The sequence below is a fragment of the Helicobacter trogontum genome (assembly GCF_000765905.2).
Lineage (GTDB): Bacteria > Campylobacterota > Campylobacteria > Campylobacterales > Helicobacteraceae > Helicobacter_A > Helicobacter_A trogontum.
In genome coordinates this window covers 1-40,818 of sequence record NZ_JRPL02000020.1, presented here as the reverse complement: position 1 = coordinate 40,818, position 40,818 = coordinate 1, and the positions used below count along the sequence as shown (strand labels likewise).

The 40,818-nt window shown below is 32.7% G+C and carries 33 protein-coding genes and 2 tRNA genes; 16 read left to right on the top strand and 19 right to left on the bottom strand.

The features are described 5' to 3' along the window. Nucleotides 1–159: 159 nt before the first annotated feature. From LS81_RS07940 to LS81_RS07925, 5 genes are all read right to left on the bottom strand, one after another. The gene (locus LS81_RS07940; protein ID WP_034347895.1) at nt 160–861 is read right to left on the bottom strand and encodes a hypothetical protein; all 702 of its coding nucleotides are present in this window, start codon (nt 859–861) and stop codon (nt 160–162) included. Nucleotides 862–1,358: 497 nt separating this feature from the next. After that, nucleotides 1,359–2,027 (bottom strand): Crp/Fnr family transcriptional regulator, encoded by a 669-nt coding sequence (locus tag LS81_RS07935; protein ID WP_199769760.1) that lies wholly within the window; start codon nt 2,025–2,027, stop codon nt 1,359–1,361. 271 nt (nt 2,028–2,298) lie between these two features. Continuing rightward, nucleotides 2,299–2,892: a hypothetical protein gene (locus LS81_RS07930; protein WP_138069890.1), complete on the bottom strand. Its 594-nt coding sequence runs from the start codon at nt 2,890–2,892 to the stop codon at nt 2,299–2,301. Then, complete coding sequence (locus LS81_RS12050) at nt 2,858–3,385, bottom strand: hypothetical protein (protein ID WP_237022215.1); 528 nt, start codon at nt 3,383–3,385, stop codon at nt 2,858–2,860. Before LS81_RS12050 ends, LS81_RS07930 begins: the two co-directional genes overlap by 35 nt. Before the next feature lie 14 nt (nt 3,386–3,399). Further along, nucleotides 3,400–4,773 carry a hypothetical protein gene (locus LS81_RS07925; RefSeq protein WP_233715928.1) on the bottom strand — a complete coding sequence of 458 codons (1,374 nt, stop codon included), beginning with the start codon at nt 4,771–4,773 and terminating at the stop codon, nt 3,400–3,402. Nucleotides 4,774–4,908: 135 nt separating this feature from the next. Between LS81_RS07925 and LS81_RS07920 the strand changes: the two genes are divergently transcribed. From LS81_RS07920 to LS81_RS07900, 5 genes are all read left to right on the top strand, one after another. Continuing rightward, complete coding sequence (locus LS81_RS07920; RefSeq protein WP_034344427.1) at nt 4,909–5,955, top strand: 4Fe-4S dicluster domain-containing protein; 1,047 nt, start codon at nt 4,909–4,911, stop codon at nt 5,953–5,955. Between the two features lie 66 nt (nt 5,956–6,021). After that, nucleotides 6,022–6,723, top strand: coding sequence for a cytochrome b/b6 domain-containing protein (locus tag LS81_RS07915; RefSeq protein ID WP_034346918.1), 702 nt, complete (start codon nt 6,022–6,024; stop codon nt 6,721–6,723). A 2-nt stretch (nt 6,724–6,725) separates the two neighbouring features. Beyond that, nucleotides 6,726–7,913, top strand: a complete 1,188-nt coding sequence (locus LS81_RS07910; protein WP_233715927.1) for an SLAC1 anion channel family protein — start codon at nt 6,726–6,728, stop codon at nt 7,911–7,913. A 143-nt stretch (nt 7,914–8,056) separates the two neighbouring features. Then, nucleotides 8,057–8,374, top strand: a complete 318-nt coding sequence (gene cutA, locus LS81_RS07905) for a divalent-cation tolerance protein CutA (RefSeq protein WP_034344426.1) — start codon at nt 8,057–8,059, stop codon at nt 8,372–8,374. Nucleotides 8,375–8,555: 181 nt separating this feature from the next. Further along, nucleotides 8,556–9,341: a MetQ/NlpA family ABC transporter substrate-binding protein gene (locus LS81_RS07900; RefSeq protein WP_034344424.1), complete on the top strand. Its 786-nt coding sequence runs from the start codon at nt 8,556–8,558 to the stop codon at nt 9,339–9,341. 1,264 nt (nt 9,342–10,605) lie between these two features. On the opposite strand, the gene LS81_RS07895 is transcribed toward LS81_RS07900, so the two are convergent. Continuing rightward, nucleotides 10,606–11,964 (bottom strand): L-serine ammonia-lyase, encoded by a 1,359-nt coding sequence (locus LS81_RS07895; protein ID WP_034344423.1) that lies wholly within the window; start codon nt 11,962–11,964, stop codon nt 10,606–10,608. Nucleotides 11,965–13,569: 1,605 nt separating this feature from the next. Between LS81_RS07895 and LS81_RS07890 the strand changes: the two genes are divergently transcribed. Genes LS81_RS07890 through LS81_RS07880 form a run of 3 tightly spaced genes read left to right on the top strand, consistent with a single transcriptional unit; the run spans nt 13,570 to nt 14,779 of the window. Further along, on the top strand, nt 13,570–13,788 hold the full coding sequence (locus LS81_RS07890; protein ID WP_034344418.1) for a hypothetical protein: 219 nt from the start codon (nt 13,570–13,572) through the stop codon (nt 13,786–13,788). Then, the gene (locus LS81_RS07885) at nt 13,788–14,024 is read left to right on the top strand and encodes a hypothetical protein (protein WP_034344417.1); all 237 of its coding nucleotides are present in this window, start codon (nt 13,788–13,790) and stop codon (nt 14,022–14,024) included. Before LS81_RS07890 ends, LS81_RS07885 begins: the two co-directional genes overlap by 1 nt. A gap of 26 nt (nt 14,025–14,050) precedes the next feature. Further along, nucleotides 14,051–14,779, top strand: coding sequence for a recombinase RecT (locus LS81_RS07880; protein ID WP_081955873.1), 729 nt, complete (start codon nt 14,051–14,053; stop codon nt 14,777–14,779). Between the two features lie 773 nt (nt 14,780–15,552). Here the strand turns inward: LS81_RS07880 and LS81_RS11310 are convergent. The 5 genes from LS81_RS11310 to LS81_RS07860 form a co-directional block, all read right to left on the bottom strand. Then, nucleotides 15,553–15,708 (bottom strand): hypothetical protein, encoded by a 156-nt coding sequence (locus tag LS81_RS11310; protein ID WP_161976753.1) that lies wholly within the window; start codon nt 15,706–15,708, stop codon nt 15,553–15,555. 508 nt (nt 15,709–16,216) lie between these two features. Then, nucleotides 16,217–17,062 (bottom strand): phosphate ABC transporter permease subunit PstC, encoded by an 846-nt coding sequence (gene pstC, locus LS81_RS07875; protein ID WP_034344510.1) that lies wholly within the window; start codon nt 17,060–17,062, stop codon nt 16,217–16,219. A 294-nt stretch (nt 17,063–17,356) separates the two neighbouring features. Next, nucleotides 17,357–18,184 (bottom strand): substrate-binding domain-containing protein, encoded by an 828-nt coding sequence (locus LS81_RS07870; protein ID WP_034346935.1) that lies wholly within the window; start codon nt 18,182–18,184, stop codon nt 17,357–17,359. A gap of 740 nt (nt 18,185–18,924) precedes the next feature. Continuing rightward, a tRNA-Val gene (locus tag LS81_RS07865) sits at nt 18,925–19,000 on the bottom strand. 236 nt (nt 19,001–19,236) lie between these two features. After that, nucleotides 19,237–19,313, bottom strand: a tRNA-Arg gene (locus tag LS81_RS07860). A gap of 483 nt (nt 19,314–19,796) precedes the next feature. Here LS81_RS07860 and LS81_RS07855 point away from each other — a divergent pair. From LS81_RS07855 to LS81_RS07845, 3 genes are all read left to right on the top strand, one after another. Further along, nucleotides 19,797–22,064, top strand: a complete 2,268-nt coding sequence (locus LS81_RS07855; protein WP_081955945.1) for a TonB-dependent receptor plug domain-containing protein — start codon at nt 19,797–19,799, stop codon at nt 22,062–22,064. Between the two features lie 134 nt (nt 22,065–22,198). Next, nucleotides 22,199–22,771, top strand: coding sequence for a YceI family protein (locus tag LS81_RS07850; RefSeq protein WP_034320063.1), 573 nt, complete (start codon nt 22,199–22,201; stop codon nt 22,769–22,771). Between the two features lie 168 nt (nt 22,772–22,939). Beyond that, nucleotides 22,940–23,590 carry a CoA-binding protein gene (locus LS81_RS07845; protein ID WP_052096418.1) on the top strand — a complete coding sequence of 217 codons (651 nt, stop codon included), beginning with the start codon at nt 22,940–22,942 and terminating at the stop codon, nt 23,588–23,590. A 779-nt stretch (nt 23,591–24,369) separates the two neighbouring features. Here LS81_RS07845 and LS81_RS07840 read toward each other — a convergent pair. The 4 genes from LS81_RS07840 to LS81_RS07820 all read right to left on the bottom strand — a co-directional run bounded on the left by LS81_RS07840 (nt 24,370) and on the right by LS81_RS07820 (nt 29,432). Further along, nucleotides 24,370–25,446, bottom strand: a complete 1,077-nt coding sequence (locus LS81_RS07840) for a M24 family metallopeptidase (RefSeq protein WP_034344504.1) — start codon at nt 25,444–25,446, stop codon at nt 24,370–24,372. Between the two features lie 34 nt (nt 25,447–25,480). Next, complete coding sequence (locus LS81_RS07835) at nt 25,481–26,839, bottom strand: sodium-dependent transporter (RefSeq protein ID WP_034344501.1); 1,359 nt, start codon at nt 26,837–26,839, stop codon at nt 25,481–25,483. Nucleotides 26,840–27,367: 528 nt separating this feature from the next. Then, entirely contained in the window at nt 27,368–28,438 is a 1,071-nt protein-coding gene (hypE, locus tag LS81_RS07825; RefSeq protein WP_034344499.1) for a hydrogenase expression/formation protein HypE, read from the bottom strand. Nucleotides 28,439–28,457: 19 nt separating this feature from the next. Continuing rightward, a complete protein-coding gene (locus tag LS81_RS07820) occupies nt 28,458–29,432 on the bottom strand; it encodes a hypothetical protein (protein WP_034344497.1) in 975 nt (324 codons plus the stop codon). Between the two features lie 218 nt (nt 29,433–29,650). Here LS81_RS07820 and LS81_RS12045 point away from each other — a divergent pair, with 218 nt between their 5' ends. Next, on the top strand, nt 29,651–30,196 hold the full coding sequence (locus LS81_RS12045; protein WP_237022214.1) for a glycosyltransferase family 2 protein: 546 nt from the start codon (nt 29,651–29,653) through the stop codon (nt 30,194–30,196). Continuing rightward, nucleotides 30,171–30,674: a hypothetical protein gene (locus LS81_RS12040; protein WP_237022213.1), complete on the top strand. Its 504-nt coding sequence runs from the start codon at nt 30,171–30,173 to the stop codon at nt 30,672–30,674. Before LS81_RS12045 ends, LS81_RS12040 begins: the two co-directional genes overlap by 26 nt. A gap of 149 nt (nt 30,675–30,823) precedes the next feature. Here LS81_RS12040 and LS81_RS07810 read toward each other — a convergent pair whose 3' ends face one another. After that, on the bottom strand, nt 30,824–31,591 hold the full coding sequence (locus tag LS81_RS07810; RefSeq protein ID WP_034320012.1) for an SDR family NAD(P)-dependent oxidoreductase: 768 nt from the start codon (nt 31,589–31,591) through the stop codon (nt 30,824–30,826). Between the two features lie 148 nt (nt 31,592–31,739). Next, entirely contained in the window at nt 31,740–32,981 is a 1,242-nt protein-coding gene (locus tag LS81_RS07805; RefSeq protein ID WP_034345458.1) for an outer membrane family protein, read from the bottom strand. Between the two features lie 166 nt (nt 32,982–33,147). On the opposite strand from LS81_RS07805, the gene LS81_RS07800 reads away from it, so the two are divergent. Continuing rightward, nucleotides 33,148–36,609, top strand: a complete 3,462-nt coding sequence (locus LS81_RS07800) for a UvrD-helicase domain-containing protein (RefSeq protein WP_104696516.1) — start codon at nt 33,148–33,150, stop codon at nt 36,607–36,609. A 32-nt stretch (nt 36,610–36,641) separates the two neighbouring features. Further along, nucleotides 36,642–38,153 (top strand): Na+/H+ antiporter NhaA, encoded by a 1,512-nt coding sequence (gene nhaA / locus LS81_RS07795; protein WP_052096493.1) that lies wholly within the window; start codon nt 36,642–36,644, stop codon nt 38,151–38,153. Nucleotides 38,154–38,807: 654 nt separating this feature from the next. On the opposite strand, the gene LS81_RS07790 is transcribed toward nhaA, so the two are convergent. Beyond that, entirely contained in the window at nt 38,808–39,209 is a 402-nt protein-coding gene (locus tag LS81_RS07790) for a group III truncated hemoglobin (protein WP_034320019.1), read from the bottom strand. Nucleotides 39,210–39,232: 23 nt separating this feature from the next. Continuing rightward, nucleotides 39,233–39,670, bottom strand: coding sequence for a copper resistance protein CopD (locus tag LS81_RS07785; RefSeq protein WP_034345464.1), 438 nt, complete (start codon nt 39,668–39,670; stop codon nt 39,233–39,235). Between the two features lie 141 nt (nt 39,671–39,811). Between LS81_RS07785 and LS81_RS07780 the strand changes: the two genes are divergently transcribed. Beyond that, the gene (locus LS81_RS07780) at nt 39,812–40,384 is read left to right on the top strand and encodes a Crp/Fnr family transcriptional regulator (protein ID WP_034345467.1); all 573 of its coding nucleotides are present in this window, start codon (nt 39,812–39,814) and stop codon (nt 40,382–40,384) included. Nucleotides 40,385–40,818: the final 434 nt, after the last annotated feature.

The following is a 40,818-nucleotide window of genomic DNA, read 5'->3' as shown; positions in this document are numbered from 1 at the left end:
TTAGTTTCTTCTCCCACCCGTTGATATACTGCATTGTTTTGGGGATTTTGGTATTTAATCTTTGTTTGCGTAGGTTGCTTATTGATAAGGTTTTGAAAAATAGTGTGAAGGATAATTACATATCTTATCCAAATAATAAGTGGCATATATCACCCAACACTACTTCATCTTTGACAACTTCACAAGAAAGTCATACGCTTCGCTTCCAACATTTATTTGAATATGCATATCTCCTGCTCTTAGATTCTTGTATGGAATCAGAACAAAGCCACCTTTTACATCATTTTTGCGTAATGTATTTCTGCGCAAATAGTGTGAGATTAGAAACTTCCTGGCATTAAAAGATTCTAATTGCATGTTATAAAAGTTAGCCCTCGAAAATGAATAGTCATAGAATCTATATGTCATAAAAAAGCCATCATTAAATACGAATGGCATAGGATATACATGATAAGCATTCATGCTAAAAAATGGATCATTAACTTTAAAATTTGGGGGTGTAATCTCTATACCATAGTCATATAAGGCTTGAGAAAGGCTAAAGCTTGAACGCGACAAAGCTTGAAAACTATATGGCTTAATTGTTGTTCCATCCAATACAATGGAAATGTTTTCAGTACTAAATTGTAAAATATCATCACTAAGATTCTCTATGGTGATATAAAACACTAAAGGTATGCGATCAAAACCACCAATTTCCTCTTGTGCAATTTCTACTTGGATTTTGCTTTTTTCTTGCGTGTCTTGCATGATTGCTATACCATTATTGTAGCTTACTATATTGTCTGGTTTAATCGTTAATGAAGAGCAGGCTACAAAATATAAATTCATGCAGCATAAAAATACAAATCGCATATACATGTTATAGCTCCCTTTAACTTTTTGATTTGAATGATAACATATTATTACAAAAATAAGATGGTGCAATAATAAAGAATCAAGTATCAAAGGTTTCATGTCTACTATTGTATAAAATCTATGAGGGATATACTTAAAACTTAGAATCTATGTCAATAAATTAGCAATTAAGAGTATTTTAGAATCTTAAACACCAAGAGTTGTATATATGATTACATCAAATATGACACAAACATAGAGGTAGTCTACAGAGATATTTTTGCCATAAGAGTATGTAAAATAAGAGGTGTGTTGGATAAATAATATAAAAATTGCGAAGAGATACACACTAAATCTCTCTCTATTAAAAATAATAAAAAAGCATATATATCTTTAATCTACTTATTAATAATACACATCCTATTTTCACACTAGAAGACTTAGAATCTAGGATATTATATAAACACATTCTAAAAAGGCTTTTACCTTTGAACAACCTGTCAGTCTTACCTAAAAAGTATTTAAGCTTCTATTTCATAACCCAGCTCATACAGCCTATTTGTTAGCACAATTGCATTCCTGCTTGTTTGTATTAGTCCTTCTGTTTTTAACTCTTTTATTACTCTTGCAACAGCTTCTCTTGCACTACCAATGTTATTTGCAATGCTTTCTTGACTAACTTCTACCCTATTATCTCTGGCACTATTTAATAAGAATTTAACTACACGATTCTTCAAACTCTTAAAAGTTACATCATTAATGGTATCAAAGGCTTGTTTTAGGCGTTTAGAGACTAAAGAGAGATTAAAACGCATAATAGATTCATTGCTGTGTGTGAGTGTCTCAAAAATCTTATTTGGTAGGATAAACACGCTAGAATCTTCCATAAACTCAAGCACCACATCAGCCTTAATGTGCGATAAAATACAGCTTGTAGAGATGATACAGCTTTCCTTATCGCTTATGGTAAAAATGGTGATTTCCTTAGCATTGCTTGATACGCTAAAAAAGCGGACTTTCCCGCTTAAAACATACAAAAAGCCTAGCAGCTCATCGCTATCTGGGTAGATTCTATATCCTTTTGTGTAGGCTTTTACAATGCCCTTATTTTGCAGGACTTCAAGGCTTCTCTCATCGCCACATATCGTGGTATTGATTTGTATCAAGGTGTCTTTAGATAGTGGTTGCATATTTTCCTTTTGTGATAAAATCGCTTGAATTATAACTTAAAAAGGTTAGTGTTAGAGTTTCGCATAAATGTAGAATTTGGTGATTTTACTAAAAAGGCTTTTGTGTTTGTATTTCAATAAAAGGATTTGTGGTGGCTAAGTCTTTAGACAAAGTATCTAATATGGAATTTAAAAAGATATTTTGCTTACACACTCAATATAACACGGGTAAGAATGCCATATAAAAGCACAATACAATGTTAAAGTAATTAATAATTTTAGATTCTATGTATTAAAAGATATTTTCCCTTTTCCATAGTAAAAGGTTGGAATCTAGTAGTTCTTCATTGATTTTTATCGCTAGATTATTTCGCACTTCAAAAAAGTGGTAGAAAAGCTCTAAATCTTTGCTTGGTATGACGCCTTTAAGGTTGTTTTTGGCAAAGCCTTTTGTGCCTTTGGTGGTTTTGGTGCGTGTGATTCTGCTATCTTTGCCCTCTAAATCTTTAAAGGTATTTGTATCTTTTCCCATTATAGCATTTGTTATATCATAAAAGCTGTCGTTATAATCTTTGTTTTGATAGTAAGGATTTGCGTGATAGTATTTAAAGATTTCTAGTGCGGCGTTAAAAAGGCTTTTGGCTTCTTTGCTAAAACTAAATTGCTTTAAAAACTCTCTAAAGTCAAAGGGTGGAAGTTCTAAATTTCGCTTTTTCTCTTGCACTTCAGGCGTGTCTAAAACACTCATATCATAGCCTATAATTTCAGCGTGTTCAGGATAAAGCACATTTAAATCATTATGCCTACACGCTCCGCCTAAGTCTTCAGCACAAAAGGGCATAATGTAGTTTTTAAGAATTTCCCCCCCCCCCCCCGCTAGAAGCAACGGCTTTATTTGTGAAAGCTAAAGCCTTAAAAAATAATGCAAAGGCTATACCATCGCTAAATAATTCTTGTGGAATTTCGCTTATTTTACCTTTTAAAACATAAGGGCTTCTTTCAAAATATTTATCGTGCGTATTAAAATTTATACCATAACACATTAAGCAATATTTTAAATTTTCTGTTGTGATAGGATTATAATTTTTGCTCGGTTTATTTGTGAGATTAATGATATTTCTTAAATAACTATAATTCCCCAAAATCATTCCCTTTTGATTTTGCTTTATCGCTGTGTCTATCTCTTTCACTAAACTTGGTCGCTCTAAATCATAGGTGTAGCTTTCGATAAATTTAAAGCCTTTATTGTCCTCATAACGCTTGGTGGTAAAGGATTTATTATTGATTTCATCGCCTAAGTGTTTGCTAAAAATCATTTGAGAGATACTCCAATCACTTAGATTAAAGGTTTTAGCTGTGCTAAAAATATGGCTATACATTTTAAGCTTAGAATTTATGTAGTGTTTATCTCATCACGCATAAAAGATTCGCTCATATAATAAAACACAATGACTTCAGGCTCTAGCTTTAAGACTTTGTTAAAAAAGCTTATTGCCTTGTTTTCTTTCCTGCCCTTTTGCCTTTGATAAGGTGGATTCATAATTACCATTAGCTTTTTGTTTTCTCTTTTTACAATTTCGGCTATCTCTAGCTCATCGCCCCCGTGTTTAAATTTTGGCTCATTAGCATTTTCTAAATAATCAAATTGCACCACATTTTCAAAATCCTTAATCTTACAAATATCCACATCTTTAGAATCTAGTGTGCTTAAGTAGCATTGCTTTTTTATCTCTTTTGAGAATTGATTCTCTAAATTCCCCACGCCACAGCAAGGGTCATAAATGATATAGTCTTTTAAGTCTGTTTTAGAATCTTGGCAATACTGCTCTAAAATCTTGTTTTGCTCACTCACAAAGAAAAAGGGTGTGTATTCTCCGCCTGTGTCTTTGCGGTATTTATCAGTATAAAGCAAATGCGATTCTTCTAAGATTTTTAAAAACTCATCTTTTGCTGGTGGGCGTTTGTATTTCTGCCAAAAGGCTGTATAGGCTTGTAGATTTGGGATAGTGTAGAATTTTTCATTTTTATCATCTATAAATTTTACTTCTTGTTTGTTTTCGTTTATTTCTATGCTAAAGGCGTTTAGGTCTGTGCCTTCTCGTATTAGGGGCTTTTGTGAGCCTAAGTCTGTGCCTACGATTATAAGGCTGTCTTTGTATTTGGTGTTGTTTAGCATATCTACCAAAAAGAGATTGATTAAGGTTTGTTCGTTTTTTATCTCATTTTTAAAAGTTAAGGCTTTTTTCCACGCGTGAAAAATGGTTATCATATTTTTAAGCGTGATAGAGATTTCTAAATCTTCTCTTTTGAGTAGGTTGGCATAAAACTCTTTAATCTCATTATTTACATATTTTATGATTTTCGCACTTTGTTTTAATCTATCGTTGATTCTATCTATCGCATCGCGTGTGGGACTACTTGGAGTTTCGCTTTCCCAATGGAAGTCGTTATTAAACATCACGCTATCATCTAAAAGCTCGATAAACTCTAAAACATCATTGCCATTTTCTTTATAGATTAGGGCTAGGTGGTTTAGAATCTGTTTTTGCTTTTTATTGGTTAGCACGACTTGAGCTAGGGCTTTTGCTCTTTCTTGTGGGTTTAGGGTAACTTTTGCTTCAATGTATAAAAGTGGATTGCCCTTTTTATCAAGCAGGATAATGTCTATTCGCTCATTATCATATTTGCAAAGCTTGGGGTTAAAATACTCTTGGCTAAATTTGACTTTATAATCAATCTCATCTTGTGGTTGTTTTGCACTTGCCATTATAATTCCTTTTTCTTTTTTGTATTTTAATCAATCCTGCCTTAAAAGCCATTTCCCTTTTGTGATAAAGTTACACACAAAGCGTTCAAACTTGCATACAATGCTAGGAAATTATATCTCAAAAAGGTTAGTTCAATGCAAAGACGCAACTTTTTAAAATCCCTGGCACTCACCCCTATGCTAGTGGCTGGAGCAAATGCTGAATCTAGCGATTCTACAAAAGATGGCAAAAAAGAGAAAAGGTCGCTTATAGATTCAAGTGAGTTTAGCAAAACAAAAGGCAAGGCAAGTATTATAAACCTTGATAAATGCGATGGCTGCAAGGGCTATGAAATGCCACAATGCGTGAATGCGTGTAAAGAGAAAAATGCCCCTAGATTCCCCGAGCCGATAAAAGACATTCCGCAATATTTCCCGCGTAAAATTTATGAAGACTATTCTAAAAATCGAGACGATATATCACGCCTAAGTCCATATAACTGGACCTTTGTAGAAGAGGTAGAGGTAGATTCTAAAAAAGTTTTTGTCCCACGTCGTTGTATGCATTGCGATGATCCTACCTGTCAAAAGATTTGCCCATTTGGAATCATTGGCAAAGATGATAATAATGCTGTAAATATTGATGAGCACTATTGTTTTGGTGGAGCAAAGTGCCGTGATGTCTGTCCTTGGGGGATTCCACAAAGGCAAGCTGGAGTTGGTATCTATCTTAAAATCGCTCCAAAACTTGCTGGTGGTGGATCAATGTTTAAATGCGATATGTGTGCGGATTTACTAGCAGAAAGCAAAAAGCCTGCCTGTGAAACACAATGTCCTAAAGATGCTATTATCTTTGATGATAAGGCTAAGATTCTAGCTCTTGTAGAAGAGGCGAAAAAGGAAGGTAAATTCATTTATGGAGACACACAAAATGGCGGCACAAGCACATTTTATATCTCCTCTGTAGATTTTGCAAAGATTGATGAAGCCATTGCTAAAAAATATGGTAAGGAATCTGGTGTGTTAGATTCCAAAAGTCAAAAAATGGGACGACCACATATGAATGTGGTGGTAAAAAACTTTGTGAGTGAAGATTCTGCCCTTATTAAAGGTGTGTTAGCCGCACCACTTATTGGCGTAGTGGCTGGGGCAATCGCTGTGGCAAAGTCTAAAAAGAATATAAAAAATACTACAACAAAATAGAAAGGAAAAACAATGAAAACAGAATCTACTATGCAAATAAACACAAGTAACACACATAAAAAAACTATGAGATCAACAATACTGCGTCAAAGTCTGCAAAATCGCATTGTGCATTGGGGTGTAGCATTTAGCACCTTTATACTCATTGCAAGTGGGATTTTTCAAATGCCTGTATCAAAGCGTTATATGATTAATGAACTCCCTTTAATGGCATGGAGTGGAGATTATCATATAAGTCTTATGCTGCATTATGTAGGAGCTTTTGGACTCATATTTTTTGTAGCATTCCATCTGTATTTTCATATTGCAAGGGCAGAGTTTGATATTTTTCCAAAAAAAGGCGATGGGGTGAAAAGCCTAAAGATTATTAAGGCTATGCTTTTTGGAGGCGTTGAGCCAAAGAGTGAGAAATATCTGCCCGAACAAAGATTAGCATATTTTTTTATAGGACTTGTGCTTTTGCTTTTAATTGTCACAGGTCTTATAAAGACTGCCAAAAACTTAGCTGGATGGAATATAAGCGATAGTCTGTATATCTGGAGTGCACAATTGCATAACCTTGGAATGTTTTTAATTATTCTTGGTATCATCGGACATTTAGCAGCTTTTATCTTTAAAGCAAATCGTCCACTTTTGAGGGCAATGTTTAGCGGTAGAGTAGATTCTACATATATTATGGAGCGACACAGCTTATGGCATGAGGGCGTTAAAATGGCAGAAGAAAATGAGAAAACAAGTGATTGTAAAATCCACAAAAATAAGGAATAGCTATGCAAAAAACTAGGAATGCGAACCCACAAAACGCAGAGTCTAAGATCGATGTAGAAATTCATTCACATTTGATACAAACATACACAATGGAATCTCAAAAAACAGATTCCAAACCAATTGATCCTATATCTACACAATCTAATTCTACAGAATCTAAACTTGCGAATTTCCCAGTTGCCCTATTTGCTTCAGTCATGGGTACTGGAAGTTTAAGCCTTGTATTAAAAAAAATGAGTATTATTGTTGGCAGCTTACCAAATGCTAATATCATAGAATCTACTTTAGAATCAAATACATCATGGCAAAGCATAATCGCACCATTGCTGTGGTGGAGTGCATATGGTTTTGCAGTTTTAGCAGTGATTGTTTTTACTCTTTTACTTGTGTGTTATGGTGCAAAAATTTTTTTTCATTTTAACTCATTTAAGGCTGATTTGAAACATCAAGTAAAAATTAATTTTCTATCAAGCATTCCCATAAGTATGCTCATCATTGCGGCATTTTGGGGTGATGTGGGTGTTGGAAGTGATGTATTTTGGTATGGAGTTTTGGGATTATTTTATATAGCAAGTGCTTTGCAACTTGTGTTGAGCTTGTATGTTATGTCCTTTTGGTTTAGAGAAAGTATGAAAAGCACTTTGCTTTCTCCTGCCTGGTTTATACCTATTGTTGGAAATCTCGTAGTTCCTCTTAGTGGCTCACTCATCTTTGCATCAAAAGATTTACTACTCTTTTTCTTTTCTGTAGGTTGCTTTTTTTGGATCATTTTAGGCGCAATGATAATGCAGCGACTCATTTTTGAGCAAAGTCTCGATTCTAAGTTTATCCCCACACTTTTTATCTTCATAGCTCCACCTAGTATTTTTACAATAGATCTTCATTGTCTTTTTGAAAGTCATAGCACCTTAAGTCTTATATCTTTTAATGTGGCATTGTTTTTTGTGCTTTTGCTTGTGAGTTTGGGTAAGATTTTTACAAAACTTAGCTTTGCACCATCATGGTGGGCATTTACATTTCCGCTATGTGCTTTTAGCCTAGCGGGTTTTGTCCTGTATGTAGATTATGGCTTTAAATGGTTTTATGGAGTTTTAGGAATCTTAGGATTTATGATGGCATTTTTTGCGGTAACATTTACCTCATATAAGACCTTAAAGGCTATTTTAGATGGCACAATTTTTAGAGAATAGATTCTGTTGTGATATTAGTGATATTAATAGATGTTGTAAAATGTGATTTTACAATCTAATAATCTATTAAGTGCTTACAAAAAGCTAGTTAATAACCTATATTGCATATTAAATAAGTCTAAATTGTATCTTAAAGGAAACTTATGTTAATCATTCACACCACAACACCCACAAAAAAAGAAGCAAAAACACTCATTAAGCTTTTATTAAAATCTCACCTCATTGCATGTGCACAATATTGTAAGATAAAAAGTCATTACATTTGGAAAGATTCTAAGGGCAAAAGCAAACTTTGCAAAGACAAGGAGTACTTGATAATTTTAAAAACCTTACCTAAACATTATAAGGCTATAGAATCTTTAATCCACACATATCATAGCTATGAGGTGCCAGAGATTGTATTCTTTGAGGCAAAAGCAGAAGATGCGTATAATGCATGGCTGCACACAAACTTATCATAATAGCATGGTGGTATAAATTTACATAATCATATAATAAGCCGCGATCTTCATTTAGCATTTTACTACCCATAAATCTATGTATAATATTGTCAAACATAAGGTGATATTTGTGGATCTTGCATGAGAGAAATTATAGTTTTTGTGCTAGAATATATGCTTAACTTATTTTGAAGGAGCAATTATGAAAAAATTTGTAAGCACAAGCATATTAGTTGCGAGTTTAGCATTAGGCTCGTTACAAGTCGCGTTTGCAGGAGAGGTAAAAGTTGGTGCTACACCTGTGCCACACGCAGCGATTTTAAAATCAATTGTCCCTATGTTGGATAAAAAGGGAGTTCAACTAAAAATTGTGGAATTTACAGATTATGTAACACCAAATCTAGCCCTTGCAGATAAATCTTTAGATGCAAATTTTATGCAACATTTACCCTATCTTCAAAAGATCAACAAAGATAAAAATCTCAATCTAGTAAGTGTTGCACAAGTGCATGTGGAACCACTTGGTATATATTCAAAAAAGCTCAAAAAACTTGATGAACTACAAAGTGGTGCAAAGATTGCCATCCCATCTGATCCTACAAATGGAGCAAGAGCACTGATACTTTTGCATAATAATGGCGTTATTACACTTAAAGATCCTAAGAATCTGACAGCAACATTGCGAGATATCAAAAAAAATCCAAAGAAATTGAAAATTATGACTGCGGATGCAGCCTTACTACCTAAAATGCTTGATGATGTAGCTTTTGCAGTAATTAATGGCAATTTTGCGATGCAAAATGGCTTATCTAATAAGGATACAATTGCGGTTGAAGATGCTCGTTCACCTTATGCTAATATCCTTGTAGTACGTGCAGGTGATGAAAATAAGCCAGATATCATAGAATTGAAAAAAGCATTGCAAAGTCCTGAAGTAAAGAAATTTATCGAGGATACTTATAAAGGTGAGGTTGTCCCTGCATTTTAATGCAGCTATGTAAAACACTTGATCTATCACACAAGAGATGGCTTAAATGCTATCTTTATTGGGTTAAAAGAGTATGAATACGCAGAGTAATGCATTTGCAAAGCTAATAAAAGCGAAAATATTAAATTTGCGATATTACATAGCTTGATTGGCGTGTTAATATTAATGGTTGATGACTTGATAGGATTGCATACAAGTAAGCTTTAAAAATGAAAAAAGGATAATCATTTTTGAAAGGCACATAGAATGTTTTGTGACAAGATGTATGATGGATTAATATTTATTGATAAATAAAAACAAAATATCACTTCTACTCGGTTGTATCAAGTATGCTATAAAGTTGTATTTTAAAAACAAATATAAGTAAGTCTGCCTAGAACAGATTCTCAAATATGTTTAGAATAAGGATGTTAACATCAATTTAGTTTTTTCACAACAAGACTAGCTAAAAGAGAAAGTAAGAGGAGTGGGAGAAAATTGACAATATCAAGCATTTCTTGATTAAATTATTGGCTATCACAAAATATTATTGCAATATTACTATGATATAGAGCTAGAAAAATGAAGTTTTCAAATATTTATTGCAAGAAAATATTAACTTATACTTGCATATATTTACACTACAATGCTTAAAGATCTTTGATAGATTTTTACTTTAGAAAAGAGAAAATTTATGCAGCAAGCTTACAAGGTTAGAGCAGTGTTTTATTATCCATATGCGATAATCAAGAATCTATAGGTTTTAAAATCCTCATTCATTTAATCCCTTTATATCTCCATGCGAGACTCGCATAGTTATTTTCTCTCCATTAAATTTTCTATAAGGGCAAATAAGTAAGGTTTTATCTAGTCAATAGCAAGCTTTAAAGTAAAATAAGAATTGCATATAAAATAGCATTCTTCTTGTTTTCATAACTATTTATCTCTTATGCTAAAAATAAAAATGGCATATTCATGCAAACTACAACCAATTTCTCCATATAAAAAATACTGTGTGCTATTACAATTCTTGTAGAGACCAAAATTATAAACCCAATCTCTATATAAAATTTATTGTTTTAAACAAATCCTAACGAGTTAAAATATAAATAATCTCTTGTATTCTCATCACATTTCTTACTTTATGAGACATAAAAGTATTTCTAATATCCACATAAATTATGTATGGCTGATTGCATGGTTTTCATAACTACAGCAAGAGATTACAGCACACACATGTCTAGAAACCCAAATATGTTGGCTAAATATGTAATAAACAGATTTACTAACACACACTTGAGAGAGTTTTTGCCAAACCACCAAGTGAAGTCTCTCTATACTTTGCATTCATATCTTTGCCTGTTTGATACATTGTTTTGATAACTTCATCAAGACTTACAACTGGTATGCTTTTTCTTGTCATTGCCATGCGAGCTGCCGAAATCGCCTTGATTGCACCAAACGCATTTCTCTCAATACATGGAATCTGCACAAGCCCACCAACAGGATCACAAGTAAGACCCAAATGATGCTCCATTGCCATTTCTGCAGCATTACATGCAACCCTTGCTTCTGCACCAAGTACACTCGCCATTGCTGCTGCTGCCATAGAGCTTGCCGATCCTATCTCTGCTTGACAACCTGCCTCTGCACCGCTTATACTTGCATTCTTCTTATAAAACGAACCAATAAGCATCGCAGTCAGCAAGAAATTTATTACCTCATCATCACCAAAACCTATTGTATGATTCTTAAGATACAACATAACAGCGGGTATCACTGCACATGCTCCATTGGTCGGAGCAGTTACAACCCTTGCTCCACTACCATTTTCTTCAGCGATAGCTATTGCATACAAAGAGATAAAATCAATTATTCCCATAGGATCTGTTGTGGCTTTCACTCTTTTATGCAATCCTTTTGCACGGCGATGTAATTGTAATTTTCCAGGTAGATACTCTTGGGCGGGATTGATACCATTTTGATATACCTCTTGCATAACCTGCCAAATCTCAAGACAATATGCTTTTATATACTCTTCTGTGTGAAACTGTAATTCATACATGAGCGAAAGTTGTGCTAAATTGATTTGTTTTTCATCGCACAGATATAATGCTTTTGTTGCATTCTCAATGCTTATTATAAGAGTATTGTTGGAATCTATTTCTACATCATCTTGTTTTAGTTCCTCTTCAGTCTTTACAAAACCACCACCAATAGAATAATAAGTTTGACTTGTAAGCTTATTGTTGTTAGCATCAAAAGCTTTGATGCACATACCATTTTCATGTAAATCCAAAAAGATATCAGAAAAGATTATGTCTTTTTGGTAGTAAAATGGAATTTCTCTCTTACCACAAAGATTTAGTATATTTTTATCAAATGCTTTCTTGTTTATTTCCATCTGTAGGTTTGCATCCAAAAAACGCGGCTCGACATTATTTAACCCCCAAATCACAGCTTTATCAGTCAAATGCCCTTTACCTGTGAGCGATAGAGAACCATAAAGAGTTATCTCAATACGTTCTATTTTTTGTAGTATAGAATCTATTTGCTTACAGAAAAGATTCCCTGCTATCAATGGACCCAACGTATGCGATGATGATGGTCCTACACCGATTTTAAAGATATTTAAATTACTCATAAAAGCTCCTTGCGACATGCTTACAATCTATAAGTGATTTGCACATAACACTAAAATTGCTATGTATCCTACGATTATAATCAATTCATCAATTCCTTGAAAGTATTGCATTTATTATAAAATACACAGGCATAAGAAACAATAAAATAACAAGCTTCAATTCATTCAAGCAGTCGATAATGTCAATAAGGCAAGAGCCTTTATATGTAATACAGAAAATAGAAATTCATATAGTTTTAAACATTTTATAATCCTATTTGCATTTTCATTTGATACCTTGTTAAGTTGCTACTATTTCCTGTATAATCCAGTATAATCCATCTAGTGCTTTACAAAATTACACATGGCAATATTGAAAAAGGAGGTATAAAAATTGCAAATTATATATATTATATTAAAGCCGCATTTACAGGACTTCAACTTGCAGGTATATTTTAAAAGTTTGATATTATTATATTGATTTACTTAAAAATGCATTGCATAGGCAAGTTTTTGGGCACTATACGTGCTAAGCGTAGTAATATTTAGAATTGACAGAAAATAAAATAAAAAGACAAGATGGAATATTCCGAGCAAACAGATTGCACGACAGATCACCACATTACTATTATGAGTAGAATGTGGTGTAGAGAGTGTTTGTGTCACCTCATTGTATATGTGGTGACAAACTTCATTAATAATAAACAATATAGCAATATAAGACTGGCTCAAATTGCAACAATCATGTATATCTACAAGGCAATTATTCTTGAAAGGGAGGATAGCAAATTTCTTCAAACAAATAACACTTATATTTTTGTTTATTATCTTAGCATTCACAGTCTCATTCTTGCTTATACTCTTAAACCCTAACAAATAAAAACATTTAAGTCATTTTTTTTGTATCAAGCTGTTAAAGACACACATCGCAATAACAAGGACGACATATGCAGCTTTGAAGCTTAGACGCTCGACACAAATATAAAATAATATAATTTTATGCATGCTTTATATAAAAACATCTGAAGAATTATTTTAGAATTTACTTTATATTTCTAACAACAATATAAATACTTAAAAGCTTATTTGAAACAACTTGTTTATATTCTTTCTCATCATAAACACCCAAAGGATTCCATAAAGGTAAAAACTCTAAAACGTATTTATACAATGTTTTTTTCGCATACGTTGTAAAAAGCATCAAACAACATTAAATAGAATATCTTTAAATTACAAACTTTGTAAATGTGGCTTAAATTAGTTAGTGTAGTATAAAATGTAGAGTATACAAAGAGTTATACCAGATAAACACACATTTAAATATGTGCTAATCCTTATATCTTTAGTAGCGGTTCTTGGTCTGTTATAAAGCAGCAACGCATAAGATTTGATTATGTTTTAGATAATCAAAACAGAGAGCTAAAAGTAGAATCTAGCGTTGTTGCTCGTTATAAAGATGGTTCTGTTGAATAGGTAAAATAGATTTTAGTATTTTTGATACAGGATGATTTTAATAATCTTTGCTATAAAGATTACAGATGTTATTTTGATTTAAAAGGGGTCTAAGCAAATCTTGCAATTACAACATCAAACATAAATGTTTGAAATTCTAAAAAAGGGTTATAAATGAAAAATGGTGTTAAGATGGCTCGTAAATTACTTGAAGTTGGTACAGGCATGATGCAACTAGAAGAAATGTTTGATGAAATAGACCTTGAAACGTTAATAGATAAAGAAGCATTTTTTATCTTATCTTTTAGACATCAATGCTTATCTCTTATAGACAAATTAGATGACAAATTAGAACTTACAGAAGAAGAACGAAAATGGAAAGGAATTAAATAATGAGTAAAATAAAAATATGTAATGGCGTTGAACCAAGTAAAGTTTTTAAAGATAAAAATGGTAAAGAATTAAAACTGAATGATGAATTTATGCTTAAAGGCAAAAAACATTCATTATTGTTGAATTCAAAAGGTAAAATGCAAATATATGTATTTAATGAGAAATTTGGAGTTTTTAGTCACCCATACTTGTATGAAAGATACGATGAATTAGAACTGCATGCAGTAAAGTTATAAGTTTAAAAATGGAAAGGAGCTAAACAATGAGTAATATCACAACTATTCAAAGAAAGAATGAAGCATTAGCATTACTTGAGAATAAAGAGATACAAGAGCGTTTATGTGCTTTATGCGGTAATGAAGCAAGTAAGGATAAATTTAAAGCAAGTTTATTAAACATTGCATTAGATTCTAATTTATCTGCTTGTAGTATGCAAAGCATAGTAAAAGCTAGTCTTGATATTGCGGGGTTAAAACTAAGCTTGAATAAGAATCTAGGTAAAGCCTACATTGTGCCACGCAAAGTAAAAATAGGCAATGATTATATAACTGAAGCAAGAATTGATATAGGTTATAAAGGTTGGCTAGAACTTGCTAAAAGAAGTAAATTAAGCGTAAAAGCTCATAGCGTATTTGATTGTGATGATTTTGTATATAGTGTTGATGGTGTTGATGAATATATGAAATTAACGCCTAATTTTGAGTTAAGGCAAGAACATGACTCTGCTTGGGTTAAAGAACACTTAAAAGGGATTGTGGTTGGGATTAAGGATTTAAAAAGTGGTGATTCTGAAGTAAAATTTGTAAGCAAGGGGACATTGCTTAAAATCATGCAAAAAAATGATAGTGTAAAAAATGGTAAATACTCAGCATATACAGATTGGTTACATGAAATGCTTTTAGCAAAAGCTATAAAATCATGTCTTTCAAAAACTGCAATGAGTGAAGATACTTTTTATCTTATAATCTCAAACAATAAACTTTTTATTTGATATACTATGAAAAATATTTGTTTTTTGTCCTAACTAATATGTTTGTTTGAAATCTTGAGTTCTTATGTGCCACTTGTTTTCATATTTAGATGAAATTAAAAAAATGATCAAACATTAGAGGGTAAAAATCCATCATATCATCAAGTATATTGTTTTTCTAAGTCATATGGGTAATTTTGAATTAAATTTTTAATATTTTTTCCTTACCAAGCGTGTTTGGATAGGCTTAAGACTTATTCTTGTGTTGATGAAAATACTTAAAGATGCCTGTAGAATATAATTTAGATGATTTTAAATCTTTATCTTATCTTTATTTGTATAGCTTGGTATCTAAATATATTGTTATTTTGGATAAGTATGAACAAGTAATTATTCAAATAGAACTCATATTATTTTCTTATAATAGTGAATATACAGCATTTAAACTTTAATCTTACCAAAAAAACACGCACCAAATTAATCCACATTTACAAGGTTTTTAGCTTGTGATGTGATTTAGGTTTCTTTGATACCTCTTACAAACTATACACAAAACTATACACAAAAATATTTTTAGTAAAGCATGTTTTAAGGGCTTCTGGCTTTTATGGATTCCTTTAAGTGTTTCTGTGTAGTGAGTATGTAGGATTTGCTTACTATGTTATTTTTATTTGTATCAAATGCTTAAGCTTAAATGTTGCATGTGTTGCATATGATTGTTATTGTTGTGATATGTGTATGTTAAGGCTTAATACATTAAGCACCTTTTAGCCTTTAGGGTATGTCTGTCAATGCTAAAAGGTGTTTTTTGGATTTTGCAAATGTGCAGTAATAAAAGAAATGTTGCTTGTTACCCTCTGAATTCTAGTAATGCTAGTAAAAAAAAGGGGGGGGGGGGAATCCAGAAAGGCAACAAAAAAGCTTTCAAAGGATTTAAAAAGCTTTGCCATAAAGGCGTTAGCATTATAGCATTAAATTGCTTTTGTGTGTAGTGCTTTTGATTAAAACATGCTTTTATAAAGTGCATTTTATTTTTAGCAAAAAAGATATATTAGTAAGCGATTTTAATTATAACAACCTACTTAGGAATCATAAACTATGTAACAAAAGTTTTTTGAGATAATACAATCCCCCCCCCCCTTTTTTTTCACCATTTTTATAATTCAAAGATGCAAGCATTGTTAAAAAGATGATATGACCAACTATACTGACTTATTTTTAACATCGAAGATATGTGTATACTTTAAAATCTCAAAGCAATATCCACCCTACCCTGAAAAAAAGCCTTTAGAGGATATATCAGATATAACAAAAGTGAAAAATCTATTAAAGCCCTATAGACTTAATGAAAATCATCATTCACAATACATTCATATGTAGCAGTTGATACAATGTATAGAATACAATAACCAACAAAGCAAGATAAGGCAAGATTAAGATATACAAGAAAGCAATATGTTAATTATTCTCCTTCTTAATAAGATTAAAACACACATTAATCAGGAGGATAAATACAAATAGTACAACCGCATTTGCAATGAGCACTTCTCTATGCAAACCTTCTGCATAGCTCATCTCAAGCACAATATTAGTCGTTAGGGTTCTTACTCCATCAAGCACACTGCTTGGAAGCTGCACCTGATTCCCAGCAACCATAATAACTGCCATAGCCTCACCAATAGCCCTGCCAACACCAAGTATAACTGATGCTAAAATACCAGATTTAGCTGCAGGTAAAACTGCAAAAAACACACTTCTTTCACTACTAGCACCAAGAGCTAATGCTCCTTCATAATAACTTGTCGGCACAGAATCTATTGCTGCTTTTGATACAAGTATAATAGTAGGCAGTATCATAATACTAAGAATAAATGATGCAGCCAACACACTTTTTCCTGGTATGCCATGGAAAGTACTAGCAAGTAATGGCACAATAATAACTAGTCCAAAGAATCCATACACAACTGATGGGATAGCTCCGAGCAACTCTACCGCCATAATCAAATATTTTTTTGAGCTTTTCGGACAAAATTGTGATAAATAGACAGCACTAAAAATACCAATTGGAACACCAAAAAGAATGGCAAGAGCAGTTACACATAAACTCCCCACAATCATAGGAAAGATTCCAAAAAATTCTTGTTCTGGATACCAATCTACGCCAAATATAAAGTCCATCACACCAATTTGTTTCATCGTAGGAATTGCATTCACAAACAGGAAAAAGCAAATTGCACAAACTGCAAAAATAGACCCCATAGCACAAAGTGCAAATAAAGTATGAAAAAACCTCTCTTTAAACATTTACTTCCCTTAGAATCTTTATACCAAAATACTAATCTTACTTTCTAGTTTCTTAAAATAAATCTTTATTGCAATAAGTTTTATCCTAAGAAACCTTCTGTTTACAAAGATATTTCTAACTTTATAGAATCAATAAGTTAGAATCTAGTCTTACTATCTTAAACAAACATACAAACTACTAAAGATCTCGCCTAGAATCTAAATTTCACTCATCTAGCTACATCAGTTGTAAAAGAAATCTAGATTCTTAAACTATAGAATAAATCTTATATCAAAACTATAGAAACTATAAAACTACTTCACTTGATCCCAGGTTGTCATCTCACCAGTAAAAATCTTATACACGCTATCTTTTGTAATGTTTGTAACAGGATTTGCTTTATTTACGATAATAGCCAAACCATCAATTGCTAATACACGCACACTAACACCTCTTTTTAACTCCGCTTCTTTAACCTCACGGGATACCATACCTATATCTGCTATACCCTCTACCACAACATTAACACCTGTTGTAGAATCTGATTGCTGAATCTCAATCACTACATTTGGATTAACATTTTTATAAGATTCTACAAGTTTTTCCATGAGCGGTGTAATAGAGCTTGAGCCAGCTATTACGAGCTTACCTTTTGGTTTCTTGCTGACAAATTTTTGAGTTTTTGTTGCAATGTATCCAGATTTTTCAATGATTTCCTTTGCGTTAATGCTATATGCCAAGAAATCTTCAATAAGCGGAGTGCTTTTTTTAATCACAACGTTAAATGGGCGAGAGATCTTATAACTCTTATTGTTAATGTTTTCAACGCTTGGCATTACACCATCAACACTTATCGCCTTTACAGTATCATTTAGTGATCCAAGCGATATATAACCAATAGCATTTTTAGAATTTGCCACTGTTGTCATCATCACGCCTGTTGAGTTTGTAACCTCTGCCTTTTTTGTAGTAGCATCTATTTTTTTACCCTTTAGTTCTTTTTGAATTCCAAATATTTCGGTGAAAGCACCACGAGTACCAGATCCCATCTCTCTTGAAATAGGATAAATATTTTCTGCTGCTACAGCGATATTTGCACCAAGAGTTAAACCCGCCACAAGCCCCAATATACACTTTTTCATCATAAATCATCCTTTCAAATAAAATATGGCGAAAGTATAGGTATGGCTTGTAAAATTGAAAAATAAAGAATGTAAATTTTTAGTAAAATTGACTGATATTGCTATATTCATTTTAGATAGCCTCTCCCAACAGATATTGCCTAGGTCAAATTAATTTGTAGAAATATATCACATATTAATAGTCCAGTAACCCCCTCCCCACAACCTTCGATTAAAACAAAAAATTATTTTGATGTAATGACTCAATATGTCGCAAATACATTTCACATGCGCCACTTAAACCATATTCAACATAAATTTAGCCTGCGGTATTGTTTGAAGTATGTTTTGTTGCTTTTGAAATTATATGTAAAAGGCACATTTGAAAAGCTTGTATCTTTACATAATCTTTTAAGGGCTTTTATATAAAGAATATGCAAACTTATGTATTCTATCATTCTTACAAAATGCTAAATATTAAAATATCAAACTATGGATTCTAGGAGAATTTGTGAATAAGATTCACACAATCTATTAAGATTTTTATAATTTTTATTATATGTCCATACTTTATAAATGCACAATAAAAAGGCAACCAAACCCTGATACAAGGACTATTTGCATTGTTTTTAGGAAAATTACTTTATAATTTCGAATCAAGTAGTTAGCTACATCAATATGGGTTAACGGCATACATAAAAGATTAAATGTATAGAGGTAAAAAATCTTAACCAAATACAACAACGTATTCTAGTCTGAAGTGGTGGTTGCGACTGGACTCGAACCAGCGACCCCTACCATGTCAAGGTAGTGCTCTACCAACTGAGCTACGCTACCATTTTAGCAAATGGCAAAGATTACAAACAAAAATGTTTAAACATAAACTATAACCTCAACTTTATTCAACCAACACGTAAACAAAGCCTCGCGATTATGGTTAAAAATTATATAAACGCATATTATCCCATCAAACAATACAACTTCTTAAAATTTAACACCATAGCTACATTTTAATATCATAAAAGCATTAGCAATAAAAATATGATAGCTTAGTTAAATCTTATTTAAAGGAGTGGTGTGCTCGGAGGGATTCAAACCCCCGACCTACAGGACCGCAACCTGTTGCTCTATTCAGCTGAGCTACGAGCACATTTGGGTTTGTAATTATACATAAAAATTATAAAAAATAGCTTAAACATTTAAAAACCCAATAAATATCTTCATGGGTCATAGTAGTGTGTATTTGGAATTGGACAAAATGACCGTATCATGCAGTATACTTAACTAATTCTCCATTTTTGGGCTCTAATAACTATTTTAAAAGTTACTGCAACATGGCAAGACAATACATCTCTTACTAAACATAATAATACTAATATTAATAAAATAATATTATAATAACACTAATTTTATACACTTTAATACAAAAAGGTAAGGCAATATGTTCTCTCATTGCAAGAAAGTAAAACTTTGTTGTGTGCAAGTTAGTTGTCACAATCAGACAATAAAACACAACCAAAATATAGTTTCCTCCCAGCGTTTAGCCAGATTGCATTTGGCTAAACTCAAGTTGGCCAAAACATGTATATCTACAAACTTTGGCAAAAAATCACGCTATTCTAGCCTACTTCTTATGCATACCCTACTCTTTACAGATATATTGTTCGCAGATAATATTAATAGCACAACCTTAAAAGATTCTCCTGCAAAGAGTTATCAAGCAAAAGCAGCAACAGTAACTGCAACCAGAGTGCCAACAACAATTGATGAAGCTCCAGGTAATGTTAGTGTAATAGGAAAAAATGAAATTCAAGTACGCCCAAATAGTAAAGTTAGTGATACATTGCGTGGTATTGAAGGATTACGTCAAAGTAAGAGTCGTGGCATGGACACGTTTGATAGTGTTACAATTAGGGGGATAAGTAGTGGTGCCACAATTATGCTTGATGGTGTAATATTAAATGATATGGATAATAATACAAAAATGATAACAGCCATGAATGCTGACGATCTAGAGCAAGTTGAGGTGATACGCGGTCCATTCTCAAACCTCTATGGCAGTGGAGCATTAAGTGGAGCAATAAACTTTGTTACCGCTATGCCTGACAAGTTTGAATTAAATGCAAATATAGGATATGGCAATCCATTTGTAGCAAATACTGCACAAGAGAATCTTGTGCGTGGTTATCTCTCTGTTGGTAACACTTTTTTTAATAAAAAACTAAAGCTCAAAGCAAGCTATGGGTTCACCACCACAGATGGTTATGCTGCAGATAGTGCATGGGTATATCAAGGTGATACTATCTTGAATAATGGTGTTACAGGGGGGATACCAAGCAAAAATCCACAAGGCACAGATATTGTAATTGTGGGTGATATGGGGAAACAAAAATATCAAACACATGATTTAAAGCTCAAAGCACAATATGATCTTACGGATTCCATCACACTAGATTCTGGAATCATGTTTAATTATTATAGTTATACGCACAAAGATCACACAACCTTTTTATATAAAGATGGTAATCCCTACTGGGGAGATAATACAAATCAATGCACTGGCAATAGTTGTAGTGGTGGTGCTAATGGAAATCGTCCTATGCCTATGTATGCTGGACGCGGTATCGGACAAGAGAGATTTGCTCAAAATATTTTTTACATAGGTTACAAGCATTACTTTAATAATGATATATTATTGAGTGCAAGATATTCGCGCATTGATGGCTGGAGAGACTTTAACAATCCAGATGGCGGGGCTCATGCTGAAAATAGTGCAAATACTACACTCACAGGTGGTGCAGGCTCACAAACTAAAGATAGATTTCAAACAAACAACCTAGATATTTTTACAAACATTCCTATCTTTGATGTAGGGCAAAATCTATTAGTAGGGTTTCAAGCAAGACAGCTAAATATGGATGAATCTGTTTTTAACCTCAATAATTGGACAAACTATTCTAGCAGTGGCAGTAACTACGTGAATACAAGAGAGAGAAAAGGCGGAAAAAGTCTTATGAGTGGGGTTTTTATTGAGCTTAGAAGTGAGTGGAATAAATATCTAAGTACAACACTTGGCTTAAGATATGATTATTGGCTAGGATATGATTATTATAAAAGTAACTCTCAAGCACAAAATAACTCCAAGCATCAAGTCTCCCCAAAAGCAACGCTAAATTATTATATCACCAATACAAGCACATTGAAAGCATCGGTTGGACAGGGTTTTCGTGCACCAACACTTAGTCAAATGTTTAGCACATATAAAACAAACAACGGCATTACAACTATTGGGAATCCAGATCTAAAGCCAGAGAGTGCGACAAGCTTTGATATAGGTTTTGAACAAAAGTTAAATTTTTCACAATACCATGGTCTCATAAAAGCATACTATTTTAATACATTTATGAGCGATGTTATTTACTCTCATTTGGAAAATAATACAAATTACTTGAAAAATGGAGGATTAGCCTTAATTAACGGCTTAGAGCTATCCTATAAGCAAAACCTACCTTATAACCTCTCACTACTTTTTACTTACACTTTTACAAATTCAAACATGTTAAAGAATCCCGCTGATAAAAGTATAGAGGGTAAAAAACTCACAGGTATACCAGAACATTTAGGTTATGTACAGATTGCTTATGATGATTCTGTATTTTTTGGAAGTTTTGGCATTGAAATGATGAGCAAACCTTTTAGTAGAGCGGACAATAAAGATACAATAGGAGGTGTATATAGTGCAACTGATGGTTATGTCTTAGGTGATGTAAGGATTGGTTATAGATTCTTAAAACATTATGAGATCGCATTTAACGCAACAAATATTTTTAATCAAAAATATTTTAGTTATTATAGAGCACCGGGTGCTGCGTTTTTTGCACAAATTGGTGCTACTTTTTAATAATATTGTTTACCCTATTTGTAACGATTCTTAGAATCCATGAACGCAATAATATTGTTTCTTTATTTATTTACCTTATGGGAATATAATCATTCCTAGTCTTAATGACTAAGTAAATATTGGAAGGATTAATAATGAAAAAAGTTATGCTTAGTGCTATTATGGCAAGTTCGTTAGCAATTGTTGGTTTACAAGCCGCACCATATAAAATTGATATGAGCCACTCGGCTATTAATTTTAAGATTGGGCACATGATTGTTGCAAATGTAAATGGGAATTTTGCAAAATTTAGCGGAAATGTAGATATTGACCCAAAAACAAAGACTCTAACAAAACTTGATGGGGAGATTGACATTACTTCTATCAACACAAGAGATGAGGAAAGAGATGGTCATTTGCTAGGTGATGCTTACTTTGACGCTGGAGCATATCCAAAAGGGACACTCAAAGCAACAAAAATTACAAAAACTAAAAGTGGTATTCGCGTTGAGGCAGACTTGACGCTTAGAGGTGTAACAAAGAAAGTGGTCTTTCTAGGCGATCTAAAAGGGCCAGTGCAGCACCCTATGCTTAAAAAAGAGATTTTTGGACTTATGTTGCAAGCTACAATTAATCGAAAAGATTTCAACATTGGTAAAGATACTCCAGGTGCCACAATGGGTGAAAGTGTAGATATTACCATTAACTTAGAGCTTCATCCACAATAAATCTACCCACATAGAATCTAAACCAAGATAAAAGAATAATACACAAGGGATTAGAAACATTTCCCTTGCGTGTATTTGATGTGCTTCATGTTTTATATGACATTTTGTTTGCATATTATTAAAGAAAAGTTATATGTTGATAATATCTAAAATAAAAAAAGGGGCAACATGATAAACAATAGTAAAGCAGTGCATCTAAGCGATAATAAAAAGAGAGAGATATTGCAAAATGCCAAGACTATAGTTATGGTGGGTTTGAGCCCAAATATAGATAAGGCGAGTTATCATGTTGCCTCTTTTCTCCTAGAAAAAGGTTACAATATAATCCCCATTTATCCAAAAGGCGGTGAGATTCTAGGTAAAAAGGCATACACATCACTCAAAGAAGCATTTAAAGATATGTGTGCAAACAATATGCAATGTGATATTATCGATATTTTTAGAAAAAGCGAAGCATTACCATCGATTGTAAATGAAATTTGTATGTTAGGAAAATTAGATTCTAAGCAAAATTTAACTAATCAAAGCATATTAAATATAACTGACACATTACCAAGCCAAAACTCTCCAGTAAATCATAAAGAAATAGAAAAAAAACTAGGTTTTATCACTTCTACCCCAAATCCCACACAACCTAATAAAAGCACTGAAGCAGCAGAAATCCTAAGACCTTTTAATATAAATAACCTTTGTGTGTGGGTACAACTTGGATTACACAATAGCGAAGCGGCTCTAATCGCGAAACACCATAATTTACTATACGAAGAAGATAGTTGCATTAAACTAGAGTATTTAAGAATATTTGACAAACAATGTTAAGATGTTTTATACAAATATTCATCTCCTTGTCATATGACTATCACTTCTTTTATGTGGATTAAGTTGTTATCATTCCTCACATTGCACAATACCCATACGCATGATTAAGGCTATATGCATACTATAAGCTTTAGCTTGCAAGAGCATTAAAGATCCTTTTAATACTTCTTGGAAATTACACAAAGACTCTACATTACTATACCCACCACACCATTTTAAGCAATATTTGTAAGGTTTAGTTTATTGTACTTCAATGTTTTATTATTATCTATTACATAACCAAAACAACACGCACTAAATTAACCCACATTTGCAAGGTTTTTAGCTTGTGATGTATTTTAGGTTTCTTTGATACCTTTTACAAACTATACACAAAAAACATTTAGTAAAGTATGTTTTAAAGGCTTTTACTTTTTGTGAATTCCTTTAAGGTGTTATGCATAGTGAGTATGTAAGATTTGCTTACTATGTTATTTCTATAAACTATGCACAAAAAACATTCAATCAAATATGTTTTAAGGCTTTTTTATTTGCAGAATCCTTAAGATATTTTTTATGTAAGGACTATATCAAACTCCCTTACTCTATTATTTCACAACGCGTATCAATTCTTTAAACTTCAATGTTGCATACATATTTAAAGGCTTTGATACCTTAAGCAATACAACTCTCCAACTAACCTAAAACAACCCCTAAATAATGCAATTTGTCATTTTAATCGCGACTGATTAGCCTATATTCTCCACATAGAATCTATAAATTGATGCAAAATAACTTAGTTAATTAAGCACGATGGCTTTGCCCTGCTTTACTACAACCAAATCCTCAATGCGTACACCAAAGGTTTGTGGGATATAGATCCCAGGTTCAATAGAAAACACCATACCATCTTCAATAATTGTTTCTGATCGGCGAGAGATAAATGGCATTTCATGAATATCTAGCCCTATACCATGTCCTGTGCTATGTGTAAAATATTTACCATATCCACCAGCTTCAATGATATTTCTTGCAATAGAATCTATCTCTTTACCGCTCATCCCAGCACGAAGATTCTCAATTGTAGTCATTTGTGCCTTTTTAACAAGATCATAAATCTTTTGCTTTTCATATGCACTTAGTGCTTGTTTACTTGCTGTTGTGTCTAATATTGTGAAATCTTGCTCTTTTTCAAACATAATGGAATTGTTAAAAAAAAGTGCCGTACGAGTGCAATCAGCACAATATCTTTTATATTTCAATCCACAATCAAGCAAAAGCGTATCTCCGTTTTGTAAAAAAGTCGTATCACTTGGTAACGCATGTGGCTTTGCCGCATTACCCTCAATACCTACAATAGGATCAAAACTTAGCGGATATTGACCACAATTACTAAGCGTATCTGCTATTTTATACCATAAATATTTTTCACTTTTTCCCTTTCCTTGATCTGATACGTATTGCCCAAATGTATGTATGGCTTGTAGATTTAAAAGTTGTGCTTGTTGTAAAATATTAATTTCGTCGTCTGTCTTTTGCATACGCATTATTTGTGTAAAATTTGGTGTAGGTATTAATGACACAATATCTTTTAAGATATGATATTCCTCCACACACATACGCATAGGATCAAAGCAGAGACTCTTGATATTATGCTGTGCGATTTGCTTTTTTGCTTCTGCCAAAAGATCATTAGATTCAATAATATCCAATGCGATGTTTTTCTTGCACAACTCATGTGCCTCTGTGCTATAACGCGCATCAGTTATAAACTTAAATTCACTCCCAAAACGCATAAGAATTGCATTGTCTGCACTATAGCCACACAGATAATACATTGCACTTTCATCACGAGTAATAAAATCTTTTATTTCCATATATGTCCCTCTATACTTAAACTTTTATATAAATTTATTGTGCACCAAACTCTTGAATACGTTTGATAAAAATCACAACAACCATTAAAGGTGCCAAAATACGTAAACTATAAAGCCAAAAATAAAAAGCAAAATCACTTTTAATGTAGCCACTCATCCATGAGCGTAACTTTTCTTTTGGGACAAAATATCCAATAAATAAAGAGCTAAAGAAACCTCCCCAAGTTAGCAATATATTCATGCTTATCCATACAATCCAGTTAAAAAGATCCTTATTGAAATAGTGAAAATACTGCTTATAATTTGTATTCATTGATAAAATAACGATGAGTCCGACAAGAAATATACCAAAACTCACCATATAAGTAAGAGTTGCGCGATCATATTTTGTCTTATCGACAAGATATTTTACACAAGGTTCAAGCAAAGACACAGTAGAAGATAGCCCAGCAAATAATAGCCCAACCATAAACAACGCACACAAAACCCCACCAAGAGATCCAAGATGCCCAAACATAACAGGCAATACAATAAATATCAGTCCTGGACCATTATCCGCATCAGCTCTACTTCCATATGTAAATACAAAAGTAAATATCATAAGTCCAGCCACAATAGAAATGATAATCCCTGGAATCACAATCCATGATGCACTTGTAACAAGATTTTGGTTTTTATTTATATGTGATGAGTAGGTGATTATTGTACCAGCACCAAGCGATAAAGAAAAAAAGACTTGCCCCATAGCTTCAACAAAGACACTCGAAGTGATTTTTGAAAAATCTGGATTAAACATAAACTCCACACTCTCCCCAAAGCCAGGTAGTGTCATAGCATAAAAAAGCAGTCCAAAGAAAATAACAAAAAGCATAGGCATTAACAAGTAATTTAATCTCTCAATGCTCTTGATCCCATATATAATACTATATGCAGTAATCATTAAGATGATGGCAAGAAATAGAATCTGAAAACCAATCTGCCCAGTGTGCGATTGTAATTCGTCAAAAATTAACTTACTTTGTGAAATATCTGTGGGCAAATTCAAACTAACATACACGAGGTAATATAACACCCATCCCAATATTACACAATAAAATGTCAAAATAAATGGACCAGCAAATAGGGTAATACCCATAAAACGCCATGGAGTTTTAGGATTGTCTGTGATTGCTTTGAAACTATCTGGGACATTCTTTCTCCCTTGTTGCCCCACAAGCATTTCTGCAATCAGCATAGCAACGCCAACAAATAACGCAATACCTAAAAATAGCAACACAAACGCACCACCACCATTCTTACCTGCAAAGGTAGGAAAACCCCAAATATGCCCCAAACCAATAGAGCTACCAAGTACTGCTAAAGTAAAACCAATCTTTCCAAAATTTTTTTGCATCCAATTCCTTATGCATAATTTTTACAATGAATTTCTATTCTAGCAAACTTTTATAATTTTTTTACTTTTTCATAGATTTTAGCGTATAGATTTAATCTGGTTAAAATGGCAATACCTCAATTCATGAGTTTATTCCTCTTCATATACCTGTAATATCATATGTTATAATTACACGCAATATAATACATTAACATTTGACCTTATATGCCCAACTATTGAAGCACCAATAAACTCAATACATTCAATATTGCAAGAGAAGCGATTCTAGCACATATCGTAGGGGACATGACTTTGAGAACAAGCTTTTTCAAAAGTACGCAAATGTTATTTGACACAAAATTCAATGATATGTTAAGTAGATATAGAATCTTTTCGTATTCTTTTTTCAAGGATTCTCTTACCAACAGTAATAGGCTTTATAGCTTTCATACTAGATCATTTAAAAAAAGTTAAAGTGTAGCTTCACCATTTTTGCACTCTTGTATAACATGCATAGACATATAATTAAGTGCTTTCCACAATAATGTCTTAGCAAATTCTAGGGAGTAATTCGCCTTGTGGATACTCTAAAAACCTCTTGCTACCATATTTTGTATGCAATACTACCTTTTGGTAATAGGTATTTCCGCTAATATGTGCTTTACTATTGAGTTCTTGTGGAGTAAAAACCTTGCTTACCTTGCCAATAATTGCAGCATTGCTTCCAAGCACATGCTGTTTTAAGATAGATAACGCCTTATCTGCGTATTGATTAGGTAGAGCAATGACACACACACCTTCATTGGCTAAGTCATAAGGCTCTAATCCCAACATCTCGCACACACCATATACTTCAGAATCTATTTGTATGCTTTCCTCATTAATATCAATACAAGCGTGTGAACTTATAGCCCATTCATTTAAAACGCTTGATAATCCACCGCGAGTGGCATCACGCATACAATGTATAGGAATATCACTTTGCAAAAGTGGTTCTAACATGGGATAAAGGCTTGCACAATCACTTTGTATATTACTTGTGATTGCAATATTATTTTGTTCTAAAAATATTTGTGCACCATGATTGCCGATTTTACCACTTAAAATAATGCAATCATCTTCACTTAGATTCTTTGCACTTATAGAATCTTTTTGTATGCTGCCAATGCAAGTTGTATTAATGAAAATTAATTTATCTTTTGCTTCTGTGTTATTTGTAACTTTTGGCAATACTTTTGTATCTGCGGATAGAATCTTTATATCAAGTTTCTTGCACTCAATGGCAATAGATTCAGCAATTTTTTTCAATAAATCTATACTAAAACCTTCTTCAATAATAAAGCCAATATTTAAATAAAGTGGTTTGCCACCCATCATCGCCACATCATTACTGCTACCGCATACACAAAGTTTGCCAATATCTCCACCAGCAAAAAAAATCGGATTTATAGTATATGAATCTGTACTTGTTACATACGACATATCACTTGTATTACAAAATATCCCAGAATCTTCGTTTGCATAAGGCATAATATCTGTGAAATAAGGCATAAAAATCTTTTGCACAAATTCAGCTGAATTTATACCACCACTACCATGTGCTAATGTTACAATATTCATAGTTTTCCTTTTTATATAATTATTCATTCTCCATAGCTGATGGAGCTTTATTCATACTTCTTCCAGATAACACATTATTAATCTTATTTGCAATAAAATGATTGTGTGTTGTAAAATGACTAATAATTTCACCTACAATATCATCAGATAAACTCTCTTGCATATCTTTACAATGCCCTTTAAATTCATCCTCAGTAATACCTGCTGAATCTTCAAATAACTCAATATATCGTCTCATTAATTTTTGTTCTCTTTCTTTTTGTAAGACTTGCTGCATAATCTCATCATAAGTTGTTTGTAAATCTGCAATTTTCATATCAAATAGCTCATTTTTTGTATATATACCACTAATTTCTAGGATCTTGGCAATAAGCGTGCGTTTTTCTTTACTATTGTCATAAAAGGGTTTATATTCAGTTTCTAAATCTCTGCTTAGAAAAGTCTGCATAATATTGAGTTTTGTTTCAGCAGTCAAGCGTAAATATTCTAATGTCCCAGAGCTTTTATAGCGATTGTGTAATTTCTCTAATCCCAATACATCATTACGCATACCCTCATAATGTGCTATAAGGGTTTCTCTCTCTTGTGCTGGTAAAGATTCTAAATCACTTTTAATCTTATCGAGCACTTCATCTTGCACTCTTGCATGCACTATTGCTATAATCTTTTGCAAACGAGTGTAGGGGACAGGCATTTTGATCTCTGCCATGAAAGCGATGAGATCTGTTGGCATATAAGTATGTAGGAATTCATATAAAATATCATAGATATCATCTGTTGTCTGTGCCTTTTTTAAAACATCAATAACATCTCGTTTTTTGGCTTCCAAAAATACTATCTCTGAGTTTTCCTCCTGCAAAAGATTATGATAATACAAAATACCTTCACGCACAACACGTTCATACTCTGTTTGTAGCTCTTCTGGTCCCAAATCGACTACGTTATCAACACCATGTGTTCGTAAATATTCTTTTAACATAATGCTATCATGCATACTTTCCCTTTTTATCACCTCGTAATTTGTGTATAAAAGTATAGCATATTAACAATGTGTTATTATGCTTCTCACAAGTTAGTGTAGCAATAAGATATTGCCATAATCTCTCAATCTTCTTTAAAATCATGCACTAGATTCTATAAAATATAAAAGAATTTGCTAAAAAAATGTAGAATAGAGTCTTTAATATTATGTTAATTAACTAGGAATACGTTATGCAAGAGCACACCATGCTTACAATCATTCTACCAACATTCAATAAAAAAGATTATATCGCACAAACACTAGATTCAATCTTTATGCAAAAGACTACATATAGCTACCAAATCATTATTGCTGATGATGCGTCAAATGATGGTACACTTGATATTGTAAGGCAATATAGCCTTAAATATCCAAAAGCAATAAAAATTTTAGAATCAAATTGTAACCAAAAACTTTTTAAAAATATTGTAAGAGCTTACGAGATCACAAAGACTGAGTATTTTTGCGTACTTGATCCAGATGACTACTGGATAGATGAAGAAAAAATACAAAAGGCACTTGATTTTTTAGAACAAAACACGGACTTTACAATATATTTTCAAAATACACACATGCTATATGATAATGGCGAAACGAAAGAATATATTGGCTGTAAAGAAGAAAAAATTTCAACCTTTGATGATTATTTAAATGAGAGGGCAATTTTAGGACATACTTCAAGTTGTATTTTTAGAAATGTAATTTTTAAAGATGAAGGGGGGGGGGGGGTTACCTAAGCAATTACAAACACTGCAATACGAAAGCAATGAGGTGTCATATCGAGGGGATTCATTCCGCAATCTTATTCATATGTATAAAGGTAAGGCTATGTATAAGCCCCAAGTAGATAGTATATATAGAATCCATAAAGAAGGCATTTGGCAATCTTTGGATATCAGTAAGCAAATGCTTATAGGCTGTATATTTCATAAAGACATGTATTTTTATTTTGATAAACAACATATGGAATTACTATTCTTTTCATATAGGCTGTATGAACGTTGTTTACAAAGAGATAATTTAGAGATGCTTTTCACAATAAAACATGCTGATTTTATTTCATTAATGAATGAACTCTATGGATTGCATGAAATCTATAAGCCATCATTACACCAATTAAAAGCAGGAAAGAAACCAAAAACTCTAAAATATAAACTCTTCTTATCTCTCCACAAGTTTTTACATAAAAAACTTACAACAAAAGGATTCTTATAATACCCCTTGCTTCTTAACCACATAGTAAGAATAATCCTGTTTGCATATCTTATCTGCACAATACAATAAAATCCTTAGAGTATGGAGTATATGAACTTATCTTTACAAACACAGATAATATACTTCACAGGTATATGCAAACTTAGAATCTATTCATTATAATGCACATTTAAACCACCACTTGCCTGTGTTGTAGGCATAATCTCAATTGAATTAATATTAACATGTGGTGGTTGCGTGCTTACCCAAAATATGATCTCTGCAACATCTTTTGCATGTAGTGGTTTTGTATGTTTATATACATTACTTGCTTTCTCTGTATCACCATGAAAACGCACGATGGAAAAATCACTCCCCTCACATAATCCAGGCTCAATATTGCTTACACGAATATTTTTATCATATAAATCAGCACGTAAATTGCGGCTAAATTGCTTTACAAATGCCTTAGTAGCCCCATATACATTCCCTCCTTTATACGCATAGCTACCAGCAATAGAACCAACATTAATAATATGTCCACTTCCCCTTTTTACCATTCCAGGTAAGATACAATGGGTCATGTGAGTTAAAGCCTTTATATTTGTAGCAATCATCTCTTCCCAATCACTATAAATCGTATTTTCTGCGCTTTCTATACCACGTGCAAGACCAGCATTATTGACCAAAATATCAATGGATAAATCTTTTGTTACCTCATCAATAAAATCCTTATCGCATACATCCCCAATAAAAAGTTGAACAGAAATATTTTTGTGCATCGAGAGGATTTCTTGCTTTAGATGCTCTAGCTTTTCTTTTCTTCTTGCAAAAAGATAAAGTGCGATATTATCCCACTCCTTTGCATAAGTGAGAGCCAAATAATAGCCAAAACCAGAGCTAGCCCCAGTAATCAAGATGTGCTTTTTTTCCTGCATGTTTTTCCTTTGTATGACATTAAAGCAAATTTGATATTAGTAAAACAACTACCATGGATACAATAATAGCATAAAATTTTACAGGCAAAAGTATAAAAGATTTGTTAGAAATGTCTTGTTTAATAGACATAAAACTTTGACATTAAGATTAAATTGAGATTCTAAAATAGCCACGTATAAGTGTGTATTGATTTCCGCCATAGAAGTTAATGGCTGGAGTGTTATTATATACACCTGTGAGATTTAGTCCTACTCTACCTTTCATGTAAGTTTTAAGCTGTCCATAACGATTTCTTTGTCGCCATATTGGAAATTCACCTTCACCCTTTATCTCAAAGCTTGTAACGCTTCCTGTAGGCAGAAAGCTACCACGCACACTCGCTTTTACTTCAAGTAAATTATCCCAATGAAACCCTATACTCCCATAGGTGGTAATAGCTCCTCCCCAAAACATACCAACAGTATATTTAAACGGCGTGAGTTGCCCATAATAATCAATCAACTCTGCACCGCTTAAAGTAGTGCCTATAAGCCCTACTTTTGCTTCCAACAAATCAAGATATTTTACCTTTTGTTCAAGCCATGCTATCCCTGCCATTTCTTGATTTAGACTACCTGCATGTGCAGCAAGCTCAAATTTATGATTGACATTAGTAGGTAAAAGATGCGGATAATATTTACTATAGCCTGCTACATGCATTTTTGTTTCCATTTTAACATCATGTGTAATGTAATAAGCCATTGTTGCCTTAACGCCAAAGGTAGTAAAAAATCCTGTTATATAAAGGTAAGGTTGCAAAGATATATGCTTTGGCAACTCAAAATCAGCACTTAACAAATATGTCCCAAAACTACTTAGATCCATGCGAAATGGTGTTACATATTCGTTTGTTACCATAGCACTCCCATATGATGCAAGAACACCTAACGTTGTATAAGGCAATGCATCATAATGTACTTGAAATCCTTGAGAATAATAGGCATTCCATTCTGAATTTGCCTTATACCTTCCTGCTATTGCATGCACACCAAGCTTATGATCTAGATAATCTACATAAGCTGTATTAAGGAGAAATATTTGTTTTACATCGTTATAAGTTTCGCCATGTCCATGACTAAAATCTAAAATTGGTGCAGCAAGTAACATACCCGCTGCAGCTTTTAACCCTTTATATCTTGCAGTAGAATAGTAGCCTAGAAAAGTCGCATCAAGAAATGTAATCTCATCACCAAAAGATTGTTGATAAAATATAGAAGCAGAGAGTTCATGTGAAGCCTTATTCCATAATGCATCAACTACGCTTTGCGTATTTGGCTCATAAGGTTTGGGTGCTGCTGCATTAAGGATTAATGGAAATAAAGCACAGCTTACAAGACTTAGTTTTTTCATTACATACCTACTTAATTAAAAGATTAAAAAGATTCTATATCAAACAAAATGACTTAAAATCCATGCAAAGCGATAAAAGAGATTCTAGCAAAAACCAATCCAAAGTTAATATAAAATTGAATTTTATTAGCATTTTTGATAGAATTCAAATCAAAAAAGGGTTTTTATGCAGCAATCCAACACAAATCATATCTTCTTGAATGCCTCTGCTGGAAGCGGCAAAACTTTTGCTCTCTGTGTGCGTTATATCGCTTTGCTTTTTCAGGGTGTGCAAGCCAATGAGATTTTAACGCTCACCTTTACAAAAAAAGCTGCAAATGAAATGAAAGAGCGTATCACACAAAATCTTTTTTTACTCTATATTACACAAGATTCTAAAAATCAAGAAGCAAAAGAAATTTATGGTGAAAACTATTCTAAGATTCTCAAGCAACGTGATGACATCATACAAGCATTATGTGATTACAATATTACAAGAGAGCATATACATACACAAACAACAATAGTCTATAAGCATTTTTTACAAGCTGATAAAAAAATTAGCACAATCGACTCTTTTTACACCCAAATGCTACGTAAATTCGCTTTCTTTATTGGAATAAGAAGAGATTTTGATATGCAAGAAAAAGGGCTAGATAATGAGATTTTTGACTGCTTTTTAGAAAAAGTTTATAAAAATCCACATTTACACAAAATCCTCCTTTCTCTAACAAACGACTTAAATATTCATATAGACATGAGTGTGAATTATGGCACAACACTTACGCTCAAACAACTCCTTGCAACTCTTTATGATAAATCTATTGAGTTTGCAACAAAACAAAGTTTTATATATGCTATGCACCCACGTTATACATCGCAAAAGATAAGGGAATTTAAGAGGCTTAATCTTGCAGCTTTACCGCCATATATTCATGCTTATATTGATGAGTGTGTAGAAATCAATCTATCTAATGATTATGAGGTTTTTAATACAAATAATCTAGATTCTATGTGTAACATAGATAAGGAGGCTTTGGGGGCATTTTCAAGTAATTCTTATCATATTCAAAGTCAAGAGGATAATTTAATAGATAATAATCAAACTCATCTTACAAATATAGACATACAACTAGACAATTATAACCATAAAACTGAAAAAACTACAAAAAATACAGCACTGCTAAACCCTACATATCTTGCAAAAGCAATTGAAGGGAGTGCTAAAGAATTAAGCGATTTTCTACAAAATATTGCACCAAATGGAGAAGTAAAACCTCGCACAAAAGCAATATGTCAAAAATTAGAAAATAGTAATGCAAGGGATATACTACAACTTAAACTCATTGTTGAAAAGAAGCATACTCATGTTAAGCAGGATTTAAAGTTAGATGAAGCTATGGAACAAGAAATTGCACAAAAATGTGAACAGATTCAAAATCTTGGAATCTTATATATAATGTGTATTGAAAGTGTTTTATTATCGCATTTATACATGCTTATGGAATTATATGTGCAAGCTATACATGAAATAGAAACAAAACATAATGTCTTAAGCTTCCAGTCTGTTGCACACAAGGTTTTTGCTATTGCAACTGATACATTAATGACAGAAGGAGTTTTTCAAAGTGATTATTTCTTTTTTAGGTTAGATTCTTGCATTAGCCATATACTCTTTGATGAATACCAAGATACAAGCATAATGCAATATAGAATCTTTGAACCGCTTTTTAATGAAATACTTGCAGGAAGTGGGACAAAAGATTCCAAAAGTTTATTTTTCGTAGGAGATTCTAAACAAAGTTTATATGCTTTTCGTGGTGCAAACATCGCTGTATTTGAAAAAACAAAACAACTAGATTCCATAGAACAACAAAGTCTATCTTATAACTATCGAAGTAAAAAAGCAATTATTGATTTTGTAAATGACAAATTTGCAAATCTCTATAAAGAAGAGTATATACAACAACTCTATAGCCAACACTCACAAGATGTAAGCGGTATAGTACAGGTAAGATTATATAATCATGATGAAAAAGAACAAAAAGATGTGAATAAGTTGGCAATATTTAACGACGCACTTATTCAAATTAACCAACTTGTAGAATCTTATATTCCAAAAAAAGAAATTGCAATTCTAGCTAGAAAAAGAGAGACATTACATGAATTTGCCCTCTTTCTTAAAGAACATAATCATGCAATACAACTAAACCTTGATAAAAGCGGAAAGCTTATACACCAACCAAGCATACAAGCAATATTTTATGCATTTAAAACACAAGCATATAGAGATGAAATAAAACTTTTAGAGTGCAAACTAAAAGCTTTAGAAGATTCTGTAGCTATGAGTGATACAAATACAAGTCCCATAGAATCTGATGAAATACAATCATTACGCCAAATACTACAAGAAAAACTAAAGAAAGTAAGAAATAATCATAAATTTGCACAAAAGAAATTAAATAAATTGCTAGGAAAAAGCTATTTTGATAATCAATATATTGCTATTCCACAAACAACATCTCACCAATATTCACTTGCAAGATCTATAAAAAGCGTTATAGAATCCTTGGGTTTTTATAATGAAGATTGCATGAAACTGCTTGAAATTGCAAGTGAAAATATTGATATAAAAACAATTGATTCTTTATTTGAATTTATAGAAAATAAAGAATCTGTGATTATGCAAGAAGAGGCTATTCATGCGATGAGTGTGCATGGATCTAAAGGACTTGGATTTGAATATGTGATATATTTAGATTATGATCCACAAAAACAAAGTGGCGATGAAAAAATCCTTTATAGTTATAATGACATTTTCTTAGAATCTATACGTATTGACACCACTACAAAGGCAACAAAGATATATCAAGACACTACATTGCAAGATCTTATCAATAAAAAGTCACACGAAAACCTACAGCAAGAATACAACAACCTTTATGTAGCTTGCACTCGTGCTAAAAGCGGACTTTATATCTTCACACATGCACAAAGCTCCATCGCACAAAACTTACATCTCAAAGATGGAGAAAATTATGGTAAAGAAATAATATCACCCGCAAATATCATACAAACACAAAATCACCCAACAATTATTAGCACACTTCAGACTAAAGCTACAAGACAAGAAGAATTTTTGCAAGAAAAAAGAGAATCTCTCTATCATGACAACATTTCTATGCAACACAAACAAATTCTTGGATTAAGTTTGCATTACTCCCTTGAACTTATGCTGGGGTATGGCATTAAAAATCCTTACGCAATGTTGCGTTTTTTATATGGATTCTATTTAGATGAAAAGACTATTGTAGAAATTTTACAAAGAGCAAAAAATATATTCCATTCCGCACTCGAGAGATTACTATCTATAAATAAAAATGCGATAAAATGCGAGTTGTCTTTTTTGCAAGAAAATAACATAAAAAGATTGGATGCGCTTATACAGCATGAGGATGAATTGTTTATTATAGAATTTAAAAGTAGTCAAAAAGTTAGCGAAGCATTATTGCAAGAGCACACAAAACAATTGCAATCCTACATGGAATCTATTGCTTCCATCTTGCAAAAGAAATCTCAAATAAAAGGCTATTTAGTCTATTTGCAAAACAATATTGCGGTAAAAGAAATACATTATAAAATATCATAGAATCTTTTGTTATAAAATTTTAAGGTAAAACTATGAGGTCAGAACACAGGTATGTGCACACACAAAACCATCAACAAGATGAAATCAATCATGCAAGCAACACATTAAAAAACTTTATTACACACGAATCATTTGGCGGTGTTTTACTCTTTTTCTGCATCGTAATAGCAATGATTATTGCAAATACAAATTTTGGAATCTTTTATAATGAATTTTTTGGTATGTATTTGGATTTTCATATAGGTGGGACAAGGGTTATACATATCAGTATTTTGCATTTTATCAATGATGTATTAATGTCTTTCTTCTTCCTTATGGTAGGATTAGAAATGAAACGAGAAGTGCTTTATGGGGAATTGGCTGGTTTTCGTGCAGTAAGCTTTTCTGTATTTGGTGCTATAGGCGGCTTAGTATTACCAAGCATGATATACATATTTTTTAATGTAGGCACACCCAGTGCAAATGGTTTTGGCGTTGCAATGAGCACAGATACTGCTTTTGCCTTAGGAGTTATATTATTACTTGGCAAAAGAATACCAAGTGTGATCAAAATCTTTCTTGTAACATTGGCAGTGGCTGATGATTTGGGTGCAATTAGTGTTATTGCAATCTTTTATACTGATCAAATTGAGTGCTTCTATATCTACATTGCCATAGTATTACTTGCCATACTTGTTACTTTTAATTATCTGGATATTAAATATTTATCACTTTATTTTGCAGTAGGTCTTTTGCTTTGGATATGCTTTTTCTTAAGCGGTGTACACGCCACTGTTGGTGCAGTATTATTTGCTTTTACAATACCAGGAAAATCTCAAATATCACAGCACAGCTATCTTGGATTAAAGGAAGCTTATAATAAGTTGTATTTTAAAACAAGAGCTGATTTTGCCACCTTTAAGCCAAGCTACACAGAGGAAACAAACAGGTTTAGTGCAATTATGCATGGCTTTAAGGACTTCTTTGTAGGTTCATATCAAAATGTTAAAAAATTTATGAGTTCAAAAAGTGATATGGAAAGAGAAGTTGATATGCACAAGGAGCACGAAAGGGTAGAGATACTAGACACAATAGCTAGATATTCAAAATACGCACAAAATCCACTTGTGCGTATTGAATACATTTTGCAACCTTTAAATGCGTATTTTATAGTGCCTTTATTCGCATTTGCAAATGCTGGGGTTTCTATTGATTCTAATCTTGATTTTAGTATTGATGGAATCTTTTGGGGAATTATTCTTGGCTTAGTGCTTGGTAAGCCTCTTGGTATACTTGGTTTTACATGGTTAAGCGAAAAACTTCATCTTGCAAAACGACCAAATGGTTTAACCAATATGCAAATTTTCTCTGTTGGTATATTAGCAGGTATAGGCTTTACCATGTCTATATTTGTGGTAAATCTTGCCTACACAACAAGTATGAATATAGACTTAGCAAAAATCTCTGTGTTAATTGCCTCTACTATTGCTGCTATTGTTGGTATGGTAAGCCTTTATCTCAATACAAAAGATTCTGAGGATAAAGATATTCGCATAGAAGATTGATATAGTTTGAGTTATTTCAAACATGGCTGCTGTCTTTTGAATATCTATATATAGGGAGTTCTAAATTAAAACTAATAAGAAATAAGCGTTGTTGGTGATTTGCAATAAATATATTATCATGATGAGCAAGAATCTACTAGTCACATTTCAGAGGATTAATAACCAAAGCATTATTAAATTCCAAAAACAATTAAATGCAAAACAACACCTAAACATCAAAATTTCATATATTCTTATTACACTTGTTTTTATTTAATGCAATCTCTCTTAAGTGATAATCATAGATAATGAGATCCTATCACACTTTTTGATATTTATGCTTTTATGTGGTTAGTATTTTTTATTACAAAATACATTCTAATTGAACAAAATGTGGAGGGGGGATAATACCATGATAGCATGGACTTTCAAATCACATCAAAAAGATTCTAGATAACTTTAATAGACAAGTCTAAGCAACATACAATAGCAATAAGCAAATTATAAGAACGATAGCAACTCAAAACAAGCTTTAACAATTCTCTTGCCTCTATCTCAAAAGCCAAAGCTCTATTGACACTCACATAAAAGTGAGAACTGCAAATCAACAAGATGTAAGCATCGATATGATAGAATTCTATGATTGCCTTTTGTATTATTGCTGTTATCCTAATATCATGCTCGATTATATCCGCTTTCATAAAGCATAAACATAAACCTCTTAGCAATCATCTCGGCACGCTCCATAATCATAGCAACATGCTCTTCTTGTGCATACACAGATTCTAAACTCTGTTTGAAGAGTTCAAGCCATACGGCAAAAAGCTCTCTTGGAAATGGAGGTAAATCAAGATGAGCTTTTAAAGGATGCCCACTATAATCACCAGTACCTAAAAGCATACCTTGCCAGAATGTCGCAATTTTTGCCTTATGTTTCTGCCAAGATTCTTCATCAGTACCAATTTTTGCATTAAACACATCACCTAATCCACGTTTATCAGAACGTACCTTATTGTAAAAAGTATCCATGAGTTTAAGGATGGAATCTTCATTTATCATATTAAATTTTTCTTGCATATTTGCTCCTTTTTATATTGATTTTACATATAAAATGCCATTTTCGCCAACACTACGATAAAAAACCCAAGTATCAATGCTATTTTATGAATGTTTTTTGCCAATGGATTTTTTAATCCCAAGAACTTGCATGATAGAGATATAACCACCATGCACACAATACATAATGCAAGAGCTACTTTTATCATGAGTAATATCTGCAATGGTGTATCAAAAAATCCTTGCATCCCGCCAACATAGCGACTAATCATTGCTCCGCCACTAAGCACAAGCAAAAGCAAACAAAAAGGCATGATTTTTATCCCTCTACTTGAGATAATATTAAAGATTTTATCAGCCATCTCATCACCAAGTAGTTTTCGTAATGGGCTAAGCAGCACAACATCAGTGAAAATGAAACCTAGAAATATAATCGCACAAAGCAAATGCAGAGTAAGCATGTATGGATAGATCGCATCCATTTTCGCTCCTTTCTTAATTAAAGTCTTTGGCAAAAGGCTAATTTGTAGCATATTGCCAACATCACTGAAAGAATTCTAAGAAAAGTGAGAAAATAAAGGGTTGATGTGTGTTAATATTCTGTATTTTTTAAAGGATTGTCCGTGCAGGAACTTTTTAATATTATGGAGAAAATTGGCAATAAACGCACATTTCAACGCAATGAGATTTTATTTTTTGAGGGCAGTATGCCTACACATTTATTTCTACTTATTAGCGGCAAAGTGCGTCTTTATAAGACAAAAGAACATGTTTCAAGTGAACAACACACACTTCATACACTATCAGGTCCGCAGTTTATTGCTGAAATGCCTTTTTTTATGCAAAGCCCATATCCAGCCAATGCAGAATGCGCCTCAACATGCGAGATCATAGCTATAAGTCATGAAAACTTTCATACACAATGCCTAAATAAAAGTGAAATTTGCCTTCTCTTTATTACCTCATTGTGCAAAAAAATAAAAATCTTAGAATCTCATATTGCTCTCCAAAATCAGAACTTACAAGAAAGAGTTCTAAGCTATCTTTCACACAACAAAGATAACTTACACACACTCACGCAACGCCACATTGCACAAGCCCTAAATATCGCACCAGAATCTTTATCACGCACACTTAAAACCTTAAAAATGCAAGGTATACTTACTACGCATAAGGGCAAGATTATGTTGCTGTAGTTATTTATACTTTTATACATTGCTTATACTTTTATACTTAGGCAAAACATCTAACACACGTTTAAAAGATGGATAACCTTATATATCACAAAATCCAAAATTGCATGAGAATTTATTCATCCTCATGCAATCTAAATTAAGTTAATTTTACCTTACACCCCATTGCAAAGATGATTAGCAATCACATATCAATATCCGTTGTAGTTTAGATTCTTGTGCAGTGTATTTGGCTTTATCAAAACTACAGATTGAATCGGAATCTCTTTGGATTGCAAGAATATTTGCACTAGATCTCAAATCATAGTTTATGCTCACTTAGCAAAGAACAGCTCATCACTCCTCACAATCAAAACTTACTTGGCTTTCGTGTATTACACCATAGATTGCCTTGCTTGTATCGTTTGCCTCTTTTGGGATATAGGCTACTTTTAGCC

Excerpts from the sequence above, each read along its gene's own strand:
- LS81_RS07940 (WP_034347895.1), bottom strand. The coding sequence starts at position 861 with ATGTATATGCGATTTGTATTTTTATGCTGCATGAATTTATATTTTGTA.
- LS81_RS07935 (WP_199769760.1), bottom strand. The coding sequence starts at position 2,027 with ATGCAACCACTATCTAAAGACACCTTGATACAAATCAATACCACGATA.
- LS81_RS12050 (WP_237022215.1), bottom strand. The coding sequence starts at position 3,385 with ATGTATAGCCATATTTTTAGCACAGCTAAAACCTTTAATCTAAGTGAT.
- LS81_RS07925 (WP_233715928.1), bottom strand. The coding sequence starts at position 4,773 with ATGGCAAGTGCAAAACAACCACAAGATGAGATTGATTATAAAGTCAAA.
- LS81_RS07920 (WP_034344427.1), top strand. The coding sequence starts at position 4,909 with ATGCAAAGACGCAACTTTTTAAAATCCCTGGCACTCACCCCTATGCTA.
- LS81_RS07915 (WP_034346918.1), top strand. The coding sequence starts at position 6,022 with ATGAGATCAACAATACTGCGTCAAAGTCTGCAAAATCGCATTGTGCAT.
- LS81_RS07910 (WP_233715927.1), top strand. The coding sequence starts at position 6,726 with ATGCAAAAAACTAGGAATGCGAACCCACAAAACGCAGAGTCTAAGATC.
- cutA (WP_034344426.1), top strand. The coding sequence starts at position 8,057 with ATGTTAATCATTCACACCACAACACCCACAAAAAAAGAAGCAAAAACA.
- LS81_RS07900 (WP_034344424.1), top strand. The coding sequence starts at position 8,556 with ATGAAAAAATTTGTAAGCACAAGCATATTAGTTGCGAGTTTAGCATTA.
- LS81_RS07895 (WP_034344423.1), bottom strand. The coding sequence starts at position 11,964 with ATGAGTAATTTAAATATCTTTAAAATCGGTGTAGGACCATCATCATCG.
- LS81_RS07890 (WP_034344418.1), top strand. The coding sequence starts at position 13,570 with ATGAAAAATGGTGTTAAGATGGCTCGTAAATTACTTGAAGTTGGTACA.
- LS81_RS07885 (WP_034344417.1), top strand. The coding sequence starts at position 13,788 with ATGAGTAAAATAAAAATATGTAATGGCGTTGAACCAAGTAAAGTTTTT.
- LS81_RS07880 (WP_081955873.1), top strand. The coding sequence starts at position 14,051 with ATGAGTAATATCACAACTATTCAAAGAAAGAATGAAGCATTAGCATTA.
- LS81_RS11310 (WP_161976753.1), bottom strand. The coding sequence starts at position 15,708 with ATGGCAAAGCTTTTTAAATCCTTTGAAAGCTTTTTTGTTGCCTTTCTG.
- pstC (WP_034344510.1), bottom strand. The coding sequence starts at position 17,062 with ATGTTTAAAGAGAGGTTTTTTCATACTTTATTTGCACTTTGTGCTATG.
- LS81_RS07870 (WP_034346935.1), bottom strand. The coding sequence starts at position 18,184 with ATGAAAAAGTGTATATTGGGGCTTGTGGCGGGTTTAACTCTTGGTGCA.
- LS81_RS07855 (WP_081955945.1), top strand. The coding sequence starts at position 19,797 with ATGCATACCCTACTCTTTACAGATATATTGTTCGCAGATAATATTAAT.
- LS81_RS07850 (WP_034320063.1), top strand. The coding sequence starts at position 22,199 with ATGAAAAAAGTTATGCTTAGTGCTATTATGGCAAGTTCGTTAGCAATT.
- LS81_RS07845 (WP_052096418.1), top strand. The coding sequence starts at position 22,940 with ATGATAAACAATAGTAAAGCAGTGCATCTAAGCGATAATAAAAAGAGA.
- LS81_RS07840 (WP_034344504.1), bottom strand. The coding sequence starts at position 25,446 with ATGGAAATAAAAGATTTTATTACTCGTGATGAAAGTGCAATGTATTAT.
- LS81_RS07835 (WP_034344501.1), bottom strand. The coding sequence starts at position 26,839 with ATGCAAAAAAATTTTGGAAAGATTGGTTTTACTTTAGCAGTACTTGGT.
- hypE (WP_034344499.1), bottom strand. The coding sequence starts at position 28,438 with ATGAATATTGTAACATTAGCACATGGTAGTGGTGGTATAAATTCAGCT.
- LS81_RS07820 (WP_034344497.1), bottom strand. The coding sequence starts at position 29,432 with ATGCATGATAGCATTATGTTAAAAGAATATTTACGAACACATGGTGTT.
- LS81_RS12045 (WP_237022214.1), top strand. The coding sequence starts at position 29,651 with ATGCAAGAGCACACCATGCTTACAATCATTCTACCAACATTCAATAAA.
- LS81_RS12040 (WP_237022213.1), top strand. The coding sequence starts at position 30,171 with ATGAAGGGGGGGGGGGGGTTACCTAAGCAATTACAAACACTGCAATAC.
- LS81_RS07810 (WP_034320012.1), bottom strand. The coding sequence starts at position 31,591 with ATGCAGGAAAAAAAGCACATCTTGATTACTGGGGCTAGCTCTGGTTTT.
- LS81_RS07805 (WP_034345458.1), bottom strand. The coding sequence starts at position 32,981 with ATGAAAAAACTAAGTCTTGTAAGCTGTGCTTTATTTCCATTAATCCTT.
- LS81_RS07800 (WP_104696516.1), top strand. The coding sequence starts at position 33,148 with ATGCAGCAATCCAACACAAATCATATCTTCTTGAATGCCTCTGCTGGA.
- nhaA (WP_052096493.1), top strand. The coding sequence starts at position 36,642 with ATGAGGTCAGAACACAGGTATGTGCACACACAAAACCATCAACAAGAT.
- LS81_RS07790 (WP_034320019.1), bottom strand. The coding sequence starts at position 39,209 with ATGCAAGAAAAATTTAATATGATAAATGAAGATTCCATCCTTAAACTC.
- LS81_RS07785 (WP_034345464.1), bottom strand. The coding sequence starts at position 39,670 with ATGGATGCGATCTATCCATACATGCTTACTCTGCATTTGCTTTGTGCG.